Here is a 55,840-nt window from a genome sequence, read left to right as displayed (position 1 = left end):
TTTTTGAAATGGGCGAGGATGGGCTTCGTGAGGTGGGCAATCCGTCCGAACTCTTTTTGTCGGAACGTCCACTGGGTGTAGCAGGTTCAACGGTAGTTGCCAGTATGGAGGGGACGCGTCCTCTGCTCGTGGAATTGCAGGCGTTGATCTCGACGACCCATTTTCCTTCTCCCCGCCGTATGGCAACAGGGGTAGATCTCCATCGATTAAATCTGATCATTGCAGTGCTGGAGAAACGGATGGGGATGTTTTTACAGACCCAGGATGCATACTTAAATGTAGCTGGTGGAGTACGGTTGGATGAGCCCGCTGTAGACTTGGCGGTTGCTGTCAGCATTGCATCCAGTTTGAGAGATGTACCGACCAAGCCAGACGACGTCGTCTTTGGCGAGATCGGTCTGACAGGTGAAGTTCGAGCCGTATCACGGGCCGAACAACGAGTGAAGGAAGCCGCAAAGCTGGGCTTCAAACGAGTCATTTTACCAGAAAAAAGCTTAAAGGGCTGGAAACATCCTCGCGGGATACAACTGATCGGTGTGAATACCGTGGCAGATGCACTAGCGGTTGCTTTAGATTAGGGGGCATAACAAGATGAAAGATATGAGCCAACTGGATAATATGAATGAATTGTTAAGGCTGATCGCACCAGGTACACCTTTCCGCGAAGGTCTGGAAAATGTGCTGCGCGCCAAGACGGGCGCACTGCTTGTTGTAGGATACAGCCCTGAAGTAATGGAAGTGGTGGATGGGGGATTCTCGATAAACTGTGATTTCTCCTCGAACTATCTGTACGAACTCGCCAAGATGGATGGTGCCATTATTCTTAGCGAAGATTTGAAGCGTATTCTTTACGCCAATACCCAGTTAATCCCGGACTCTTCGATCTCTTCATCAGAGACGGGGATTCGTCACCGGACGGCAGAGCGCGTAGCGAAGCAAACGGGTAAATTGGTCGTATCCATATCACAGCGCCGGAATATCATTACTTTGTATCAGGGAACACTTCGTTATTCCCTCAAGGAAATCGGGGTTATTTTGACCAAAGCGAATCAAGCGATTCAAACCCTGGAGAAATACAAAGCGGTATTAACACAGTCCCTTACGAATCTGAGTGCCTCTGAATTTGAGGAGCTGGTGACGATTCCTGAAGTGGTTAATGTGATTCAGCGTACCGAAATGGTGATGCGGATTAAAACGGAAATCAAACGATACATTCATGAACTCGGGAATGAGGGACGACTCATTTCCATGCAAATGGAAGAACTCGTGGGTACAACGGAAGAAGAAGCCTGGTTATTGTATAAAGACTATGCCCGTGACGACAGTGATGACAAAATCCGTGAAATTATCGTGGGACTGAAAAGATTGTCGGACGATGAGCTGCTGGATGCACATCATATTGTCCGTCTGCTCGGCTATCCTTCATCAGCGGCTACTTCAGAGGATTCGGTTGCCCCTCGTGGATTCCGGGTATTAAATAAGATCCCCCGCCTGCCCAATGTCATTATCCATAATCTGGTGGATCAATTCGAACAATTGCCTCATGTTATTATGGCTACAATTGAAGAACTGGACGAAGTGGATGGTATTGGTGAAGTTCGTGCCCGGACCATTAAGGAAGGCCTCAAACGTTTGCAGGAGCAGATGTTTATCGACAGACAGATGTAAGGGTTTGCCTATATAAAGGCTTGAAATGGATGAGGTGAAACAACGATGCTAACCAGATTCATTCCGAATCTCTTTACCCTGGGTAATCTGTTTCTTGGAATGATGGCAATTTTGCTTGCGATTGATGGAAATTACAGTTTGGCTGCCATTATGGTCATTGTAGCGATGCTGCTGGATGGTTTGGATGGCCGAGTGGCACGTGCACTCAATGCTCAAAGTGAATTCGGCAAGGAACTGGATTCCTTGTCTGACATGGTTTCCTTTGGTGCAGCACCAGCCCTGATCATATTTATGGTTTCATTTCAAGATTCGATGCCGATCCTCGCCTGGATTGCAACAGCGGCTTTTCCGATCTGTGGAGCCATTCGTCTTGCTCGGTTTAATGTTCGTCCGGGTATTCCTGGATACTTCACAGGTCTGCCGATACCGGCAGCCGGCGGGGTACTGGCCACACTGTCCTTGTTCAATAAGGATATTGGCCCGGTTAGTATGATGATTGCTACATTGCTGTTATCGTATCTGATGGTGAGTTCGCTTAAATATCCCAATTTCAAAAAGGTTGGTTTGCCACGCAAGGCAATCTGGATTGCACCATGGGTTGTGTTATTTGCCATAGCTGTAGCCGTTATTTTCCCGGAGCAGTTATCCAAATTGATCTTTATTCCGCTGGTGTTATACGCCTTGTATGGAATGAAGCATAATGTGCGAACAGCGGCCTCGCGTAGTCGGGCGAAAAAGCGCAAGGATGAGAAATCTTCCCGTCCTTCCGATCGTTAAGTCGCCTTGGGGACAGACACTATACAAAGAAAGCACGTACTCTCCTGAACTGGAGAATGCGTGCTTTTTGTTTATTCAGATCTATTTACGGTAAAAGAAACCCTTACGGACGACATACATATCTTCTTACGACAGATTAAACATCCCTAACGTTGAACACTTCTGTGATTCGTGATTTACGACCTCTTCCATGTTAATGTCCAGCAGATTGCAGAGAGCCGACATGTAGAACAGGTTCCGCCCTAGCTCAGAGCTGATGACCTCTCTGCAGTTCTCACACAACTCACCTTCCACATGCGTTTCCAGCAGGCCCTTGGTTTGAGCGATATCGCTCTCCGGGGCATATTTCTGCTTGGTGGCGTGCAGCTCGATGCAGCCGCATTCGGTAATGGCTTTGGACACGGCACGGTTAACAGACGCTCCGGCTTGTCCCGTTTTGGACAGTACATCAATCAGGCTGCGATGACGCAACAACAGTTCAGAAACTTGATCCTGGAAAGCCTGTAAACTTAGCGTACTCATTTTGCCACTCACCTCGGGATATGAATTGAATTCATTATATGCCAATAATTTACCTACTTTCAACTGACGATTGCAACATTTCCAAAAAGTTCTTCCAGATGGGATTAGCAATCTAGGAATTGGATCATACTGGATATAAAGTTCGAGATACATTGAAGGAGGTGCAGGGACTAATGTGGAAAAAAGGCATTTTAACTTTTACAGGATTGTGCGGTGCATGGTTCGGCTACACGGCATATCATCTGGCAGGAAAATCGGTCCCATGGATGGCGGAGTGGATTCAGTCAGCAGGATTACTGGGAGCTGGTATATCGACACTGCTGGGAGCTGTAATGTTTATGGCTGTATGTAATATTGGTGGAACATTGATGGCAGACAGGCTGCATAGTGGAATTGATTCATTGGCAAAAGTACCTATGAACGAATTGGCTGCAGGTGCTGCAGGTACCGTTGCAGGATTGCTCGTGGCCTTGTTGATCTACCCTGTTGTGGGATGGATGGGGACGGCAGGAGAAGTGCTGCAAGTGGCGCTGACGGTGATTAGTGCTTATTCCGGTTATGCCCTTGCCATGGCGAAGAAAGACGATCTGGGGGCCTTCTGGATGACTGGACGATGGGGTCATCCCGAGGTGGACGAGGACAGACGGATGGAAGAACATAAAATTCTGGATACCAGTGTTATTATCGATGGGCGTATCGCTGATATATGCAAAACTGGATTTATTGAAGGCACGATCGTAATTCCGGAATTTGTTCTGGAGGAGTTACAGCACATTGCTGATTCATCGGATCTGCTCAAGCGGAACAGAGGACGGCGTGGACTGGACATTTTGAACAAAATCCAGAAGGAACTTGATGTAAAAGTTCTGATCTACGAGGGGGATTTTGAGGAAATCTCCGAGGTGGACAGCAAACTGGTTAAACTGGCTAAAGTGCTTCAGGGCAAAGTGGTCACCAATGACTTTAACCTGAACAAAGTGTGCGAACTCCAGGGTGTATCTGTGTTGAACATTAATGATCTTGCCAATGCGGTTAAGCCAGTTGTTCTGCCAGGTGAGGAGATCATGGTGCAGATCATCAAGGATGGCAAGGAGCATGGTCAAGGTGTAGCCTATCTGGATGATGGCACAATGATCGTTGTGGAAGGCGGACGCGAGTATATCGGCATGATGATGGAAGTGCTGGTGACCAGTGTGTTGCAGACTTCAGCGGGACGAATGATTTTTGCCAAGCCGAAACTGTTGGAAAAAGCCCAATAAAGCGGTATGATGGGTAGTGTATCGTTGAATGATATTGTATATCTTTGGACGATAAACTGACAGACAAGGCAGGGATTGCGGCATGGATAAAGGGTGGGGCGTTGTCATTGTGGCAGCAGGTCGCGGAACCCGGATGGGGACGACCGAGAGCAAACAGTTTCTGTTGCTGCAGGACAAGCCCGTTTTCATACATACGCTTGAGGTATTTGCTGCGCTGGACGAGATCCGCGAGATGGTGCTGGTCACAGGAACCGCAGATGTTGAACGCTGCCAGGATTGGGTAAAAGAATACCAACTGGATTCACGTGTCCGTGTTATCCCCGGAGGGAAAGAGAGACAACATTCTGTCCATAAAGGCCTTGAGGCACTTGGGACGGATTGGGTTCTCGTTCACGACGGGGTACGTCCTTTTGTGAACCATGAGCAGATCAAGGGATGCATGGCGGCCGCCATATCCGGTGGTGGAGGAGCTGTACTGGCCGTTCCCGTGAAGGATACGATCAAACAAGTGAATGCGGAAGGGGTCGTTACGGCGACGCCAGACCGCAGCAGTCTGTGGAGCATTCAAACCCCGCAGGCTTTTCGTCTTTCTTCCCTGCTCTCCGCCTACGAATCAGCTGAGCAGGACGGATTTCTGGGAACAGATGATGCCATGCTGGCTGAACGTCAGGGAATGTCGGTCAAGGTTGTAGAAGGCAATTATACCAATATCAAATTAACAACGCCGGAAGATTTGCAATATGCTGCGTTTTTGCTGGGGGGAGAGAAGAAGCGATGATACGTGTAGGACAGGGATTTGATGTACATCAGCTGGTAGAGGGACGCCCGTGTATTATTGGCGGAGTAACGATTCCTTATGAAAAAGGACTGCTGGGTCACTCGGACGCAGACGTGCTGTTGCACGCGATTAGTGATGCCATTTTGGGTGCGCTGGCACTTGGGGATATTGGCAAGCACTTCCCGGATACCGATCCGGAATTCAAAGATGCTGACAGCTTGAAGTTGCTGGAGCATGTATGGCAGCTTGTGAAGGATCGCGGGTATAAGCTAGGGAATATCGATTCAACGATTATTGCCCAGAAGCCAAAGATGGCTCTTTATATCCCACAGATGGCTGAGGTTATTGCCAAAGCACTGGAAGCGGATGTAACACAGGTGAACGTGAAAGCAACAACGACAGAGCAACTGGGATTCCCGGGACGGGGAGAGGGCATTGCCGCTCAATCCGTTGTTTGCCTTGTACGTGTGTGATATCATCAATCAATTAGTGACGGAGGGGATCATATGAGCACGGATATTCGTGTGCGTTACGCGCCGAGCCCAACGGGACATCTTCATATCGGGAATGCCCGTACGGCGTTGTTTAACTATTTATATGCCAAACATAATAACGGTAAATTCATTATTCGTATTGAAGATACGGACGTGAAACGGAATATTGCCGGTGGTGAAGAAAGCCAACTGAAATACCTGAAATGGCTCGGAATTGAGTGGGACGAAAGTATTGACGTGGGCGGAGAATACGGACCATACCGTCAAACGGAACGTCTGGACCTCTATCGTAAATATACGCAGGAATTGCTGGATAAAGGTCTGGCTTACCGTTGCTTCTGCACGGAAGAAGAATTGGAGCAAGAGCGCGAGGAACAGTCCGCACGTGGAGAAACGCCGCGTTATTCTGGCAAACACCGTGACCTGACTCCAGAGCAAATTAGTGCGTTTGAAGCGGAAGGCCGCGTAGCGAGTATTCGTTTCCGTGTGCCGGAAGAGCGCACATATACGTTTGATGATATGGTTAAAGGCACAATCTCGTTCAACAGCAAGGAATCCGGTGACTTCGTCATTGTGAAAAAAGACGGCATTCCCACATACAACTATGCCGTTGCTGTGGATGATCACTTGATGAAGATCTCCCACGTCCTGCGTGGGGAAGATCACATCTCGAACACGCCACGTCAACTGATGATCTATGAAGCGCTTGGCTGGGAGCCACCGCAATTCGGTCATATGACGCTGATCGTGAATGAAAATCACAAGAAGCTGAGTAAACGGGATGAATCCGTTATTCAGTTTATTGAGCAGTATGATCAGCTCGGCTATTTGCCTGAAGCGATGTTTAACTTCATTTCCTTACTCGGCTGGTCGCCGGAAGGGGAAGAAGAGATCTTCTCGCAAGAGCAACTGATCTCCATTTTTGATACGAAACGTCTGTCCAAGAGCCCGGCAGTATTTGATACCCACAAGCTGGCTCACTTGAACAACCACTATATCAAACATGCTGACCCAGAACGTATTGCCGAAATGGCCATTCCGCATCTGCAAAAGGCTGGACGTATTTCTTCCGAGCTGTCTGCTGAACAAAAAGAATGGGCTTATACTCTGGTACACCTGTACCAGGAGCAGATGAATTCTGCCTCTGATATTGTCGAATTGTCGGAAGTTTTCTTCCGTTCCAATCTGGAGCTTGAAAGTGAAGGAGAAGCAGTGCTTGCGGAGGAGCAGGTGCCAACCGTACTGAAGGCATTTGCGGATAAAGTACAGGCGAGCGAAGAGTTTACTCCAAGCAAAATGGCTGCATTGATCAAGGAAGTACAGAAAGAAACCGGCTTTAAGGGCAAACAGCTCTTTATGCCAATTCGTGTAGCCTTGACTGGACAGACGCATGGACGGGATCTGAACCAAACGATCGTACTTTTGGGTCGTGATACGGTGATCGAACGTTTGCTTGCACAAGTAAAATAATCATAGTCGAAGACATTCCGTTTATCTGGAATCTGAACACAGTCCTATGAAGTACTATGAAGTACTGATTACGTAGGAGGCTGTTGTCAGTCTGAGGCCTTTTCGCTATAATAACAACACAACGAATAATTGATATGATTTATCTAATAGAACAGCAAAGATCGGGAGGAGTAGACTGACCCGGACAGATTCAGAGAGGATGGTCCCGCAGCAAAGAAAGATTTCTTTGGTTGCGGTGGCTGTGAACCATCCATTGTCCATCAGCCGAAATGCGCCCGTGAGCTGCACAGCCGAATCCGGCCCCGCCTTTGTCGATCATGACAAGGGAAAACGTTAGGATAGGTTGTGACGATTGGTTTCCGTTACCAAACCGCTTGAGGGCTCATTCTATTTAAGAATGGACCGAGCAGAGTGGGACCGCGATAAACGCCTCTGCAGCTAAATGCTGCAGGGGCTTTTTTTTGTTTAGGCGAGTGTGCAGTACACTACCAAGGAACGCGCCGTCCGGTAAGCCGGAGGACGGGAACCTGAACAAGAGGGGAACGAGCATGTTCAAGAAGATCAGATCAGATATCCAGGCGGTGTTTGAAAACGATCCGGCGGCCCGAGGTTGGTTTGAGGTGGTATTCACCTACTCAGGGCTGCATGCGATATGGGCACACCGGATCGCTCATTTTTTATACAAGCGAAGATGGTTCTCGGTTGCCCGATTCATTTCGCAGGTTAGCCGTTTTATGACAGGAATCGAGATACATCCTGGAGCTACGATCGGAAATCGGTTGTTTATTGACCACGGAATGGGCGTCGTTATTGGAGAAACATGTGAGATTGGCGATGATGTCGTTATCTATCAGGGGGTTACCCTGGGCGGAACGGGGAAAGAAAAAGGGAAGAGACATCCGACCATTGGTAATAATGTGGTTATCTCATCCGGAGCCAAGGTGCTGGGTTCATTTAGCGTGGGGGATCAATGTAACATTGGTGCGAACTCCGTTGTGCTTAAGGAGGTCCCTTCCAATAGTACCGTGGTAGGTATACCGGGCAGAATTGTTAAACAGGATGGCCGACGGGTAGATCGCCTCAGTCAGCAATTGCCCGATCCGGTCGTTGACTCCTTGCGCGGTATGCAAAAAGAACTCGAACGATTGCAGGAAGAAGTACGTACACTGCAAAATGCTCGTGAAAATGAGACTGTGCGTGATACGTGATACAATAAATAAAGGCAGTATAGGATGAAAGGATAAGTGACCATGACGCTTCAGATTTATAATACGATGAGTCGTACCAAAGAGGAATTTGTTCCCCAAGAGCCAGGGAAAGTGAAAATGTATGTCTGCGGACCAACGGTATATGACTACATTCATATCGGGAATGCACGCCCGGTTATCTTTTTCGACACGGTTCGTGGATACCTGGAACAGACAGGACATGATGTGAACTATGTGGTGAACTTCACGGATGTGGATGATAAGCTGATTCGCAAAGCAGAACAACTTGGAACAGACGTTCCTCACGTGGCTGAGAAATTTATTGCTGCCTATTATGAAGACCTTGAAGGATTGGGTATTCCCAAGGCAAGCAGCAATCCGAGAGTGACGGAAAACATGCCGCTGATCATTGATTTTATCCGTGAGCTGGTTGAAAAAGGATTTGCGTATGAAAATGGCGGTGACGTCTATTATCGCACAGGCAAATTCAGCGAATATGGCAAACTTTCGAAACAAAACCTGCAGGAACTGCAATTTGGAATCCGTGTGGGTGTGGACGAGCGCAAAGAGCATCCGGAAGATTTTGTGCTCTGGAAGGCTGCCAAACCAGGTGAGATCTACTGGTCCAGTCCTTGGGGCGATGGTCGACCAGGCTGGCATATTGAATGCTCCGCCATGGCTAGGGAGTACCTTGGGGATACACTGGACATTCACGGGGGTGGACAGGATTTGCAGTTTCCGCACCATGAGTGCGAATGCGCCCAATCCGAGGTATTAACAGGTAAACCACTTGCGAACTACTGGATGCATAATGGATTCATCCGGATTGATAACGAGAAGATGTCGAAATCACTCGGTAATGGTGTTCTGGTTAAAGACTTGCGGAATCAATATAAACGCGAAGCGATTCGTTATTTCATGTTGTCTACCCACTATCGCAACCCATTGAACTTCACGGATGATACGATGGAGCAGGCACAGAACAGTGTGGACCGGATTGCGAATGCGGTAGGTAACCTGAACCATCGTCTGAATGCAGTAACTGTTGATCAGGATATCACAGCAGAGTTTGCGGCAAGACTCGACCAAATTCGTCAGCAGTATCACGAGAAGATGCAGGATGATTTCAATACTCCTGATGCAATTACTGCTATGTTTGAGTGGGCAGGGGAAGCCAACCAACTGTTGCAGCAAGAAGTAGTTAATGCGGCAGACATTCGCGCGCTCCTCGAGTTGTTCAGTGAATTGAATGCTGTACTGCGCATTTATACTGACGCAGAGCCAGAACTTCTGGATGAGGAAGTAGAACGTCTGATTGAAGAGCGTGTAGAAGCGCGCAAGTCCAAAAACTGGGCAAGAGCGGATGAAATTCGCGATGAATTGTCTGCACGTGGCATTCTGCTTGAAGATACGGCGCAGGGCATGAGATGGCGGCGCAAATGAGCGAAGGACATCCAAATACACCAAAACAACAGGAGCAGGTCACAGAGGGAGGATGGTTCCCTTATCCTCCTTCCAGACCTGCGAGGTTGATTCCACCTATTGCACTGGCCTATATTGGTGATGCGGTATATGAGGTAGCTGTTCGTCAATATCTGTTGTCGAAGGCCAACATGCGTCCCAATCATTTGCACCGTAGTGCAACCGGGTTGGTATCAGCGAAGGCACAGAGCCGCATACTTACAACGATTGAGGATGAACTGACAGAGGAAGAACGGGATATCGTCCGGCAAGGGCGGAATGCCAAGTCGGGTAGTGTGCCCAAAAATGCAGATGTGTTGGAGTACAGACATGCTACGGCTTTTGAATGTCTCATTGGTTACCTCTATAGCAGTGGTCATCATGATCGCATGATTGAACTGATCGGGCTTGGCATTGAGCACGCGGAACAACAATCGCCATCGCCGACAAAAAAATAGAAAATTCAACAAAACAATGCATTACAGAGAGGATCGAACAACGATGGAAGAAGAATGGATCGCCGGTAAACACTCCGTGACGGAGGCGCTGCGTTCAGGCCGGACCATTAATAAAATATGGATTGCCGATACAGCACAGAAACATCTGACTCAACCTATTATCTCGGAAGCTAAAAAACTAGGTATTGTCATTCAACACGTGGACAAGCGTAAACTGGATCAAACGGTACCAGGCATTCAGCATCAGGGGGTAGTTGCTCAAGCAGCACCTTACGCTTATGTGGAGGTAGAAGACATTCTTGCCGCAGCAAAAGCGAAGAATGAGCATCCTTTCCTGATTCTGCTGGATGAGATTGAAGATCCTCATAACCTGGGGTCAATTTTGCGGACAGCAGATTGCACGGGTGCGCATGGCGTCATTGTACCCAAACGTCGCTCGGCAGCGGTAACCGTGACAGTATCCAAAACATCAGCAGGCGCTGTGGAGTACGTGCCAGTGGCTCGTGTAAGTAATCTTGGTCAGACCATTGATCGCCTCAAAGAGGAAGGTGTATGGGTTGTAGGGACAGATGTCACCGCTCACGAAGGTGTCTTTGGTAATGGAGTCTTTACTGGCCCTGTGGCATTGGTAATCGGAAATGAGAACAAGGGAATGGGACGACTTATTCGTGAGAAATGCGATGTGCTGATCAAACTACCAATGCAAGGTCAGATTAATTCCCTGAATGCTTCCGTGGCAGCCGGGGTTGTCATGTACGAAGTGCTCCGCTCGCGTCAAGCGCAGGAATAGAAGGTATGGCTGATTCCCGTGATGTGCTTCTTGTAGACGGGTACAACATGATTGGTGACTGGCCGGAATTAACCAAGCTGGCGGAAAGTGGGCTGGAAGAGGCGCGCAACAGGCTTCTCTTTCGTCTTGCAGACTACCAGGCTTTCTCCGGCCGTCGAGTCATTGTTGTGTTTGACGCCTACCTCGTGCCTGGACTCGGTAAATCCTTTACTCAGAGCAAAGTGCAGATCTATTTTACAAAGGAAAAAGAGACGGCAGACGAATGCATTGAAAGACTCGTTCGGGAACTAAGCATGCGAAGACGCCAAATCTATGTGGCTACGAGCGATATGGTAGAGCAACATGTCATTTTTGGACAGGGAGCGCTACGCGTATCTGCAAGGGAGTTGCTAATTGAAGTTGAGCAGAACGAAAAAGAATTAAAAAAACGACTGGAAGAAGATCAGGCGAAGACCACGCGTAACACAATCGGGGGTAAGTTAAGTCCCGATGTATTGAAAGAGTTTGAGCGATGGCGCCGGGAATAACAGCACGTTTTTACAAAATTTAGAATATTGAAACTCTTGACATTTATGTTATTGATGTTCTTTTTTAGGCAGAGCGTGGTTGACGGTGTGAGGTACCATCATATATACTGATCCTATATTTCATAGAGTAGAGTAACGGGGTACCTTGCGTTGCAGCCGGAGGGATTGTCTGTGAGTGTCGACCTCAAAGATATCATGTTATCTAAGTATGATTACCAAAGTGACGAAGACATTGTCGAAGCTTTCCGTGAAGGCGAAAGCGAAGCGTTAGAGTTTCTAATTAACAAATATCGTAACTTTGTACGCGCCAAGGCAAGATCTTATTTTCTGATTGGGGCAGACCGGGAAGATATTATTCAAGAAGGAATGATTGGCCTCTACAAATCCATTCGAGATTTCAAAGGGGACAAGCTGGCTTCGTTCAAGGCTTTTGCCGAACTGTGTATTACAAGACAGATCATCACGGCGATTAAGACAGCAACACGTCAGAAGCATATTCCGCTTAATTCTTATGTATCTCTGGACAAGCCTATTTATGACGAAGAGTCTGATCGTACGTTACTCGATGTGATTTGTGGAACCCAGGTCAGTGATCCGGAAGAACTTATCATCAATCAGGAAGAGTTTGTGGGCCTGGAAGATAAAATGTCCGAGATTCTGAGTGATCTGGAACGTAAAGTATTGATGTTGTATCTGGACGGGAGATCTTATCAAGAGATTGCAGTAGATTTGGACAGACATGTGAAGTCCATTGATAATGCACTTCAGCGCGTCAAGCGCAAACTTGAAAAGTACCTGGAAGTTCGAGATAATTAAACACATGTTGTCGTTGACGGAAAAGGCTCGGTGTTTGAGTCTTTTTTTAGTGTCTCAAGTTTATAAAATCTTAGAATGTTTATACTAGTAATCGCTCGGTCCAAGCAGGAGAAGAGAAAAACAGAGATGAGAAACGAATGTACGTTGTACGGAAGTAATACCCAATGAATGAAAGACTAATCTTTCATTGACATGGTTATACCCTTGTGATAAAGTGTTTTAGGTAGGCCTAAATTTATGGCTTTTTTTCAGGATCAATTTAGAGACTCTGCTTGAATGTGGAAGTCTTCGGGAGGTGTACATCATGCGGGTAATTATTACTTTGGCTTGTACTAACTGCAAACAAAGAAATTACACTACGACAAAAAACAAGCGTAATCACCCCGACCGCATGGAGATGAAGAAATTTTGCAAGTTTTGTAACGAGCAGACTTCTCATCGCGAAACCAGATAGTTTTTGGAGGTGTCGGCGTGAAACGAAGTTTCAAATCTCTGATTTCCTTTTTCTCAGAAAGCTGGGCTGAACTTAAAAAAGTTCGCTGGCCTAATCGTAAAGAGCTGACCAACTACACATTGATCGTACTTGGTACTGTTGTGGTTATGACGCTGTTTTTTTGGGTCATTGACATTGGCATCTCCTTTGTGATCGAAGCGATTATTTAAGAAGGGTTCCGGTGGCTTGATATGGAAAAAAGATGGTACGTCGTTCATACCTATTCAGGGTATGAGAACAAGGTCAAAGCCAATTTGGAAAAACGCGTAGAGTCTATGGGCATGGAAGACAAGATATTCCGCGTTCTTGTTCCTATGGAAGAAGAAGTGGTAAACAAGGACGGTAAGAAAAAAACCGTTATGCGTAAAGTTTACCCTGGTTATGTCTTGGTGGAAATGGTACAGACGGATGATTCTTGGTATGTTGTTCGCAACACACCAGGGGTTACAGGATTTGTCGGTTCGACAGGTTCTGGGTCCAAACCAACTGCATTGTTGCCTGAAGAAGTGGAACAAATTCTGAAGCACATGGGAATGGTTGAACCGAAGCCGAAAATTGAGTTCGATCTTAAGGAATCCGTGCGTATTAAAGTCGGTCCTTTTGCGAATTTCGTAGGCTCCGTGGAAGAAATTTTGGTAGACAAAAGCAAGTTGAAAGTGCACGTGAACATGTTTGGACGGGAAACGCCGCTTGAGTTGGAATACACGCAAGTGGAGAAGATATAGTCTCTTCAAGTTTCTTGTGGGAGGGTTGAAAAACCCGTTAACCACTATTTTGCAAGGAGGTGTCAATCATGGCGAAAAAAGTTATTAAAATGGTAAAACTGCAGATTCCAGCAGGTAAAGCAAACCCAGCACCACCAGTAGGTCCAGCTTTGGGTCAAGCAGGTGTCAACATCATGGCATTCTGTAAAGAATTCAACGCTCGTACAGCTGATCAAGCGGGATTGATTATTCCAGTTGAAATTTCTGTATTCGAGGACCGTTCCTTTACTTTCATCACTAAAACTCCACCAGCAGCAGTTCTGTTGAAAGTGGCAGCTAAAGTTGAAAAAGGATCCGGCGAACCGAACAAGAAAAAAGTTGCTACTGTTAAACGTGATGCGGTTCGTCAAATCGCAGAAACAAAAATGCCTGACCTGAATGCAGCAGACGTTGAGTCCGCTATGCGTATGGTCGAAGGTACTGCCCGCAGCATGGGTATCACCATCGAAGACTAATTTTCATAAGAAACATGGCTTCGTAAAACCGGTCGATTCGCGACCGGTTGATGTGGGAGGTATATCCGCTAACACCACAAAGGAGGAATAAAACATGGCTAAACACGGTAAAAAATACCTGGAAGCTGCTAAGCTGATTGACAGCGAAGCAACTTACGAGCCTTCAGAAGCTGTAGAGCTTGTGAAAAAGGCAGCTACTGCAAAATTCGATGAAACAATCGAAGCAGCAGTTCGTTTGGGTGTAGACCCTCGTAAGCAAGACCAGGCTGTACGTGGTGTTGTTGTCTTGCCACACGGCACAGGTAAAACACAACGCGTATTGGTATTTGCAAAAGGTGACAAAGCGAAAGAAGCGGAAGCGGCTGGCGCGGACTATGTTGGTGATGCAGACATGATCAACAAAATCCAACAAGGCTGGTTCGAATTCGACGTCTGCGTAGCGACACCAGATATGATGAGTGAAGTAGGTAAATTGGGCCGACTGCTCGGCGGTAAAGGTCTGATGCCTAACCCTAAAGCCGGAACGGTAACTTTCGATGTAACTAAGGCTGTTCAAGAAATTAAAGCCGGTAAAATCGAATATCGTCTGGATCGTGCAGGTCAAATTCATGCACCGATTGGTAAAGCTTCTTTCTCTTCTGAGCAACTTAATGAGAACTTCAAAGCTCTCATGGAAGCTCTGAATCGTGCTAAACCAGCGGCAGCAAAAGGTGTTTATCTGAAGAATGTTAGTCTTTCTTCCACGATGGGCCCTGGCGCACGCGTGAACGCAGCAGCTTTTAGATAATATCTCTTGACAGGCTTGTCCTGTTTTTGATAAGATATAAAAGTTGTGAGTCCGAGTGACTGACCGTTGACATTTGAATATGCTTGCCGTAGACAGTAGGTGCCGTTTGGCTTAATTTCCTGCCGAGGTGTGATTATAGAACTTAGAACGATGCAAATCGATGATGAGTATATATCAAGCCTTCGTGATTCTACGGAGGCTTTTCTTAATGGGATAAATTTGATCAGGAGGTGTACAGATTGGCAAACGCAAAAGTGATTCAAGCAAAACAAGAATCCGTTGATGCAGTAACAGCAAAATTGCGCGAGAGCGTTACAACTGTTGTTGTTGACTATCGCGGATTGAACGTTGCCCAAGTAACTGAGTTGCGTAAGCAACTTCGTGAAGCAGGGATCGAATTCCAAGTGCTGAAAAACTCGTTGCTTCGCCGTGCAGCTGCAGCAGCAGAACTGACAGAACTCGATAGTGTTCTTACAGGTCCTACTGCAATTGCATTCAGCGTAGATGACGTTGTGGCTCCAGCTAAAATTCTGAACGACTTCGCGAAAAAGAACGATGCACTGGAATTGAAAGGTGCAGTCGTAGAAGGTCGCGTAATCGGAGTAGAAGAAGTTAAGGCATTGGCAGAACTGCCATCCCGCGATGGACTCCTCTCCATGCTCCTCAGCGTGCTTCAAGCGCCAGTGCGCAACTTCGCGCTTGCGGTTAAAGCAGTTGCAGAAAAAGAAGAACAAGGCGCGTAAGCAACTTGATCTGAATGCTGCTTAGGCGGCAAATGAATTAAAAAAAATAATATTATATATGGAGGTTCACTCATGAGTAAAGAGCAAATCTTGGAAGCAATCAAAGGCATGACTGTACTGGAATTGAACGATCTTGTTAAAGCAATCGAAGAAGAATTCGGCGTAACTGCTGCAGCTCCAGTAGCTGCTGCAGGTGCAGTAGCTTCTGCTGAAGCTGAGCAATCCGAGTTCGACGTAATCTTGACTAGCGCTGGTGCTTCCAAAATCAACGTTATCAAAGCAGTTCGCGAAATCACAGGTCTTGGCCTGAAAGAAGCAAAAGAATTGGTTGACAACGCTCCAAAAGCATTGAAAGAAAAAGTTGCTAAAGAAGAAGCAGAAGCGGTTAAAGCTAAGCTTGAAGAAGCAGGCGCTTCAGTTGAAGTTAAATAATTTAGCTATTACAAGCTAAATGAACAAAACAACAAACCCCTTGACTTATATCAAGGGGTTTGTTGCTGTAATTGTAAATGGAAAGTGAGTGAGGGCATGTCCAATCATTATTATTCGGACAAACCGCAAGTGGCGCATGATCGCAGAGCAACTGAAGCGGTTCTTCGCGGATTCAGTCTGCGATTCGTGACGGATGCCGGTGTGTTTTCCAAAAACGGAATCGATTATGGCAGCAGAGTATTGATTGATGCGATAGAGTTGCCATCAGGGGCTCATGTTCTCGATGTGGGCTGTGGATACGGGCCAATGGGTCTTACAGCAGCCAAACTTGTACCGGATGGGCATGTCACCATGATCGATATCAACGAGAGAGCCGTTGAACTTTCCAGGGAAAATGCAAAAGCGAACGGAATTAACAATGTTACGGTATTGCAAAGTAATCTACTGGCTGAAGTGAAAAAGCAAGATTTTGACGTTATCCTAACCAACCCGCCTATACGGGCTGGGAAAGAGACGGTTCATACTATTTTCGAACAGGCACATCGCCATCTGAAGGTAGGCGGTTCGTTGTGGATTGTCATTCAGAAGAAACAAGGAGCTCCGTCAGCGAAAGCGAAATTGGAATCTTTGTTTGGAAGAGTGGAAGAAGTGACGAAGGATAAGGGCTATCGGATTTTCAAAGCGGTGAAATCGGAAGAGGTATCTACTAAAAGCTGAATCCGAGTTTGTAAAGTAAGCAGGGGATCATTTTTTTTGCAATAGGACTATTGACTTGAAATTCAGGTCGTGGTATTATTGTAAAATGTCAGTATTAAGATGCCCTACTTGGCTTTAGCTAACTAAAAATGTCAACCTTTTTTTACGCCGAACGGGCTTATTATGCCTACGTTTGGCGTATAATATGTACATTTTGGGCAAACTGGGGATAAGAATGATTTGGAAAGACATCCGCCGATCAAAGTTGCTCTTTTTTCGAACGACATTTCGAGTAAGGGCTTTTCTTTATTTGTGGATGCATTGCTTTGCTCTGTATGTGTACCATTATAAGGTTACAAACAGAGGTTCGCAACGAAATTTTTAAAGTGAGTAGACATTGAGGGGTGAGTTTAAGTTGGCAGGACATCTTGTTCAATATGGTCGACGCACTCGGCGCAGTTATGCACGAATTAACGAGATACTCGAAGTTCCGAACCTGATTGAAATCCAACAAAAATCCTATGATTGGTTTTTGGAGGAAGGGTTGCGCGAAATGTTCCAGGATATCTCGCCGATCCAGGATTTTACAGGTAACTTGATTTTGGAATTTATCGATTACAGTCTCGGTGAACCGAAGTATACAGTAGACGACGCGAAAGAGCGTGACGTTACGTATGCAGCACCGCTTCGGGTCAAAGTCCGGCTCATTAATAAGGAAACCGGCGAAGTCAAAGAGCAGGAAGTATTCATGGGAGATTTCCCGCTGATGACCAACACTGGCACATTTATTATTAATGGTGCGGAACGGGTTATTGTCAGCCAGTTGGTTCGCTCTCCTAGCGTTTACTTCAGTACCAAAGTAGATAAAAACGCCAAAAAAACGTATACCGCTACAGTTATTCCTAACCGCGGCGCTTGGTTGGAACTGGAGATGGACGCGAAGGATGTTGTTTATGTCCGGATCGACCGTACACGTAAAATACCGGTTACGGTTCTCCTGCGTTCACTTGGTTTTGGCACAGATGCTGAGATTCTGGATCTGCTCGGTAATGACGAATATATCCGCAACACACTGGACAAAGACAACACGGATTCCACGGAGAAAGCACTCATTGAGATCTATGAGCGTCTTCGTCCGGGCGAGCCTCCAACGCTGGATAATGCGAAAAGCTTGCTCGTAGCACGTTTCTTTGATCCAAAACGTTATGACCTGGCTAATGTAGGTCGTTACAAAATGAACAAAAAGCTTCACATCAAAAACCGTTTGTTTAACCAGCGTTTGGCTGAATCACTTGTTGACGCTGAAACAGGTGAGATTATTGCTGAAGCAGGTCAAATGGTGGATCGTCGCTTGTTGGATGAAATCATGCCGTATCTTGAGAAGAGCGTTGGTTTCCGCACGTATCACGTGGGTAACGGTGTTCTGGATGCTAATGATGTTCCTATGCAAACGATCGATGTATTTTCACCAACAGAAGATGGTAAAGTAGTCAAACTGATTGCCAATGGAATCATTGACAAGTCCGTTAAAAACGTGACACCGGCGGATATCATTTCGTCCATCAGTTATTTCCTTAACCTTCTGCAGGGAATTGGTAGCACGGATGATATCGATCATCTGGGTAACCGTCGTTTGCGTTCGGTGGGTGAACTCCTGCAGAACCAGTTCCGTATCGGTTTGTCCCGTATGGAGCGTGTGGTTCGTGAGAGAATGTCCATTCAGGATGCTAACGTAATTACACCACAGGCTTTGATTAACATACGTCCTGTGATTGCATCGATTAAAGAGTTCTTTGGTAGCTCTCAGTTGTCACAGTTTATGGATCAAACGAACCCGCTGGGTGAGTTGACACATAAACGTCGTTTGTCCGCACTCGGACCCGGTGGTTTGACGCGTGAGCGCGCAGGTATGGAAGTGCGTGACGTCCATCCATCCCACTATGGTCGTATGTGTCCAATCGAGACGCCAGAGGGACCAAACATCGGTTTGATCAACTCCTTGTCTACGTTTGCTCGTGTGAATGAATATGGCTTCATTGAAGCTCCATATCGTTGGGTTGATCCGAAGACAGGTATTGTAACCGAGCAAATTGATTACCTGACAGCGGACGAAGAGGACAACTATGTTATCGCGCAAGCGAACGCAAAGTTGAACGAAGACGGTACATTTGAAGAAGAAGCGATCATTGTACGTTACAACAAACAGTCGGATAACATCCTTACGATGCCGAGTGAGCGAGTTGACTACATGGACGTATCTCCTAAACAGGTTGTATCCGTCGCGACAGCGCTGATCCCGTTCCTTGAGAACGATGACTCCAACCGTGCACTCATGGGATCAAACATGCAGCGGCAGGCGGTTCCACTCTTGATTCCTAAAGCACCACTTGTAGGGACAGGTATGGAGCACAAAGCTGCAAAAGATTCTGGTGTATGTATTATCTCCGATTATGACGGAATTATCGAACGTTCTTCTGCGAACGAAATTTGGGTCCGTCGTGTTGAAGAAGTGGATGGTCAGGAAGTCAAAGGCGATATCGTTAAATATAAATTACACAAATTTATGCGTTCGAACCAAGGAACATGCATTAACCAGCGTCCGATTGTCAAAAGAGGTGCTGCTGTCAAAGCTGGCGATATCCTCGCTGATGGTCCTTCAACGGAAATGGGTGAATTGGCTCTGGGACGTAACGTTGTTGTTGCCTTCATGACTTGGGAAGGTTACAACTACGAGGATGCGATCTTGCTCAGTGAAAAACTCGTTAAGGAAGATGTATACACATCCATCCATATCGAGGAGTATGAGTCAGAAGCACGTGATACCAAGCTTGGACCTGAAGAGATCACACGTGACATCCCTAACGTTGGGGAAGAAGCGTTGCGTAACTTGGATGAGCGCGGTATTATCCGCATCGGTGCTGAGATCAGTGCTGGCGACATTCTGGTTGGTAAAGTAACACCTAAGGGTGTAACAGAGCTTACAGCAGAAGAACGTCTCTTGCATGCGATCTTTGGTGAGAAAGCACGTGAAGTACGTGATACTTCCTTGCGTGTACCACATGGTACTGACGGTATCGTAGTAGACGTGAAAGTATTTACCCGCGAAAACGGTGATGAGCTGCCTCCAGGTGTTAACCAACTCGTTCGTGTATATATCGCTCAAAAACGGAAAATTTCCGAGGGTGATAAAATGGCTGGACGTCACGGTAACAAAGGGGTCGTGGCCCGCATCTTGCCGGAAGAAGATATGCCTTTCCTGCCAGACGGTACACCGGTTCAGATCGTTCTTAACCCACTGGGCGTACCTTCCCGGATGAATATCGGTCAAGTACTCGAGGTTCACTTGGGTATGGCGGCGATGCAACTGGGTATTCACGTAGCAACTCCTGTATTCGACGGAGCGAAGGAGTATGACGTCTTCGATACGATGGAAGAAGCAGGTATGCAACGTAATGGTAAAACTGTCCTGTATGATGGTCGTACAGGTGAAGAGTTTGAACGTGAAGTTACCGTAGGTGTCATGCACATGATCAAATTGGCACACATGGTTGATGATAAAATCCATGCCCGTTCCACGGGTCCTTACTCACTTGTTACGCAACAGCCATTGGGTGGTAAAGCCCAATTTGGTGGACAGCGTTTCGGGGAGATGGAAGTATGGGCGCTTGAGGCATACGGTGCTGCTTATACACTGCAAGAAATCTTGACTGTTAAATCCGATGACGTTGTTGGTCGGGTTAAAACGTATGAATCCATTGTCAAAGGTGAGAATGTTCCGGAACCAGGTGTTCCTGAATCATTCAAAGTATTGATCAAAGAGCTGCAAAGCTTGGGTATGGACGTTAAGATTTTGAGTGAAGATGAGCAAGAGATTGAAATGAGAGAAATGGACGATGAAGATGACGCTGCGAGCGATAAGCTCAGCCTCAACCTTGAGGGTACAGAGGTCGGAGCGGAATAAACCGCTTCGAGCGCATGATGACCGGCGTTTTTCATCAGGCTCACGTCTTGCTCCGGCTTCGGCCGGAGTGGGCGTAACCTAGATTACAGGAATTGGTTAAGGAGGGTTGCTCCTTGTTGGACGTCAACAATTTCGAATACATGAAGATCGGGCTTGCTTCCCCAGAGAAAATTCGTTCTTGGTCCCGCGGAGAAGTGAAAAAACCGGAAACGATCAACTATCGTACGTTGAAACCGGAAAAAGAAGGGCTGTTCTGCGAAAAGATTTTTGGCCCTACAAAAGACTGGGAATGTCATTGCGGTAAATACAAACGCGTCCGTTATAAAGGCGTTGTCTGTGATCGTTGTGGCGTTGAAGTAACACGTGCGAAAGTACGCCGCGAACGGATGGGCCATATTGAGCTCGCTGCTCCGGTATCGCATATCTGGTACTTCAAAGGTATTCCGAGCCGTATGGGTCTTGCTCTGGATATGTCTCCAAGATCTCTTGAAGAGATTATTTATTTTGCATCATATGTTGTAACTGATCCAGGAGAAACTCCACTGGAGAAAAAACAGCTGTTGTCCGAGAAAGAATACCGCAGCTACCGTGAAAAATACGGCTATGGTTTCCATGCTGGCATGGGCGCAGAAGCGGTTAAAAAATTGCTTCAAGACCTTGACATAGACAAAGAGCTCGAGTTCCTGAAAGAAGAGCTCCGGACTGCGCAAGGACAACGTCGTAATCGTGCAATCAAACGTCTGGAAGTTATCGAAGCATTCCGCAACTCCGGCAACAAGCCAGAGTGGATGATCATGGATGTACTTCCTGTTATCCCGCCGGAACTTCGTCCAATGGTACAGTTGGATGGTGGACGTTTTGCAACGTCTGACCTGAATGATTTGTACCGCCGTGTAATCAACCGGAACAACCGTCTGAAACGTCTGCTTGATCTGGGCGCGCCAGATATTATCGTGCAAAATGAAAAACGGATGTTGCAGGAAGCTGTTGACGCATTGATCGATAATGGTCGTCGTGGACGCCCTGTAACGGGTCCTGGTAACCGTCCATTGAAATCTCTCAGCCACATGCTGAAAGGTAAACAAGGACGTTTCCGTCAAAACTTGCTCGGTAAACGTGTTGACTATTCTGGTCGTTCCGTTATCGTTGTTGGACCTTACCTGAAAATGTATCAGTGTGGTCTGCCAAAAGATATGGCACTTGAATTGTTCAAGCCTTTTGTTATGAAAGAGCTTGTAAATAAAGGGCTTGCCCACAACATCAAGAGCGCGAAACGTAAAGTTGAGCGTGTAAGTCCTGAAGTATGGGATGTTCTTGAAGAAGTAATCAAGGAGCATCCGGTTCTGTTGAACCGTGCCCCTACGCTTCACAGACTCGGTATTCAAGCATTTGAACCGATTCTCGTTGAAGGTAAAGCAATTCGTCTTCACCCGCTCGTATGTACGGCATACAATGCCGACTTTGACGGTGACCAAATGGCCGTGCACGTTCCGTTGTCCGCTGAAGCTCAAGCGGAAGCACGTATCCTGATGCTTGCATCTGGTAACATTTTGAACCCGAAAGACGGTAAACCGGTTGTTACTCCTTCCCAGGATATGGTGCTTGGTTCTTACTACCTCACTATGGATAACAAGGAAGAAAAGGGCACAGGTATGATCTTGCGTACAGTTAACGAAGCTGTATCGGCATACCAACGTGGTACTGCTGGTCTGCATGCGCGTGTAGCTATTCCGGTTAAGGCGCTTGGTAAAACAAGCTTCACGGAAGAACAACAAGAAGGAATGTTGCTGACAACTGTCGGTAAAATTATCTTCAATGAAATTTTCCCGGCAAGCTTCCCGTATATCAATGATGCGACTCGTGCTAACCTGTACCAAGGTACTGCAGATCACTCATTTGTATATGAAAAAGGTGCTGATCTCAGAGAAGCTATTATGAATGCTCCTCTGGCTGGCGGTGTTGGTAAAGAATACCTCGGCTCCATCATTGCACGTTGTTTTGAAATTTATCACACAACGGAAACAGCCGTTATTTTGGATAAAATCAAACAACTTGGTTTCACATACTCTACACGTGCCGGTATTACGGTTGCGGTATCTGATGTTATCGTTCCGCCTGAGAAGTTTGAAATTCTTAGAAAATCTGAGGAAAAAGCACAAATCGTTACGAATCAGTACCGTCGTGGTCTGATTACGAATGAAGAGCGCTATGACCGTATCATTGATATCTGGTCAAAATCCAAAGATGACATCACTGAGATTCTGATGAAGTCCATGGATCGTTACAACTCGATCATGATGATGGTAGACTCCAAAGCACGGGGTAACAAATCGCAAATCACCCAATTGGGCGGTATGCGTGGTCTGATGGCCAACCCATCCGGTCGAATCATTGAACTCCCAATCAAATCGAACTTCCGTGAAGGTCTGACGGTACTCGAGTACTTTATCTCCACTCACGGAGCGCGTAAAGGTTTGGCGGATACAGCCCTGCGTACAGCCGATTCAGGTTACCTGACTCGTCGTCTCGTAGACGTAGCCCAAGACGTAATCGTGCGTGATGATGATTGTGGTACAGATAAAGGCTTTACGGTAAGTCGTATCCAGGATGGTAAAGAGGTTATCGAAGACCTCTACGACCGTATTGAAGGCAGATACTGCTTCGAGACTCTTCGTCATCCGGAAACGAAAGAAATCATTGTAGGTCGCAATGAATTGATTGACTCCGATAAAGCAGAAGCGATTATCAAAGCAGGTATTACTAAATTGCAAATCCGCTCCGTCCTCAGCTGCCGTGCAAGTCATGGTGTCTGCAAGAAGTGTTATGGTCGCAACCTCGCGACTGGTAAACACGTGGAGATTGGTGAAGCAGTTGGTATTATCGCAGCACAGTCCATTGGTGAGCCAGGAACACAGCTTACAATGCGTACGTTCCATACCGGTGGTGTAGCCGGAGACGATATTACGCAAGGTTTGCCACGTATCCAGGAGTTGTTCGAAGCTCGTAATCCTAAGGGTCAAGCAACGATCAGTGAAATCGATGGTGTGGTTAAAGAGATTCGCGAAGCGAAAGATCGTCGTGAAATCGAAATTCAAGGTGAAGCGGAATCCAAAGTATACGCCGTTACCTACGGTTCCCGTGTGCGCGTAAGCGAAGGCGCGGAAGTTGAAGCGGGTGACGAGTTGACAGACGGTTCCATTGATCCAAAAGAGATGTTACGGATTAAAGGCATACGTGGTGTACAAAACTACATTCTGCAGGAAGTACAACGCGTATATCGTAACCAAGGCGTAGAAATTAACGATAAGCACGTTGAAGTTATGATCCGTCAAATGCTGCGTAAAATCCGTATCGTAGATGCAGGAGATACAACGCTGTTGCCAGGATCGTTCGTGGATATGCATGAGTACGAAAGAGCTAACAAAATTGCGATTCTTAGTGATAAAGAGCCGGCGGTTGCTAAACCAATCCTGCTCGGTATTACGAAAGCATCCCTGGAAACAGACTCCTTCCTCTCGGCAGCTTCGTTCCAAGAAACTACACGTGTATTGACAGATGCAGCGATCAAAGGTAAAGTCGATCAGTTGCTCGGTCTGAAGGAAAATGTAATCATCGGTAAATTGATTCCTGCAGGTACAGGTATGCACCGTTACCGCAGCATCAAATTAGCTGAGCCAGAAGATGGCCAATCTTCAGTAGAAGAACTTGAGCCAGTTTCGGTTGATTAAATATATTTCTCCTCATTAGAGGAGAGTGAAAGTTTTGTGCGTCAGGAGACGGACGTTTGTATGATACAGGCGGACGAATCCTGATGTACGTAAACTTTTAAAAAATGTTTTAGGATTAGCATTGACATTGCTTGCGCTAGATGCTAATATATCAAAGGTGCGTGGGCAGCTGATTGTACATGGTTCTATTCGGAGGAATACACAATGTCTAATGAAAAAGCCTTGCAAGATGCTCATGTCAAAATAGGTACCAAACAGACCATGCGGATGGTGCAGACAGGTATGGCTTCTGAAGTCTATGTCGCAGAAGATAGTGATCCGCAGCTTACTTCCAAAATCATTGCTTTGTGTGAACAACACAATGTGAAATGCACGAAAGTGGATACAATGAAAAATCTCGGCAAGGCTTGCGGGATTGGAGTAGGAGCAGCTATGGCTGCTGTCGTAAAATCATAGGGTAAGGAACGTTTTTGTCCGAGAACTTTTAAGGATTCTCCAAGGCAAAAACTTTTCATTTGTCTTTTTATGAACCGCCTGGGTCTGTGGACTTAGTGCAAAGAGGTTTATAAAGAAACATGAATATTTGAGGAAGGGGGTGGCAATCACATGCCAACTATTAACCAACTGGTTCGTAAAGGACGTCAAGCAAAAGTTGAGAAGTCAAAATCTCCAGCTTTGCAAAAAGGATTCAACGCTTTGAAACGTGAATCTACTAACATCAGTGCCCCACAAAAACGTGGTGTCTGCACTCGTGTAGGTACAATGACTCCGCGTAAACCAAACTCTGCACTTCGTAAGTATGCCCGTGTTCGTTTAACGAACCGTCTCGAGGTTACTGCTTATATCCCGGGAATCGGACATAACCTTCAAGAGCACAGTGTGGTATTGATCCGCGGAGGTAAAGTTAAAGACCTTGCAGGAGTTCGTTATCACATCGTTCGTGGAGCTCTCGATACTGCTGGTGTAAACAACCGTATGCAAGCTCGTTCGAAATACGGCGCTAAACGTCCAAAAGCTAAAAAAGCCTAAACTATTATAGGCAGATAGCCTGAAAGCCTTCTGGTCTAAGTCTGGAAGGTACAGGATCTGCTGAACAAGAAAGAAAGGGGGATATCCATGCCACGCAAAGGTCCAGTTACGAAAAGAGACGTTCTGCCTGATCCGTTATACAACAGCAAGTTGGTTACTCGTTTAATCAACCGCATCATGATCGGTGGAAAACGCGGTGTTGCTCAAAGCATTCTGTATAATGCGTTCAAGTTGATTCAAGAACGTACGGGTAATGACCCTATGGAAGTATTTGAAGCAGCAATCAAGAACATCATGCCAGTCCTGGAAGTTAAAGCTCGCCGTGTCGGCGGTGCCAACTACCAAGTACCAATCGAGGTGAAACCAGAGAGACGTACTGCTCTGGGATTACGTTGGCTCGTGAACTACTCCCGCAACCGCGGTGAGAAAACAATGGAAGAGCGTTTGGCGGCTGAGATCATCGACGCTTCCAACAACACAGGCGCTTCCGTTAAAAAACGTGAAGATACGCACAAAATGGCTGAAGCGAACAAAGCGTTTGCTCACTACCGTTGGTAGGATTCAGTTCACAATAAAAAACTTCAATTTTGAAGGGAGACCCATTTCATGGCTAGAGAGTTCTCCTTAAAAAATACACGTAATATCGGGATCATGGCTCATATTGATGCGGGTAAAACCACTACAACTGAGCGGATCTTGTTCTACACAGGACGTACGCACAAAATCGGTGAAGTTCACGAAGGCGCTGCGACAATGGACTGGATGGAGCAAGAGCAGGAGCGCGGAATTACGATTACTTCCGCTGCAACTACCGCTGCTTGGAAAGGCCACCGCGTTAATATTATTGATACCCCGGGACACGTTGACTTCACTGTTGAAGTTGAACGTTCCCTTCGTGTATTGGACGGAGCAGTTGGTGTATTCAGTGCGAAAGAAGGCGTTGAGCCTCAGTCCGAAACCGTATGGAGACAGGCTGACAAGTACGGCGTACCTCGTATCGCATATGTAAACAAAATGGATATCATCGGTGCTGACTTCCTGAACGTTGTATCTGACATGCGTGATCGCCTTCAAGCGAACGCTGTTGCGATTCAACTTCCAATCGGCGCTGAAAATGATTTCAAAGGCATCATCGATATCGTTGCTCAAAAGGCTCATATGTACAAAGATGACCTGGGACAAGATATCGAAGAAGTCGAAATTCCTGCGGAATTTGCAGATCAAGTTGAAGAACTTCGCAACGAGTTGATTGAGCGCGTTGCTGAACTGGATGAAGAATTGACAATGAAATACCTGGAAGGCGAAGAGATCACAATTGATGAGATCAAAACCGTACTCCGTAAAGGTGTTGTAGATGTTAAGATATTCCCAGTTATCTGTGGATCCTCATATCGTAACAAAGGTGTTCAACTGATGTTGGATGCTGTTATCGACTACTTGCCAGCTCCAACAGATGTTGCATCGATCACGGGACATCTTGAAGATGGAACTGAAGCAATTCGTAAGTCATCCGATGAAGAGCCATTCTCCGCATTGGCATTCAAAATTATGACAGACCCTTACGTTGGTAAATTGACATTCTTCCGCGTATACTCCGGTGTTCTTCAATCCGGATCATATGTATTGAATGCCACTAAAAACAAGCGTGAGCGTATCGGTCGTATCCTTCAAATGCATGCGAACAGTCGTCAAGAAATCACTGTAGTTTACTCCGGTGATATTGCAGCTGCCGTAGGTTTGAAAGATACGGGTACAGGTGATACACTATGTGATGAGAAAAATCCGGTTATCCTGGAGTCAATGAACTTCCCTGATCCGGTTATCGAAATCGCTGTTGAACCTAAAACCAAAGCTGACCAGGATAAACTGGGTGTTGCTCTCGGTAAGTTGACTGAAGAGGATCCAACTCTTCGTGCTCATACTGACGAAGAAACAGGCCAAACGATCTTGGCAGGTATGGGTGAGCTTCACCTTGATATCATCATCGACCGTATGCGTCGTGAGTTCAAGGTTGAAACTACTGTGGGTAAACCACAAGTAGCTTACCGTGAAACATTCCGTGCTCCAGCGCGCGTTGAAGGTAAATTCGTACGTCAATCCGGTGGTCGTGGTCAATACGGTCACGTATGGGTTGAATTCGAACCTCTCGAGCCGGGTACAGGCAGCCAGTTCGAAAGTAAGGTTGTCGGTGGTTCCGTACCAAGAGAATACATTCAACCTGCACTGTCAGGGATTGAAGAGCAAATGAAAAACGGCGTTATTGCAGGCTTCCCGCTTGTAGACGTTAAGGCTACAATTGTAGACGGATCTTACCATGATGTCGATTCCAATGAGATGGCATTTAAAATTGCCGGATCTATGGCGCTTAAAGCGGCTAAAGACAAATGTAAACCAGTTCTGCTTGAGCCAATCATGAAAGTAGAAGTAACTGTTCCGGAAGAGTACATGGGTGACGTAATGGGAATGTTGAACTCCCGTCGTGGCCGCATTGAAGGTATGGATTCCCGTAGTGGAGCTCAAATCATTCGTGCTAAGGTGCCTTTGTCTGAAATGTTTGGTTACTCTACAACTCTTCGTTCCGGTACTCAAGGACGCGGCGTATTCTCCATGGAACTCTCTCACTATGAAGAAGTTCCTAAGAGCATCGCTGAAGAAATCGTTGCCAAAACAAAAGGCACCGAGTAGTTTTCTCACACTGGATGCAAGTGCATAAGAATTCAATTCGGAGCACTTCATTCAGTGAAAACATAAAATTATAATTTTAAGGAGGCCACGTTCAAATGGCAAAGGCTAAATACGAACGTAATAAACCCCACGTTAACATCGGTACTATCGGTCACGTCGATCACGGTAAAACAACTCTGACTGCTGCAATCACAACTGTATTGTCCAAAACTTACGGTGGTGCTGCAATTGCATTCGACCAAATCGACAAAGCTCCAGAAGAGCGCGAACGCGGTATCACAATCTCCACATCACACGTTGAGTACGAAACTGACACTCGTCACTACGCTCACGTTGACTGCCCAGGTCACGCCGACTATGTTAAAAACATGATCACTGGCGCGGCTCAAATGGATGGAGCTATCTTGGTAGTATCCGCAGCAGACGGCCCAATGCCACAAACTCGTGAGCACATCTTGCTCTCCCGTCAAGTAGGCGTACCTTACATTGTTGTATTTTTGAACAAATGTGACATGGTTGAAGACGAAGAGTTGTTGGAATTGGTTGAGATGGAAGTTCGCGACCTTCTTAACGAATATGAGTTCCCAGGTGACGATACTCCAATCACTCGTGGATCCGCTCGTGAAGCTCTGGCAAACCCAGATGGCGAATGGGCTCAAAAAATCATTGAGATGTTCAAAGAGATCGACACTTACATCCCACTGCCTGAGCGTCAAACTGACAAGCCTTTCTTGATGCCTGTCGAGGACGTATTCTCCATCACTGGTCGTGGTACTGTTGCTACTGGCCGTGTAGAGCGTGGTACTGTTAAAGTCGGCGAAGAGATCGAAATCGTTGGTATCACTGAAGAAACTAAAAAATCCGTTGTAACAGGCGTTGAGATGTTCCGTAAATTGTTGGATTCCGCTCAAGCGGGTGACAACATCGGTGCATTGTTGCGTGGTGTTGACCGTACTCAAATCGAGCGTGGTCAAGTACTTGCAAAACCAGGTTCTGTTAAGCCACACACAGAATTCACAGCTCAAATCTACGTTCTGACTAAAGAAGAGGGCGGACGTCACAAACCATTCTTCACTGGTTACCGTCCACAGTTCTACTTCCGTACAACTGACGTAACAGGCATCATCAACTTGCCTGAAGGTACTGAAATGGTAATGCCTGGTGATAACATCACTGTTACTGTTTCCCTGATCTCCCCAATCGCGATTGAAGAAGGAACTAAATTCTCCATTCGTGAAGGCGGACGTACAGTAGGTGCCGGTTCCGTAGCATCTATCCAAAAATAATTCGGCTTAACGCTGAATAAAGCATATGTAACAGTGTACTGGAACGAGTAACATTGTATTGTAACGAAGCTTCGGAAGAGTTCTTTATCCGACATCGGATAGAGAACTCTTTTATTATGTTTAAAGTTCGGAACCTGCGTCATACGAAATGAACATCATTTACGTGTTTAGAAGGATTGGCAAGGCAGCCTGGATATTGAGGATTAACACTGCAATAAACGAAGTCATTTCATCAGAAAAGATAAGTTTAAATGTTTTTCTTAAATATGCTTGCAATACGCCTATCTTTTCTATATAATAATGAATGTTGTTCTGTGACGTTGCGATGATGTGAGAGGTTACTGGCACACCCGGCCCCTTTGCCATGGGAGAGTGGCTAGAAAATTTTCACGGAGTATGTCCGATAAAAAATTGGGCGATAGAAGGAGGGACTAAAATGGCAAAGCAAAAAATTCGTATTCGTTTGAAAGCTTACGACCACAGAATTCTTGATCAATCCGCGGAGAAAATTGTTGAAACAGCAAAACGTTCGGGTGCTGGTGTATCCGGTCCGATTCCGCTTCCTACTGAAAAACAAATCATTACTATTCTTCGTGCGGTGCACAAGTACAAGGATTCTCGGGAACAATTCGAACAACGTACACACAAACGTTTGATCGACATCGTTAACCCGACTCCACAAACTGTGGATGCCTTGATGCGCTTGGATCTGCCGTCCGGTGTAGATATCGAAATTAAATTGTAATACAAGCTACAACAAAGACCATGTATAAAGGAAAAGAGGTGTCAACATGAAAGCAATCTTAGGAAAAAAACTCGGAATGACTCAAGTATTTACTCCTGAAGGTAACGTCGTTCCAGTAACGGTTATCGAAGCAGGCCCTTGTGTTGTTTTGCAAAAGAAAGACATTGAGAACGATGGCTACGAAGCAATTCAAATCGGTTACTCCGATAAGAAAGAGAAAAATGCTAACAAGCCAGAAGCAGGTCACGCTAAAAAAGCGAACACTGCCCCTAAGCGCTACGTTCGTGAAGTTCGCGGTATCAACATCGCAGAATATGAAGTTGGCCAAGAACTGAAAGCTGACATTTTCGCTGAAGGCGAATTCGTTGACGTAACGGGTATTTCTAAAGGTAAAGGTTTTGCCGGCGTTATCAAACGTTGGGGACAAAGCACTGGACCTATGTCACACGGTTCGCGTTACCACCGTGGCCCTGGTTCAATGGGTTCGATCCAAGCTAACCGCGTTCCTAAAGGCAAACGCCTGCCAGGACACATGGGACATGATACTATTACAATCCAACGTCTTGAAGTAGTTAAAGTAGACGCTGAGCGTAATGTGTTGCTCGTGAAAGGTTCCATTCCTGGACCGAAAAACAGTCTCATTAGAGTTAAAGAAACGGTGAAAAAATAACCACTGAAGAAAGGAGGAACACAAAATGCCAAAAGTATCAGTTTACAATGTAGATGGTAGCCAAGTAGGCGAAGTTGAATTGAACGATGCGGTTTTCGGAATTGAGCCGAACCAACACGTTCTGTACGATGCAGTTCTTATGCAACGCGCTTCCCTTCGTCAAGGTACCCACAAAGTAAAAGGACGTTCTGAAGTTCGTGGCGGTGGACGTAAGCCTTGGAAACAAAAAGGTACAGGTCGCGCTCGTCAAGGTTCAATTCGTTCACCACAATGGAAAGGCGGCGGTATCGTATTTGGTCCAACACCACGGAGCTATGCGTATAAACTGCCTAAGAAAGTTCGCCGCTTGGCGATCAAATCAGCCCTTTCATCCAAAGTGCTTGACAATGACATTATCGTTTTGGACGCTCTCACGTTGAGTACGCCTAAAACTAAAGAATTCGCAGCCATCTTGAGTAACCTCAAAGTGGGGCGTAAAGCTTTGATCGTAGCTCCTAGCTATGATGATAATGTAGCTCTTTCCGCACGGAATATTCCAGGCGTGAAATTCGTAGCTGCTGACGGTATTAATGTTCTTGACGTGCTCTCGCACGACAAATTGATCATTACGAAAGAAGCAGTTCAGAAGGTAGAGGAGGTGCTCGCGTAATGAAGGATCCTCGTGATATTGTAAAACGTCCGATTATTACGGAACGTACTGCTGACATGATGAACGACTTGAAATATGTATTTGAAGTCGATATCCGTGCAAACAAAACCGAGATCAAAAAGGCAGTAGAAGCTATTTTCAATGTAAAAGTGAAAAACGTGAACACGCTTCGTGTTCCAGCTAAGCCGAAACGGTACGGACGTTATTCCGGATATACTAGCGAATGGAAAAAAGCGTTTGTAACGTTGACAAAAGACAGCAAAACGCTTGAGTTCTTTGAAACTGTATAATTGAATTTTTGAAGTAAGGAGGGAAACCCAGTGCCAATCAAAAAGTATAAACCAACATCCCCGGCAAGACGGAACATGTCCGTTTCTACATTTGAGGAAATCACCACAAATCAGCCGGAGAAATCGTTGTTGGCCCCGTTGAGCAAACAAGCAGGCCGCAACAACCAAGGTAAAATTACAGTTCGTCACCATGGTGGTGGACACAAACGTAAATACCGTATCATTGACTTCAAACGTACTAAAGATGGAATACCGGGCCGCGTTGCTACGATTGAGTATGACCCGAACCGTACATCCAACATCGCTCTGATTCACTATGCTGATGGTGAAAAACGTTATATCATCGCTCCTAAAGGTTTGAAAGTTGGAGATCAAGTATTCTCCGGACCTGAATCAGACATCAAAATCGGTAACGCACTGCCACTCGAAAACATTCCAGTAGGTACCGTTATCCACAACATCGAGTTGAAACCAGGTAAAGGCGGACAATTGGTTCGTGCTGCTGGTACAGAAGCTCAATTGCTTGGTAAAGAAGAAAAATACGTTTCCGTTCGTCTCTCTTCCGGAGAAGTTCGTCGTATTTTGAAAGTTTGCCGCGCGACAATCGGATCTGTAGGTAACCAAGACCACGAGCTCATCAAAATCGGTAAAGCCGGTCGTAGCCGTTGGTTGGGTAAACGTCCTGAGGTTCGTGGTGTAGTAATGAACCCTAACGATCACCCACACGGTGGTGGTGAAGGTCGTGCTCCAATCGGACGTAAATCGCCAATGTCACCATGGGGTAAACCTACACTTGGTTACAAAACGCGTAAGAAAAATAAAGCTTCTGATAAATACATCATTCGCCGCCGCACGAAGTAATACACACTGTGCATAACTTCGTGAGGCATCTGCGGATGCACAATAGCTATGTTTGAAGGGAGGATCTCCACATGGGTCGCAGTTTGAAAAAAGGGCCATTCATTGATGGCTACATGCTTAAAAAGGTAGAAGAGATGGAAGCTTCAGGTAAGAAGAATGTGATCAAAACCTGGTCCCGTCGTTCTACAATTTTCCCGCAATTCATCGGACACACATTTGGCGTTTACGATGGTCGTAAACACGTGCCAGTGTATGTAACTGAGGACATGGTCGGACACAAACTGGGTGAGTTCGCTCCAACCCGTACGTACAAAGGCCATACTGCTGATGATAAGAAAACAAGAAGATAAATGAATATCTTTAATGTTTGAAAGGAGGTTACACAATGGAAGCAAAAGCACATGCTAAGTTTATCCGGATTGCTCCTCGTAAAGCTCAACTCGTTGTTGACTTGATTCGTGGCAAGCAAGTAGGTGAGGCGGTTGCCATTCTCCGTCACACTCCGAAATCTGCTTCTCCAATCGTTGAGAAGTTGCTTAACTCCGCTATTGCGAATGCGGAACATAACTATTCTTTGGATGTTAACAACTTGGTTATCTCGCAAGCTTACGTGAACCAAGGACCGACAATGAAACGTTTCCGCCCTCGTGCAATGGGACGTGCAAGTCGTATTAACAAACGTACTAGCCACATTACTTTGGTGGTATCTGAGAAGTAGAAGGAGGGGAAATGTGTGGGCCAAAAGGTAAATCCAGTCGGACTCCGTGTCGGAATTATCCGTGACTGGGAATCTAAGTGGTATGCAGGCAAAGACTTCGGTGATCTTTTGATGGAAGACGTGAGAATTCGTGAATTCCTGAAAAATAAATTGAAAGACTCCGCTTTATCTCGTGTAGAAATTGAGAGAGCGGCTAACCGCGTAAACGTAACGATTCACACTGCTAAACCAGGTATGGTTATTGGTAAGGGTGGTTCGGAAGTTGAAAATCTTCGTAACCAAATTACGAAAATTGCTGGCGGTAAAAAAGTACACATCAACATTTCTGAAATTAAGAACCAAGACTTGGACGCTATTCTTGTAGCTGAAAGCATTGCACAACAATTGGAACGTCGTGTTTCTTTCCGTCGTGCTCTGAAACAAGCAATTCAAAGAACTATGCGCTCTGGTGCTAAAGGTATCAAAACTCAAGTAGGCGGACGTCTTGGCGGTGCTGAGATCGCACGTTCTGAAGGCTACAGCGAAGGAACTGTTCCACTGCACACACTGCGTGCTGACATTGACTATGGTACAGCAGAGGCTCATACTACTTACGGACTTATCGGCGTAAAAGTATGGATCTATCGTGGAGAGGTTCTTCCTACGGCTAAGAAACAAGCTGCTAAGGAAGGAGGCAACTAATCATGTTGGTACCAAAACGCGTAAAACACCGTAAGCAACAACGTGGGCATATGAAAGGCCAAGCTAAAGGCGGAACGACTCTGAACTTTGGCGAATACGGTCTGCAAGCTACGGAACCGGCTTGGATTACGAACCGTCAGATCGAAGCGGCTCGTATTGCGATGACTCGTTACATCAAACGTGGTGGTAAAGTTTGGATCAAAATTTTCCCAGACAAACCAATCACTCAAAAGCCTCTCGAGGTTCGGATGGGTAGCGGTAAAGGTAACGTAGAAAAATGGGTTGCAGTAGTGAAACCAGGTAAGATCATGTTTGAACTTGCTGGTGTACCGGAGGAAATTGCACGCGAAGCAATGCGTCTTGCCGCTCACAAACTGCCAATCAAAACGAAGTTCGTGAAACGTGAAGAATTGGGTGGTGAAGCAAATGAAAGCTAGTGAATTTCGCAACCTAACCTCTGCTGAAATCGAGCAAAAGATTGCCGGATTTAAAGAAGAACTCTTTAACCTCCGCTTTCAATTAGCTACCGGTCAGCTGGATAACCCGACTCGCATCCGTGATGTGCGGAAAGAAATAGCTCGTGCTAAAACCATTATCCGTGAGAGAGAATTGGGAATCGGTTAATTAGGGATAGGATGGACAATCCGTCCGTAATCAGGAAGGAGGCCAACAATGAGCGAAGAACGTAACGCACGTAAAGTGCAAACTGGTAAAGTGGTCAGCGATAAAATGGACAAAACGATTGTTGTTGCTGTAGAAACTTACAAAAAACACAACTTGTACCATAAACGCATTAAGGTTACTAAAAAATTCAAAGCGCATGACGAAGAAAACACTGCGAAAATCGGTGACACGGTGAAAATCATGGAGACTCGTCCGCTTTCGAAAGATAAACGCTGGAGACTTACTGAAATCGTAGAAAAAGCGGTTATCATCTAATGCATCAGCAGCATTGCTGAAAGGAGGAATACTAAATGATTCAACCATTTACACGTTTGACTGTGGCCGACAACTCCGGTGCGAAGGAACTGATGTGTATCCGCGTACTCGGCGGTACGGGACGTCGTACAGCTCAAATCGGTGATCTGATCGTTTGTTCTGTTAAACAAGCAACACCAGGCGGCGTTGTCAAAAAAGGTGATGTAGTTAGAGCGGTTGTCGTTCGTACGAAACGTTCTGTACGTCGTAAAGACGGTTCCTACATCGGTTTTGATGAAAATGCAGCGGTTGTTGTAAAAGACGACAGAAGCCCACGTGGAACACGTATTTTCGGACCAGTTGCTCGCGAACTTCGCGATAAAGACTTCATGAAAATCGTTTCCTTGGCTCCAGAAGTTATCTAAAGCTTAAATCTCGTGATGTTAGAAACAGGAGGTGTACGAAATGCCAAGAGTGAAAAAAGTTCTGGAATCCCATAACAACAAACTTCACGTTAAAAAGGAAGATACGGTTATGGTGATCAGCGGTAAAGACAAAGGTAAAAAAGGCCGTGTCATCGCTGCTTATCCTCGTGAGAACCGCGTCCTTGTGGAAGGTGTTAACATGGTGAAAAAACACCAGAAGCCTAACCAGCAAAATCCGCAAGGCGGCATTATCGAGAAGGAAGCTCCGATTCACGTTTCCAACGTAATGCACATCGATCCGAAGAGCGGAAAAGTAACCCGTGTAGGTTACAAAGTTTTGGATAACGGTAAGAAAGTGCGCGTTGCTAAACGTTCCGGAGAAATTATCGACTAATTGAACCGAATGAGAAAGGAGGGCTATGATTCATGGCATCAAGAATGAAAGAACGTTACCTGCAAGAAATCGCTCCTGCTTTGATGCAGAAGTTTAACTATACAACGGTAATGCAAGTGCCGAAAATCGAGAAAATCGTTATCAACATGGGTGTGGGCGACGCTGTCCAAAACTCTAAAGTGTTGGATTCTGCTGTAAACGATTTGCAACTGATCGCGGGTCAAAAACCTGTAATCACTCGTGCTAAAAAATCTATCGCAGGTTTCAAACTGCGTGAGAATATGCCTATCGGTGCGAAAGTTACATTACGCGGTGAGCGTATGTACTTCTTCCTAGATAAGCTGCTCAACGTAACGCTTCCTCGTGTCCGCGACTTCCGCGGTGTATCGAGTAATGCTTTTGATGGACGTGGTAACTATACACTGGGTCTGAAAGAGCAATTGATCTTCCCGGAGATCGAATACGATAAAGTTGATAAAGTCCGCGGTATGGATATTGTCATTGTAACAACGGCGAAAACAGACGAAGAGTCCCGTGAATTGCTTACGCAAATGGGAATGCCTTTCGTTAAGTAATGTTGGCATAACGTTTCCGGGTGTCTGGAAAGACTCCCTTTTCTCCGAAATTATTTAGGAGGTGTCAGGCTAAGTGGCAAAAACTTCGATGAAAGTTAAACAACAACGTACACCTAAGTTTAAAGTACGTGCATATACACGCTGTGAGCGTTGCGGACGTCCACATTCGGTCCTGCAAAAGTTCAAAATTTGCAGAATTTGTTTCCGTGAATTAGCTTATAAAGGCCAGATCCCTGGCGTGAAAAAAGCAAGCTGGTAAAAAGTCCTGAACGGGAAGGAGGTTAACTCACAATGACTATGTCTGATCCAATTGCAGATATGCTTACTCGTATTCGTAACGCGAACACTGTTCGTCACGAAACGGTAGAAATGCCTGCTTCGACAATGAAAAAACAAATCGCCGATATCCTGAAGCGTGAAGGTTTCATCCGTGACGCTGAAGTTATCGATGATAACAAACAAGGGATTATCCGTGTTTTCCTGAAATACGGTCAAAATAACGAGCGCGTTATCACTGGTCTGAAAAGAATCAGTAAACCTGGTCTTCGTGTTTACACGAAAAGCAACGAAGTACCTCGTGTACTTGGTGGCCTGGGAATCGCGATCATCTCGACATCTAAAGGTATTATGACGGACAAAGAAGCTCGTCAATCGAAATCCGGCGGAGAAGTCGTTTGCTACGTTTGGTAATATAACGTCACAAGATAGGAGGTGCAACATATGTCTCGTATTGGTCGCAAACCAATCACAGTACCAAGTGGTGTAGACATCACCCTGGACAACACCGTTATTACGGTAAAAGGACCTAAAGGAACTTTGACTCGTGAGCTTCATAAAGACATGAAGGTTACAGTTGAAAATAACGAAATCACAGTTGTGCGTCCTTCCGATAACAAAACTCACCGTTCTTTGCATGGCACAACGCGTAGCGTTGTAAACAATATGGTGAGCGGGGTTACTGAAGGATTCGCGAAATCTCTGGAATTGGTTGGGGTCGGATATCGTGCAAGCAAATCCGGAGATAAAATCGTTCTGAACGTTGGTTACTCTCACCCGGTTGAAATTACACCGGAAGCGGGAATCGAATTCGAAGTACCTTCGAATACAAAAATCATCGTTCGCGGAATTGACAAAGAGCGTGTAGGTGCTTACGCTGCTAAAATCCGTTCCGTACGTGAACCTGAGCCGTACAAAGGTAAAGGTATTAAATATGAAGGCGAGCGTATCATCCGTAAGGAAGGTAAAGCCGGTAAGAAGAAATAAGATTTCTCTTACCGCCTTTGCGCGGCTTTCGGCTTGCTTGCTTCGTGTGTTTCTAATATACCCCGTGGCTTCTGCTTTGAAGCCAGCGAGGTAACCTGAAAGGAGTGAATCTTTGAGATGATTACGAAACCAGATAAAAATAAGGCTCGTCTGAAAAGACACCTTCGTGTTCGTAAGAAAATCCAAGGAACGGCAGCACGTCCTCGTTTGAACGTATTCCGTTCTGGTAAACATATGTATGCTCAAATCATCGATGATGTTGCTGGTGTAACAATCGCTTCCGCGTCTACCGTAGACAAAGAATTGAGCACTGACATCAAAAATGGTGCATCTGTTGAATCAGCTCGTAAAGTTGGCGAACTCGTTGCTAAACGTGCGAAAGACAAAGGTGTTTCCAACATCGTATTTGACCGTAGCGGTTATCTGTACCATGGTCGTATCGCAGCATTGGCTGAAGCGGCTCGTGAAGCAGGACTTGAGTTTTAAGATATTTTTCAAAAGGAGGTTAACGACTTGCGTGTAGATCCGAATACTTTGGAACTGACTGAAAGAGTTGTAAATATTAATCGCGTAGCTAAAGTAGTAAAAGGCGGACGCCGTTTCAGCTTTAGCGCACTGGTTGTAGTCGGCGACGGCAACGGCTGGGTTGGAGCTGGTATCGGTAAAGCGGGCGAAGTACCTGATGCAATTCGCAAAGGTATTGAAGACGCTAAGAAAAACCTTGTACACGTTCCACTCGTAGGAACATCGATTCCTCACTTGGTAACAGGTAAGTTCGGCGCAGGACGCGTGCTGTTAAAACCAGCATCTGAAGGTACTGGTGTTATCGCTGGTGGTCCTGTACGTGCTGTTCTCGAACTTGCTGGTGTAGGTGACATTTTGACAAAATCTCTGGGTTCTTCGAATTCCATGAACATGGTCAATGCGACTTTGGAAGGTTTGTCCCGTTTGAAGCGTGCTGAAGACGTGGCTAAACTGCGCGGAAAATCCGTCGAAGAGCTTCTGGGTTAAGGAGGGAATTCTCATGGCTAAATTAGAAATTACCCTCGTCCGCAGCTTGATCGGACGTCCGGAGACGCAAAGAACAACTGTGAAAACATTGGGTTTGCGCAAAATCAATAGCAAAGTGGTTCAAAACGATAATCCTGCCATCCGTGGTATGATTAACAAAGTAAGCCACTTGGTTGCTGTTAAAGAAGTAGAAGCTTAATATCGGGTTAATCCCACAAATCTTTAAGGAGGTGCAACGAACGATGAAGTTACATGAGCTTTCACCATCTCCTGGATCCCGCAAAGAACGTAAACGTCTTGGTCGCGGTCCAAGTAGTGGTACAGGTAAAACATCAGGTCGCGGTCACAAAGGACAAAATTCTCGTTCTGGCGGTGGAGTACGTCCAGGCTTCGAAGGTGGACAAAATCCATTGTATCGTCGCTTGCCAAAACGTGGTTTTGTAAACCCAACTCGCAAAGAATATGCAGTTGTGAATACTGAAGACCTGAACAGTTTTGCTGCGGGTACTGAAGTAACTCCAGAATTCTTGATGACGAACGGCGTAGTTAAAAACGCTAAATCCGGAATCAAAATCCTGGGTAACGGTGATGTCACTGTGAAGCTGACTGTTAAAGCTAACAAGTTTTCTCAATCTGCTATTGAGAAAATTGAAGCTGCCGGCGGTACAACCGAGGTGATTTAATGTTCAAGACCCTAAAGAATATCTGGCGGGTTGAAGATCTGCGCAAAAGGGTATTATTTACCCTTTTTGTACTGATCATTTACCGCATCGGCTCCTTTGTTCCCGTACCGGGAGTTAACAAAGACGTGTTCGAAGCGACAAATTCTGCGGGTAAAGAAGTTTTTGGACTTCTCAATACGTTCTCGGGTGGAGCGCTCTTCCAGTTCTCGATATTTGCGCTCGGGATCGTGCCTTACATCACTGCGTCTATCATAGTACAGTTGCTTTCCATGGACGTTATTCCTAAATTAGCGGAGTGGGCAAAGCAAGGTGAACAAGGTAAGAAGAAATCTGCACAATTGACCCGTTATTTAACGATTGGCCTGGCATTGATTCAAGCGTTTGGTACGTCGATCGGATTCAACCGCTTGTACAATACAGACATGATTCCTAACGCTACATTTGCAGATTATATCTTGATCGCGATTGTACTTACGGCCGGTACTTCATTCCTGATGTGGCTTGGTGAGCAGATCACCGAGAAGGGCATAGGAAACGGGATTTCGATCTTGATCTTTGCGGGTATCCTGTCTACGGTGCCTAACATTATCAAACAAACGGTCGAATCCGACTTCATTCAACCTGACCAACTGTTTATGAATATTCTTAAAGGTGTTATCATCGCAATTGTTATTGTGTTGATCATCATAGGGGTCATTTACATTCAGCAGGCGATTCGGAAAATTCCGGTACAGTACGCTAAACGTGTCGTAGGTAACAAAATGTACGGTGGACAGAATACACATATCCCGCTGAAAATTAATGCAGCAGGTGTTATCCCTGTCATCTTCGCATCATCGCTGTTGATGTTCCCGACGATTATCGCCAACTTCTGGGCAGATCGCCTTTGGGCACAGTGGATCGGACAGAACCTGACTACACACAAACCTCTGGGTATGTTGTTGTATGTCGTGATGATCTTCGGTTTCACATTCTTCTATACTTTCGTACAGATGAATCCACAGCAGATGGCTGATAATATGAAAAAGAACGGCGGTTACATCCCAGGCATTCGCCCGGGTAAAGCAACCGAGAAATATCTGACCCGTGTCATGACTCGTTTGACGATGGCCGGTGCCATGTTCTTGGCAGTCATTTCCGTTCTGCCTGTAATCTTGGGGGCACTGTCTGGTTTGCCTCAATCTGCGCAAATTGGAGGAACATCCCTCCTGATCGTTATCGGTGTTGCGCTGGATACGATGAAGCAAATCGAAAGCCAATTGATCAAACGCCACTACAAAGGTTTTATCAATAAATAGGCAATAGGTACCGGTGGAGTGAAGATTTACTTGCCGGCACCTATTGTGCTGTTTGTTGATGTAGGGTAGTCTTGGAGGGAGTGACATAACGTGAACATCCTATTCATGGGCCCTCCGGGGGCAGGAAAAGGAACGCAAGCAGACGTCATCGTGAAAGAGTTCGGTATTCCCCATATTTCAACAGGCGATGCATTTCGTCTCGCGATCAAACAGGGAACTCCCATTGGCATTAAAGCCAAGGAATATATGGATCAAGGATTGCTTGTACCAGATGATGTAACCATTGGCATCGTTGAAGAACGTTTGCAGCAGCCTGATTGCAGAGAAGGTTTCCTCTTGGACGGATTTCCAAGAACCCTTTCCCAAGCAGAAGCGCTCGATGGCATTCTGGATCGATTGAACTCAGGTCTCGATCATGTAATCAACCTGAAAGTGGATCGCAACAAATTACTCGCTCGTTTGACGGGTCGTCGAATTTGTAAAAACTGTGGTTCCACTTATCATGTGGTATTCAATCCGCCTAAGCAGGAAGGTATTTGTGATAAATGTGCTGGTGAGTTGTATCAACGCTCTGATGATAATGAAGAGAGTGTAGGTACACGACTGGACGAGTATATCAACAAAACAGCACCACTCCTCACGTTCTATGAGACTAAAGGTCTTCTTCGACAAATGAACGGAGAACAGGATATCGATCAAGTTTCTCAAGAAATCGTGTCCTTACTGAGAGGTTAATTGATGATCATTGGTAAGTCCGAAACGGAACTGGGCTTGATGAGGGAAGCAGGGAGAATTGTTGCGGAAACGCATCGTCTCTTGGCAGAGCATATCGCTCCCGGTATTACGACTGGAGAACTTGACCATATGGCCGATCAATATATCCGCAGTCAAGGAGCTGTGCCGTCTTTCAAAGGTTATAACGGTTTCCCTGCCAGTGTGTGCGCTTCAGTCAATGAAGAGTTGGTACATGGATTTCCCGGCAAACGCAAGTTGAACGAGGGCGATATCGTTACGTTTGACATTGGCGCGCAGTACCAGGGGTATCATGGAGATTCCGCCTGGACTTATCCGGTCGGCCGTATTTCCGAAGAAGCCCGTCGTCTTCTGGACGTTACCGAGGCTTCGTTATACGCAGGTCTGGCGCTGGTAAAACCGGACGTTCGCTTGTTTACAATATCTCATGCGATTCAGAAATATATTGAAGATGAAGGGTTCTCCGTAGTTCGTGAATATGTCGGTCACGGCATAGGCGCAGATCTGCACGAAGAACCACAGATTCCGAACTATGGTCTTCCTGATCGGGGACCACGGCTTAAAGCGGGCATGGTGCTGGCCATAGAGCCGATGGTTAACGTAGGTAGACGGTATGTGAAAACGTTGGAAGATAACTGGACTGTCGTCACGGTTGATGGTAAGTTATGTGCCCACTTTGAACACACCGTAGCAGTTACACCAGATGGTATGGAAATTTTCACAAAACTGAATGCGTAGGTGATGAGGCATGAACAGTCAGTCTAATCCGCAGCTCGGTCAACTTGTGAAGATCCGTAAAGGCCGCAATGCGGACCAAGCCGCAGTAATTGTTGCTATAGCGGACAGTAAGTTCGTATATATTGCGGATGGAGACAAACGTAAGTTTGATCAACCAAAGAAGAAGAATCTTCTTCATCTTGAACTCCAGCCCATGATTAGTAGCGAGGTTGTGAACAGTTTAAACGAGAGTGGTCGGGTGACAAATGGAAAGCTCCGTTACGCGGTTCATTCATTTCTGGAATCCACCAACATTCAAGCTGAAGAGAAAGGAGACTGACTAATGGCTAAGGAAGATGTCATTGAAGTGGAAGGTACGGTTCTCGAACCGCTACCGAATGCAACATTCAAGGTTGAGCTTGAGAACGGTCATCAAATTCTCGCTCACGTTTCCGGAAAACTGCGGATGCACTTTATCCGTATCCTGACTGGAGACAAAGTAGTTGTTCAGTTGTCGCCTTATGATTTAACAAAAGGTCGCATAACTTACCGTAAATAGTAGTAGACAGTTGCAATGAACTGTGAAGCTTATGTAGCGGGTTTTGCCCGGCAAAACTTGCGAAAGCTTCGAAGCCGGTTTTACAATAGTAGAACAAGGTCAATGCTTACGAAGAGGGTTTTGCTTAGCAAAACTTTGAGGAGGTAATTCACATGAAGGTAAGACCTTCGGTCAAGCCGATTTGCGAAAAGTGCAAAGTCATTCGCCGCAAAGGGAATGTTATGGTTATCTGTGAAAATCCGAAACACAAACAAAAACAAGGTTAAAGAAGGGGGTGTAGCGTAAAATGGCACGTATATCTGGTGTGGATTTGCCACGTGATAAGCGCGTTGAGATCGCCTTGACTTATATTTTCGGAATCGGTAAAACGACTTCCCAGAAAATTCTGAGCACAACAGGCATCAATCCGGACACTCGTGTTCGTGATTTGACGGAAGATGAAGTCGGCAAATTGCGTGAAAGTATCGATAAAGAGGTCAAAGTAGAAGGTGACCTGCGTCGAGAAATCTCTTTGAATATTAAACGTTTGACGGAGATCGGTTGTTACCGTGGAGTTCGTCATCGTCGTGGTCTGCCTGTTCGTGGACAACGTACGAAAACGAATGCTCGTACTCGTAAAGGTCCTCGTCGTACAGTAGCGAACAAGAAGAAATAATAAGGGGGGATAAGAGAAAATGGCTAAACCGAAAAAAGTCGTACGTACTAAACGTCGTGACCGTAAGAATATTGAATCTGGCGTGGCGCATATCCGTTCCACTTTCAATAACACTATCGTTACTATTACGGATCCTCACGGAAATGCAATTTCGTGGGCAAGCTCCGGCGGCCTCGGATTCAGAGGTTCCCGTAAATCGACTCCGTTTGCTGCACAAATGGCTGCTGAGACTGCTGCCAAAGCTGCAATGGAACATGGGATGAAAGCCGTTGAGGTTATGGTTAAAGGACCAGGCGCAGGCCGTGAAGCAGCGATCCGCTCTTTGCAAGCTGCTGGTCTTGAAGTTAACCTGATCAAAGACGTAACTCCAGTCCCGCATAACGGATGCCGTCCTCCAAAACGTCGTCGTGTCTAATGAGATTTGCCCCTGCGTGTGGTATATTTCCGGCACAATCTGCTAATAATGGTTGTTTAGGCATACTACTACATGTTTTCGCAAGAGAAGGTAAATGTTTCATAGAGGACCGACGTTTTGAAGGAGGGGTATTGCAGTGATTGAAATCGAAAAGCCGAAAATTGAGACGGTAGACGTCAACGATGATGGCACCTATGGGAAATTCGTAGTAGAACCGCTTGAGCGCGGATACGGTACGACGCTTGGAAACTCGCTTCGCCGAATCTTGCTCTCGTCACTGCCGGGTGCGGCAGTGTCTTCGGTTCAAATCGATGGCGTTCTGCATGAATTTGCTACAGTTCCTGGCGTAATGGAAGATGTTACGGAGGTTATTCTTAACCTGAAAGCTTTGTCGCTTAAGATTCATTCGGACGAGGAGAAAGTGCTCGAGATTGATGCTGAAGGCGAAGGAGCAATTACGGCTGGAGATATCCGTGCTGACTCCGATGTGGAGATCCTTAACCCGGATTTGCACATTGCTACGCTCGGACCAGGTTCGAGACTTCACATGCGTATTTTTGCCAATCGCGGTCGCGGCTACGTCCAGGCAGATCGGAATAAACGCGATGACCAGCCGATCGGCGTCATCCCAGTCGATTCCATCTTCACCCCGATCAGTCGCGTTAACTACGCTGTGGAAAATACGCGTGTCGGTCAAGTGACCAACTATGACAAGCTCACGTTGGAAGTTTGGACTGATGGAAGTATTCGTCCTGAAGAGGCTGTAAGCCTTGGCGCTAAAATTTTGACTGAGCATTTGATGCTCTTCGTGGGTCTTACAGACGAAGCGAAAGATGCAGAGATCATGGTCGAAAAAGAAGAAGACAAAAAAGAAAAAGTACTCGAAATGACGATCGAAGAGCTGGATCTCTCTGTTCGTTCCTACAACTGCCTCAAACGTGCCGGTATTAATACCGTGCAAGAGCTGACTACGAAAACGGAAGAAGACATGATGAAAGTCCGTAACCTCGGACGCAAGTCTTTGGAAGAAGTTCAAGAGAAGCTTGAGGAACTTGGTTTGGGACTACGTACAGAAGAATAGACAGCCGAGTGCTTGAAGTGAAGGAGGGAAAATAATGGCATACCAAAAGTTGGGCCGTAATTCCAGCGCACGTAAAGCTTTGTTCCGTGACCTGGTAACCGACCTGTTCTTATACGAACGCATTCAGACAACTGAAGCGAAAGCAAAAGAGGTTCGCTCTATTGCTGAAAAACTGATCACTAAAGCGAAAAAGGGAGATCTTCATGCCCGTCGCCAAGTGGCAGCTTATGTTCGTCGCGAAACTATCGATGGTGAGCAAGATGCAATCCAAAAACTGTTTAGCGAATTGTCCGGTCGTTACGCTGAGCGTCCAGGTGGATACACTCGTATCTTGAAACTTGGACCTCGTCGTGGTGACGCAGCGCCAATGGTTTACTTGGAACTGGTAGACCGCGCGTAAAACAGATGAGATGAGGAAAGGGGACAGAATCAACGATTCTGGATTAACCCTTTTTTTCTCTTCATTTCGGAATTCGTGCTGTAATAGAAGCTCCGTAAGGGGCTTCTTTTGCTGTTCGGGATAGGGATATGTATAGTATGGAACAAAGGTGTGGTAATAATGCGGAACTTATGTATGACGTTAACTTATGATGGCACTGCCTATTTCGGCTTCCAAGTACAGCCGGGTGGGAATACCATTCAGGATCATCTTGAAGATGCGATTCGTGCTTTAACCGGTGAGAAGGTTAAAATTACAGGTTCAGGCCGAACAGATGCAGGTGTTCACGCCCGCAGACAAATCTTCAATTTTCCTACGGAGTCCCAGATCCCGATTGAACGTTGGTGTATTGCACTCAACTCCAGATTACCCTCCGATATTGTCGTTATTGATGCGATTGAAGTTTCGGCTGATTTTCATTCTCGCTATGCAGCGAAAAAGAAAACGTATCGTTATACAATCAATGCGAATCAATTTCCGGATGTATTTAACAGAAGACTGCAATATCATCATCATGCGAAGCTGGACATTATGGCAATGCAGGAGGGCTTACGTCACTTCATAGGCACGTATGATTTCACCTCCTTTGCTTCACGCAAGTCTCAGAAAGAGAATCATGTGCGTTCGGTATACGAAGCATGGATGGAAGTGGACCGATCAATGTGCAGAGACCATCCGCGCGATCAGGGTGTCATTCACATCTATGTGAGTGGTAACGGCTTTTTGCAGCATATGGTTCGTATCATTGTAGGGACACTGCTGGTGATCGGAGAGGGCAAACGGAAAGCCTCTGATGTACCGAATATGATTGCTGCATGTAATCGATCTGCTGCAGGACCTACTGCAGTTAGCTGTGGTTTAATGCTCTGGGATCTTGAATACAAAAAAGATTAAATTTCGTGAGTGAAAAGTTTAATTAACACTTGCGATTTAATCGATTATCCTGTAATATAAAAGTTGTGTTTTCTTAATGGCTTTCCCACAGCCCCAATTAAGATGTTCACATCGAAATACAATAATCCATCAACACCTAAAGTTATAACCTAACGAACGAAGATAAATGAAAATAATGATTTTGAACATTTTAAGGAGGAACTTTTCATGCGTACTACGTACATGGCGAAGCCTAACGAAGTTGAGCGCCAATGGCACATCATTGATGCTGAAGGCAAAACCCTCGGACGTTTGGCGAGCGAAGCAGCTGCTTTGATTCGCGGCAAACATAAGCCACAATTCACTACACACGTGGACACTGGCGATTTCGTTGTTATCATCAATGCTGAGAAAATCGTATTGACTGGTAAGAAAATGCAAGGTAAAAAATACTACCGTCACTCGATGCATCCAGGTGGTTTGAAAGTAACTACAGCTGAAGAAATGATCAAGAACAAACCTGAGCGTGTGTTGGAATTGGCTGTTCGCGGTATGCTTCCTAAAACTCGCATGGGCGAGAAAATGAAGCTGAGACTTAAAGCGTACAAAGGCACTGAGCATCCACATGCAGCACAAAAACCAGAAGTTTACGAACTTCGCGGTTAATTAAAAGGAGGACAGTTTCATGGCACAAGTACAATACTATGGGACAGGTCGTCGTAAACATTCGGTAGCACGTGTTCGCCTTGTACCGGGTGAAGGACGCATTGTCATCAATAAACGTGATATTAATGAATACTTCGGTTTGGAAACACTCAAACTGATCGTAAAACAACCACTGAACTTGACAGAAACGCTCAATAACTATGACGTTCTTGTTATTGCTCATGGTGGCGGAATCTCCGGTCAAGCCGGCGCAATCCGTCATGGTATCTCCCGCGCTCTGCTCAAAGCAGATCCGGAATACCGCGCATCCCTGAAAAAAGCAGGATTCCTGACTCGTGACCCACGTATGAAAGAGCGTAAAAAATACGGTCTTAAAGCGGCTCGTCGCGCACCTCAGTTCTCCAAACGTTAATATTAAAAGCCTTTGGCCTCGGTCAAAGGCTTTTTTATATATTCATGACTATTACGCCATATATTATATTAGTTTGTGCGATAGCTCTGATGTCTCTCCCCATGCTTGTGGATATTTCCTTCATTGCCTTTTCAATGTTCTCTTAATGTCCCTCAATACAGTCCTATAATATCTACGTTAATACATCTACATTTTACTGAACCTCTCTAATCGTTTAGATCATTGAATATGCTCATACCCATTACTCACCACTCACCACACATTTTATAACAGCTCCTATAAAATCATCGATTAGAACTCACGCGTGATTTCTTGAATGCACTCAGCTTACTGTTTTAGCACTTAATCCTTTATTGCAAACCTTATCAGTATTTCTTATGGAAATGATAAAAGTCCCTTACATATCCACAGCTAAAATTCGCAACGCTGCTCCCCTTAAAACTTTTGCTTTTCTTCCTTCATTTTCAATCGCCCAGTGATTTTTTGATGTTGTTCTTGGCAACAAGAACTGTCCAAACCCAGCAGCAGCAAAGGTTTTCTAGGCTAAGAGATGTATTTTTACCTGCCTAATGACCTGGGACAACATCATTGTTTTTATCTCTTTAACAGAGAAATGAATAAATTGAACCAAAATATTGTGTGAGAGCAACAATCAAGAATGGGCAAAAACTGATTTATTTTACCATATGGCAGGCATTGACATCCCCAATGAAAGATTTATACTAAACATAATTCATATTAGATTAGTCGGCTTTAGATGTATTGAAATGCAGAATGGGGGAAATTCACAGATGAACTTGTTGGAGAAAGAAGAATTGGCACGGACGAAGGCAGAGGAACTGGAACATGCTAGTCCGGAGGATATTATTCGGTATGCTATTGAAACATTCCCAAATATCACTTTTGCATGTAGCTTTGGTGCAGAAGATGTTGTACTTGTAGATATGTTGCAGAAGATTAGCCCATCCACAGATATTTTTTATCTGGATACAGATTTTCACTTTAAAGAAACATACGAAACACGTGATAAGATGCAGGAGAATTACAACCTTGAATTTGTACGCGTGTCACCTAAGATTACTCCGGAAGAGCAGGCAGCTCAACACGGCGAAGAGATGTGGAAGTCTGACCCCAACGGATGTTGCAATATCCGCAAAGTCGAACCGCTGACACGGATTCTTTCACAGTACGATGCATGGATTACAGGTATCCGTAGAGATCAAGCACCAACTCGTGTAAACTCAAAGAAGGTTGAATATGATTCCAAATTTGGCCTGATGAAGTTTAATCCGATTGCGCACTGGACGACTGAGGACGTATGGCAATATATTCGTGACAATGACGTTGTATATAACCCTCTTCATGATCAGAACTACCCAAGTATTGGTTGTGAGCATTGTACACGTCAGGTTATGCCTGGCGAGGACCCACGTGCCGGACGCTGGTCTGGTAATGATAAAACGGAATGTGGCCTTCATAAATAATAGATATACAAGGAGCTGACAAGATGACATCGATTCTGCCTCATGGAGGTACGCTGGTTCAGCGTATCGTACAAGGAGAAGAACGGGAGCAATTGTTGCAAGACAGTAAAAACTTATCCTCATTGCTTATTAATACCTGGACGATATCAGATTTGGATTTGATTGGTGTGGGTGCGTTCTCACCACTTCAAGGTTTCTTGAATGAGGAAGATTACCTTTCGGTGGTCTCTCGCATGCGTCTTGCCGATGGAACAGTCTGGAGTATACCGATTACACTTGCTGTTCACGATAAACAAGCCGCATCCCTCCAGATTGGTGAACGTGTGAAACTTGTTGGTGATCAAGATGGAGTCACTTATGGATTGCTCGAAGTCCAAAGTATATACCAGGTGGATCAGGGTGAAGAAGCCCGGCGTGTATTCAAAACAGATGATCCCGAGCACCCGGGTGTTAAAAAACTGTTAGAGCGTCCTGCAACATACGTAGGAGGTCCAATCCAAGTGTTGAACCGTCCAAAACCTTCGAAATTCGAAGAATTCTATTATGATCCTGCAGATACCCGGAAAATTTTTCAGGAGAAGGGTTGGAAGACCGTAGTTGGTTTTCAGACACGTAATCCGGTCCATCGGGCTCATGAATACATTCAGAAGAGCGCTATGGAGATTGTAGATGCACTCTTCCTGAATCCGCTTGTTGGAGAGACGAAGTCGGACGATGTTCCCGCAGATGTTCGGATGAAGAGTTATCTGGTATTACTGGAGAACTATTACCCGGCTGATCGTGCGTTCCTTGGTGTGTTCCCCGCAGCCATGCGGTATGCCGGTCCACGTGAAGCTATTTTCCATGCGATGGTTCGCAAAAATTACGGGTGTACCCACTTTATTGTTGGTCGTGACCATGCGGGTGTTGGTGATTATTATGGAACATATGAAGCACAGGAGATCTTTACTAACTTTACAGCAGAGGAACTGGGGATCACTCCGTTGTTCTTCGAACATAGTTTCTTCTGTACCAAATGTGGAAACATGGCATCCAGCAAAACTTGTCCACATGATAAAGAACATCATATGGCGCTTTCCGGCACCAAAGTACGCGGGTTACTCCGTGACGGCCAGTGCCCTCCTCCTGAATTTACACGTCCTGAGGTAGCTGAGGTGCTGATTGAAGGAATGGCGGAGCAAGTCCGGTCTTAGCGGAATATTTGTCCATCTTGTCCCATATAGATGATTAGAGTCATTTATAGGGACGAGGTGGTTTTTTATGCGTAAAAATATGGGGAAACACTTTGTAGTCTGGATTAGGTTAAAAACAATCAAAAGGGTCATGCTGAGTCTCTGTCTACTGGCCATGTTAGTGGCGGTAATGTCCTATGAGCTGCCTTCCGCTAAGACGTCAGGTTATTGGAGTTTACCGATGGCAGGTAAAGTCATTGCCATTGATGCAGGACACGGAGGTCCAGATGGAGGAGCGGTAAGTAAACAGGGGGTTATTGAAAAAGATATCAATCTGTCTATCGCCCTGTATGTGAGAGATTATTTGCAACAGGCAGGGGCCTTAGTGGTTATGACACGAGAAATAGACACTGATTTGGCGGAATCGGATACCAAGGGGTACTCCAAACGCAAGACGGAAGATCTGAAACAAAGAGTAAGGCGTATAGAGGATAAGCAAGCAGATCTCTTTATTAGCATTCACATGAACAGTGTCCCATCCAACCGATGGAGTGGAGCGCAGGTTTTCTATACAACTAACCATCCGGATAACGAAGGTTTGGCTAATCTGCTTCAACAAGAGATGGTTCGTAATCTGGAGAATACAGATCGAATCGCCAAAACGGTGAATACGGTTTATCTGTTACAGGCTCTGAAGATCCCTTCAGCGCTGGTAGAAGTGGGTTTCCTTTCTCATCCGGAAGAGGCACGTATGCTTGCCGACGAAGCTTATCAACACAAGGTAGCTGCATCGATCTATAATGGAATTCTCAGATATTCCTCAGGAGAACGGCCTAAAAGTTAGTCAGAATAAGAAAAGTAATGATATAATTGGATCAGCATACCTAATTACATGCCAATAGATAAAGCTGAGGTGCTGTCTGATGTTATCAAAAGAACAGATACTTGAACTATTACAGCCATTACAAGAACCACAATTGGGAGTAAGTCTGACCGAACTGGAATGGTTTCGAGATATTATGGTGAAAGAAAATCATGTGGCTCTGACTATAGTGACACTGGAAAATCGACCTGAGGATACAACAGCTTTGAGTGATGCAGCGCGTAATCTGTTGTCCCAGCACGGACTGAAGGATATACATATTCGTGTGCGTGCAGCTTCTGAGCATGATCGTGAGAGCCTGAATATGGGACAACCCGATGATGAGCCAGATCTGGACGAAGTGCTCGTAAAAGGTCACGCAGCGGGTCTGGATGGACATGAGTTGTTAAGTCCTGAATCAGGTGTTCGTTTTATTGCTGTGGCCAGTGGTAAAGGTGGCGTTGGTAAATCAACGGTAACCGTAAATCTCGCTGTAGCCTTGGCACGTCAAGGCAAGAAAGTGGGCTTAATTGATGCGGATATCTATGGCTTCAGTGTACCCGACATGATGGGGATTGAAGAATATCCGGTCGTTGAAGATGGTGTTATTCAACCAGTTGAACGTTTTGGCGTCAAAATCATGTCGATGGGCTTCTTTATTCGGGAGAACAACCCGGTCATCTGGCGTGGACCTATGCTAGGTCGGATGCTGCGTCAATTCTTTACGGATGTCCAGTGGGGCGAATTGGATTATATATTACTGGATTTGCCACCAGGTACGGGAGATGTTGCTTTGGATGTGCATCAGATGTTGCCACAGAGCAAGGAAATCATCGTTACCACACCGCATGCAACAGCAGCTTTTGTCGCAGCACGTGCGGGTGCGATGGCCATACAGACCGACCATGAGTTACTTGGTGTGGTTGAGAATATGGCTTATTATGAGTGTGGCAGTTGCGGAGAGAAGGATTATGTCTTTGGTCGTGGAGGCGGGGGAAGACTTGCGGAAAGTCTGCATACAAGCTTGCTTGCCCAGATTCCATTAGGCACGCCGGATAATCATCCTTCCGAGCCTGATTTCTCACCTTCGGTATACAAAGCAGATTCCCGTATAGGGGCTATCTATGACGAAGTTGCCCGGTCCATTGAATCCAAATTCTAATGGTATGAGTGTTATAAATACAAATAAAGCCTGCGTCCACTTGGATGCAGGCTTTTCAGTATCTGTGGTGTGTATTAACACCTGCTGTTTATGATCCTCCGCCGCCCGAATCTCCACCGCTTCCACCATCTCCGCCATCACTGCCACCTTGACCCTGACCGTCTTGCTGTCCACCTTGCTCTTGCCCTTTTTGTCCGCCACTTTCTACTTTGGGTTGCAATTCGTCCTGCACTACCTTCTTGAGCAAAGTGAGTACTTCCATGCGGAACAACGGATTTTGCATCACTTCCTGCATGACAGTCATCGTCTGTTTACGATAATCCGGAGTCTTCGTCAAATCCATGAACATCTTGGATACCTCAGGTGACTTCATGATGTCTTCAACAGACTTTTGATATGTGGGATCTTTAATCAATTGCATATGAAGTTGTTTACTTTGTGCGTTGATCGCTTTGGCAAATTCACCCGCAAACTGCGGATCGGTCATGATCTTTTCGAATTCCTTCTTATATTCGGGAGCTGTGATGGTATCTTTTACTGCAATACGTATTTGTTCCGAAGATTGCACAGGCATTAACATTTTCATACCAATGGATCCCGAAGCACCACCCGAACCGCCGCCTTCTTCAGAACCGCTGCTTCCGCTGGATGAGCTTTGACCTGTAAGAGCTTCCTCCACCGCTTTCTTGCCTTCGTCACTTTTTAAAATATCTACAACCATTGTTTTCATCTCTTTATAACTGCCCTGAGGAGGCGAAGAACTCTGATCTGAACCGCAGCCGGCAAGCATGACGGATAGCCCCAGTACGACACAGCATAGCTGCCACAAAGGCCGTTTCATGTGTACAATCCCTCCTTGATTAGATACTGGATGTAGTATGTGATGGGAAAGGGGGAAATATGTTGAGCAATGATGGTTTTTTGCTGAGAAGGTTGGTAAAATAAACACTCGGGGGTGGAAAACATTTGAATTTACGTAGATGGTTTTTCCTGTTTTGGACAGCCTTGCTTATTGGGGCCGCGGGAGCATTAGGTACAGGATTGATTATGATGCTGGTAAACGGGGAGAAAACAAATGGATTGAATGATTTTCTTCTGTATCTTTTGATCCTATTTGGATCAGGGGTTATGATCAGCGTGTATTCACAAATGGGTTTCTTTGCATATCTGATATTGAATTATATGGGTAAAGGTGTATTTCCAAAGCGCGGTTGGCAGATCGTGCAGATTGTACTAACGGTGTTAGCCTTGCTTGATGTGATGTTTTTACGCCTGTTTGTTGGGGGAGACCGGGAGCGCATATCGGATATTGTGTTAGGTATCATGATTTTGGCAGCTGCAATTGTTACCGCTTACGTTAAAGTAAAGCTGACTCATATCTCCGCGCTTGTACCTACACTCTTTTTCATGATTGCCGTCACCATAGTGGAGACGATCGGCGTATTACGTATTGATGTGAATGCTGCAACCATATTTATTGTGGTTCCCTTGCTCCTATGTAATGCATACCAAATGCTGATATTGCACAGGCTGGTGGATGTATCTACGAACCAGAGTGTAAGTGGAAAGGCAGAACAGTTGAAAGAAAGCCGTGCATAGAATTCGTTTTGTATAAAAACATACCAAAAAGAGCTAACCTGGTTAGCTCTTTTCAACTTTTACACTTGTATTCGAGCTGTAGCTCAAGCAATCTACCAATTATTGACCGCTGGCTTGATCACGAACTTCCTTACCTTCCACACTGGAATGGTTAAGCAACTCAGACACGGTTACGAATTCATAGCCCTGATTTTTTAATTTGTCGATAATGACAGGGAGTGCTTCATGCGTTTGTTTAGAAGAATCGCTTGCATGCAGCAGTACGATGTCCCCTGGATGTGCCTTGCTTACTACGCGATCAACAATGGTCTGTACACCTGGGTTTTTCCAATCCAAGGAGTCGGTATCCCACTGCACAACCTGATAATTCAGACTATTGGCTACCTGAAGCACTCGTTTGTCAAAGTCCCCGTTGGGCAGACGTAGTAATTTCGGTTCTTTTCCCGTTAAATCGGTTAAAATGCTATGAGCTGTCGAAATTTCTTTGCGTATTTCTTCTTCGGTCAGGCTGCTGTAGTTCTCATGTTTGTGACCATGGCTGCCAATTTCATATCCTGCCTCTTTGATGGCAGTAACAATTTCGGGATGTGTCTTGCTCCAGGGGGAGGAAAGGAAAAAGGTTGCCTTCTGCACTTTATTTTCCTGAAGAACTTTCAGAATCGGCTCTGTCCGTTTATCCCCCCAGCTAATGTCAAAGGTAAGTGCGATTACCTTCTTCTCGGTTGGAACGCTGTAGACGGCTGATGGTGCTTCCTCCGAGAATACGGAGACATTGCCTCTCTCCAGATAAATAATACCGATCGCAAAGATGGCAGCAACGAGGACAATCAGGTACCGTTTAATCTTTTTGCCGCTAAATACATAGAACGAGTTCATTTCAATAAGCGCCCCTCTCCCATAAGAAATGCTTGTTTACTCTCCAATGTATGCTCGTACTCCCCAGTTATTCGTAACGGAACCTTGTTTGTCCATCATTTTAGATTCTACAGGAGGTTATTATGTTAAAATTCAGTACATTTCTTAAAGATCTTGGTTCCATCCGCAGTGCATTAATCTGGTCCGTAGTTTTGTTTGCTGTTGGTATAGGGGCAGGGTGGGTGAGTACAGGGCCACTGGAAGAACTGTTGTTGAACCAAATCGGAGGATTACGTGAAGTCAGTGAACGGCTGGAGCAGGGGGGCAATGTGCAATGGAACTTCTTCCTGTTCATCTTTTTCAATAATGCCATCAAAAGTGTACTTGTTATCTATGCCGGTATATTCTTCGGAATTCTGCCTGTCATCTTCCTGCTGATCAATGGGATGGTCCTTGGATTTGTGGTGCACACCACGATGAATTATGGAGCAAGCTTCTATGACATTGTGGTTAAAGGTTTACTTCCGCATGGCATTATTGAGATTCCGGTCATTATCATTGCTTGCGCCTTCGGACTGAAGTTTGGTGGTCTGGTTATCAAAAGCCTTGCACAACTTGGAAGTGACAAGCGAAATACGATGGGTACCCGGTGGAGAGCATTCATGAATAGGACGTTAACGGCATCCTTTTGGGTTGTCATCTTGCTTCTTGTTGCCGCAATCATCGAAAGCACACTTACGTATACTCTGGTGAGAGGATAAAATTTTGTGATGGTTGGCATTCATAAATTTTCAGAAAGTTGACCATAACAATAAAACGGGTTTCAGCAGCACCCACAAAAGCGAGAATGCACGGGGTGTTGCATGAAACTTGTGTAAGTGTGATAAAGAGGCTATGCACAAAAAGGAGAACTCTAATGCTGGGTATGTTGTTTAACGAGAAGGAATGCAAGGAACTGGACTATGTGCTGCGTAAAGAATTAGATGAGATGCTTTTCGATCTAAGTGATAATCGTCTTGACCAAGAGATCAAATATGCTATCGCGAGCCGATATAAGACTGTGTTCCGCATGTATGCACGCTTTGCCCCGCCAAAAGAGTTGTCCAAGTATGCAAGAGGTGGGAAGTTGAAAAAGTCGAAGCCATAATGCTGAAGCTGGTCATATATTCGTTGTATAGTAGTGGAAGTGAGGTGCGGCTCTTCATAGCGGGTGCTGTACCTCTGAACCATGAGAATGTGAAATTGTTAAGAGGTTCATACTTTTTGTCGAAAAAAGGTTGACCTTTCTAATTTCATATGGTAAATTAATTTTCGTTCCTTTTTTAGGAGCGGTTCACCGAAACAAGCATGAAAATAAAGCGATTGAAAATAATCGAAAAAATAATGCTTGCAAAGAGAACTTCAACATGATATATTATAAAAGTCGCCGCTGAAACGACGACAACATGAAAAACAGCACTAAATTAAATGTTTGATCTTTGAAAACTGAACAACGAGTGAGTTACGATCTTGCTTGCAAGATCGACGCTGAGAAATTGGTACATGTCTTCGGACTGTATGATTTCGAAGCAAAACAAATGAGATTTTTAATCTCGTCAGATTCAAAATGAGCATATCGCTCTTTTCAATACTTTATTGGAGAGTTTGATCCTGGCTCAGGACGAACGC

72 protein-coding genes and 1 other annotated feature (1 of these 73 cut by a window edge) are annotated in these 55,840 nt (G+C 45.6%); of the genes, 69 read left to right on the top strand and 3 right to left on the bottom strand.

Going from position 1 to position 55,840, the window contains the following annotated elements; genetic code table 11:
• The 3 genes in view from radA to pssA are tightly spaced (at most 45 nt apart) and all read left to right on the top strand, a layout consistent with a single transcriptional unit that may run on beyond the window.
• Positions 1–578, top strand: partial view of a DNA repair protein RadA gene (gene radA / locus J2Z28_RS28475; protein ID WP_211085401.1) — the final stretch only. Its footprint begins 790 nt before the window's first position; 578 of the gene's 1,368 nt are visible here — the last part of the coding sequence; its start codon lies off the left edge, out of view; it ends in the stop codon at positions 576–578.
• A 13-nt stretch (positions 579–591) separates the two neighbouring features.
• Positions 592–1,668 carry a DNA integrity scanning diadenylate cyclase DisA gene (gene disA / locus J2Z28_RS28470; RefSeq protein ID WP_211085400.1) on the top strand — a complete coding sequence of 359 codons (1,077 nt, stop codon included), beginning with the start codon at positions 592–594 and terminating at the stop codon, positions 1,666–1,668.
• A gap of 45 nt (positions 1,669–1,713) precedes the next feature.
• Positions 1,714–2,445, top strand: coding sequence for a CDP-diacylglycerol--serine O-phosphatidyltransferase (gene pssA, locus J2Z28_RS28465; RefSeq protein ID WP_017692048.1), 732 nt, complete (start codon positions 1,714–1,716; stop codon positions 2,443–2,445).
• Between the two features lie 126 nt (positions 2,446–2,571).
• On the opposite strand, the gene J2Z28_RS28460 is transcribed toward pssA, so the two are convergent.
• On the bottom strand, positions 2,572–2,967 hold the full coding sequence (locus J2Z28_RS28460; protein ID WP_017692049.1) for a nucleoside triphosphate pyrophosphohydrolase family protein: 396 nt from the start codon (positions 2,965–2,967) through the stop codon (positions 2,572–2,574).
• Between the two features lie 173 nt (positions 2,968–3,140).
• Between J2Z28_RS28460 and J2Z28_RS28455 the strand changes: the two genes are divergently transcribed.
• From J2Z28_RS28455 to J2Z28_RS28145, 63 genes are all read left to right on the top strand, one after another.
• Positions 3,141–4,226 carry a PIN/TRAM domain-containing protein gene (locus J2Z28_RS28455; RefSeq protein WP_211085399.1) on the top strand — a complete coding sequence of 362 codons (1,086 nt, stop codon included), beginning with the start codon at positions 3,141–3,143 and terminating at the stop codon, positions 4,224–4,226.
• An 82-nt stretch (positions 4,227–4,308) separates the two neighbouring features.
• Positions 4,309–5,004, top strand: coding sequence for a 2-C-methyl-D-erythritol 4-phosphate cytidylyltransferase (ispD, locus tag J2Z28_RS28450; protein ID WP_211085398.1), 696 nt, complete (start codon positions 4,309–4,311; stop codon positions 5,002–5,004).
• A complete protein-coding gene (gene ispF / locus J2Z28_RS28445) occupies positions 5,001–5,477 on the top strand; it encodes a 2-C-methyl-D-erythritol 2,4-cyclodiphosphate synthase (RefSeq protein WP_211085397.1) in 477 nt (158 codons plus the stop codon). The genes ispD and ispF overlap by 4 nt, the downstream gene beginning before the upstream one ends.
• 33 nt (positions 5,478–5,510) lie before the next feature.
• The gene (gltX, locus tag J2Z28_RS28440) at positions 5,511–6,968 is read left to right on the top strand and encodes a glutamate--tRNA ligase (protein ID WP_036607153.1); all 1,458 of its coding nucleotides are present in this window, start codon (positions 5,511–5,513) and stop codon (positions 6,966–6,968) included.
• A gap of 548 nt (positions 6,969–7,516) precedes the next feature.
• Positions 7,517–8,176, top strand: coding sequence for a serine O-acetyltransferase (cysE, locus tag J2Z28_RS28435; RefSeq protein ID WP_036607155.1), 660 nt, complete (start codon positions 7,517–7,519; stop codon positions 8,174–8,176).
• Positions 8,177–8,218: 42 nt separating this feature from the next.
• Positions 8,219–9,619: a cysteine--tRNA ligase gene (cysS, locus tag J2Z28_RS28430; protein ID WP_091020524.1), complete on the top strand. Its 1,401-nt coding sequence runs from the start codon at positions 8,219–8,221 to the stop codon at positions 9,617–9,619.
• Positions 9,616–10,095 carry a Mini-ribonuclease 3 gene (locus J2Z28_RS28425; protein WP_017692056.1) on the top strand — a complete coding sequence of 160 codons (480 nt, stop codon included), beginning with the start codon at positions 9,616–9,618 and terminating at the stop codon, positions 10,093–10,095. The genes cysS and J2Z28_RS28425 overlap by 4 nt, the downstream gene beginning before the upstream one ends.
• Before the next feature lie 43 nt (positions 10,096–10,138).
• The gene (rlmB, locus tag J2Z28_RS28420; RefSeq protein ID WP_017692057.1) at positions 10,139–10,885 is read left to right on the top strand and encodes a 23S rRNA (guanosine(2251)-2'-O)-methyltransferase RlmB; all 747 of its coding nucleotides are present in this window, start codon (positions 10,139–10,141) and stop codon (positions 10,883–10,885) included.
• A 5-nt stretch (positions 10,886–10,890) separates the two neighbouring features.
• Positions 10,891–11,412, top strand: a complete 522-nt coding sequence (locus tag J2Z28_RS28415) for an NYN domain-containing protein (RefSeq protein WP_017692058.1) — start codon at positions 10,891–10,893, stop codon at positions 11,410–11,412.
• Positions 11,413–11,583: 171 nt separating this feature from the next.
• A complete protein-coding gene (gene sigH / locus J2Z28_RS28410; protein WP_017692059.1) occupies positions 11,584–12,228 on the top strand; it encodes an RNA polymerase sporulation sigma factor SigH in 645 nt (214 codons plus the stop codon).
• 304 nt (positions 12,229–12,532) lie between these two features.
• The gene (rpmG, locus tag J2Z28_RS28405; RefSeq protein WP_072735843.1) at positions 12,533–12,682 is read left to right on the top strand and encodes a 50S ribosomal protein L33; all 150 of its coding nucleotides are present in this window, start codon (positions 12,533–12,535) and stop codon (positions 12,680–12,682) included.
• A gap of 17 nt (positions 12,683–12,699) precedes the next feature.
• Positions 12,700–12,891, top strand: a complete 192-nt coding sequence (secE, locus tag J2Z28_RS28400; RefSeq protein ID WP_017692060.1) for a preprotein translocase subunit SecE — start codon at positions 12,700–12,702, stop codon at positions 12,889–12,891.
• Positions 12,892–12,912: 21 nt separating this feature from the next.
• Positions 12,913–13,446 carry a transcription termination/antitermination protein NusG gene (gene nusG, locus J2Z28_RS28395; RefSeq protein ID WP_017692061.1) on the top strand — a complete coding sequence of 178 codons (534 nt, stop codon included), beginning with the start codon at positions 12,913–12,915 and terminating at the stop codon, positions 13,444–13,446.
• Positions 13,447–13,514: 68 nt separating this feature from the next.
• On the top strand, positions 13,515–13,940 hold the full coding sequence (gene rplK / locus J2Z28_RS28390) for a 50S ribosomal protein L11 (RefSeq protein WP_017692062.1): 426 nt from the start codon (positions 13,515–13,517) through the stop codon (positions 13,938–13,940).
• A gap of 94 nt (positions 13,941–14,034) precedes the next feature.
• Entirely contained in the window at positions 14,035–14,727 is a 693-nt protein-coding gene (gene rplA, locus J2Z28_RS28385; protein ID WP_017692063.1) for a 50S ribosomal protein L1, read from the top strand.
• 68 nt (positions 14,728–14,795) lie between these two features.
• Positions 14,796–14,942 (top strand) — a sequence feature (ribosomal protein L10 leader region).
• Between the two features lie 24 nt (positions 14,943–14,966).
• Complete coding sequence (gene rplJ, locus J2Z28_RS28380) at positions 14,967–15,470, top strand: 50S ribosomal protein L10 (protein ID WP_017692064.1); 504 nt, start codon at positions 14,967–14,969, stop codon at positions 15,468–15,470.
• Positions 15,471–15,542: 72 nt separating this feature from the next.
• Entirely contained in the window at positions 15,543–15,902 is a 360-nt protein-coding gene (gene rplL, locus J2Z28_RS28375) for a 50S ribosomal protein L7/L12 (protein WP_017692065.1), read from the top strand.
• A 96-nt stretch (positions 15,903–15,998) separates the two neighbouring features.
• On the top strand, positions 15,999–16,619 hold the full coding sequence (locus J2Z28_RS28370) for a class I SAM-dependent methyltransferase (RefSeq protein WP_036607169.1): 621 nt from the start codon (positions 15,999–16,001) through the stop codon (positions 16,617–16,619).
• A gap of 394 nt (positions 16,620–17,013) precedes the next feature.
• Positions 17,014–20,559 (top strand): DNA-directed RNA polymerase subunit beta, encoded by a 3,546-nt coding sequence (gene rpoB / locus J2Z28_RS28365; protein WP_017692067.1) that lies wholly within the window; start codon positions 17,014–17,016, stop codon positions 20,557–20,559.
• Positions 20,560–20,672: 113 nt separating this feature from the next.
• Positions 20,673–24,287 carry a DNA-directed RNA polymerase subunit beta' gene (gene rpoC / locus J2Z28_RS28360; RefSeq protein WP_211085396.1) on the top strand — a complete coding sequence of 1,205 codons (3,615 nt, stop codon included), beginning with the start codon at positions 20,673–20,675 and terminating at the stop codon, positions 24,285–24,287.
• A 204-nt stretch (positions 24,288–24,491) separates the two neighbouring features.
• Entirely contained in the window at positions 24,492–24,743 is a 252-nt protein-coding gene (locus J2Z28_RS28355; RefSeq protein ID WP_036607175.1) for a ribosomal L7Ae/L30e/S12e/Gadd45 family protein, read from the top strand.
• A gap of 150 nt (positions 24,744–24,893) precedes the next feature.
• Positions 24,894–25,316 carry a 30S ribosomal protein S12 gene (gene rpsL / locus J2Z28_RS28350; RefSeq protein ID WP_017692070.1) on the top strand — a complete coding sequence of 141 codons (423 nt, stop codon included), beginning with the start codon at positions 24,894–24,896 and terminating at the stop codon, positions 25,314–25,316.
• An 87-nt stretch (positions 25,317–25,403) separates the two neighbouring features.
• On the top strand, positions 25,404–25,874 hold the full coding sequence (gene rpsG, locus J2Z28_RS28345; protein ID WP_017692071.1) for a 30S ribosomal protein S7: 471 nt from the start codon (positions 25,404–25,406) through the stop codon (positions 25,872–25,874).
• Positions 25,875–25,922: 48 nt separating this feature from the next.
• The gene (gene fusA, locus J2Z28_RS28340; RefSeq protein ID WP_211085395.1) at positions 25,923–28,001 is read left to right on the top strand and encodes an elongation factor G; all 2,079 of its coding nucleotides are present in this window, start codon (positions 25,923–25,925) and stop codon (positions 27,999–28,001) included.
• Positions 28,002–28,096: 95 nt separating this feature from the next.
• On the top strand, positions 28,097–29,287 hold the full coding sequence (tuf, locus tag J2Z28_RS28335) for an elongation factor Tu (RefSeq protein WP_211085394.1): 1,191 nt from the start codon (positions 28,097–28,099) through the stop codon (positions 29,285–29,287).
• A gap of 436 nt (positions 29,288–29,723) precedes the next feature.
• A complete protein-coding gene (rpsJ, locus tag J2Z28_RS28330; RefSeq protein WP_017692074.1) occupies positions 29,724–30,032 on the top strand; it encodes a 30S ribosomal protein S10 in 309 nt (102 codons plus the stop codon).
• 46 nt (positions 30,033–30,078) lie between these two features.
• A complete protein-coding gene (gene rplC, locus J2Z28_RS28325; protein ID WP_017692075.1) occupies positions 30,079–30,702 on the top strand; it encodes a 50S ribosomal protein L3 in 624 nt (207 codons plus the stop codon).
• Between the two features lie 25 nt (positions 30,703–30,727).
• A complete protein-coding gene (gene rplD / locus J2Z28_RS28320) occupies positions 30,728–31,351 on the top strand; it encodes a 50S ribosomal protein L4 (RefSeq protein ID WP_017692076.1) in 624 nt (207 codons plus the stop codon).
• The gene (gene rplW / locus J2Z28_RS28315; RefSeq protein WP_017692077.1) at positions 31,351–31,641 is read left to right on the top strand and encodes a 50S ribosomal protein L23; all 291 of its coding nucleotides are present in this window, start codon (positions 31,351–31,353) and stop codon (positions 31,639–31,641) included. The genes rplD and rplW overlap by 1 nt, the downstream gene beginning before the upstream one ends.
• 30 nt (positions 31,642–31,671) lie before the next feature.
• Entirely contained in the window at positions 31,672–32,502 is an 831-nt protein-coding gene (gene rplB, locus J2Z28_RS28310) for a 50S ribosomal protein L2 (protein ID WP_017692078.1), read from the top strand.
• A 71-nt stretch (positions 32,503–32,573) separates the two neighbouring features.
• Positions 32,574–32,852: a 30S ribosomal protein S19 gene (gene rpsS / locus J2Z28_RS28305; RefSeq protein WP_017692079.1), complete on the top strand. Its 279-nt coding sequence runs from the start codon at positions 32,574–32,576 to the stop codon at positions 32,850–32,852.
• A 35-nt stretch (positions 32,853–32,887) separates the two neighbouring features.
• Positions 32,888–33,220, top strand: a complete 333-nt coding sequence (rplV, locus tag J2Z28_RS28300) for a 50S ribosomal protein L22 (protein ID WP_017692080.1) — start codon at positions 32,888–32,890, stop codon at positions 33,218–33,220.
• 15 nt (positions 33,221–33,235) lie between these two features.
• Positions 33,236–33,901, top strand: a complete 666-nt coding sequence (rpsC, locus tag J2Z28_RS28295; protein ID WP_017692081.1) for a 30S ribosomal protein S3 — start codon at positions 33,236–33,238, stop codon at positions 33,899–33,901.
• 2 nt (positions 33,902–33,903) lie between these two features.
• Complete coding sequence (gene rplP / locus J2Z28_RS28290; RefSeq protein ID WP_017692082.1) at positions 33,904–34,338, top strand: 50S ribosomal protein L16; 435 nt, start codon at positions 33,904–33,906, stop codon at positions 34,336–34,338.
• Positions 34,328–34,525, top strand: a complete 198-nt coding sequence (gene rpmC, locus J2Z28_RS28285; protein ID WP_017692083.1) for a 50S ribosomal protein L29 — start codon at positions 34,328–34,330, stop codon at positions 34,523–34,525. The genes rplP and rpmC overlap by 11 nt, the downstream gene beginning before the upstream one ends.
• Before the next feature lie 48 nt (positions 34,526–34,573).
• The gene (gene rpsQ, locus J2Z28_RS28280; protein WP_017692084.1) at positions 34,574–34,840 is read left to right on the top strand and encodes a 30S ribosomal protein S17; all 267 of its coding nucleotides are present in this window, start codon (positions 34,574–34,576) and stop codon (positions 34,838–34,840) included.
• Positions 34,841–34,875: 35 nt separating this feature from the next.
• The gene (gene rplN, locus J2Z28_RS28275; protein ID WP_017692085.1) at positions 34,876–35,244 is read left to right on the top strand and encodes a 50S ribosomal protein L14; all 369 of its coding nucleotides are present in this window, start codon (positions 34,876–34,878) and stop codon (positions 35,242–35,244) included.
• 40 nt (positions 35,245–35,284) lie between these two features.
• Entirely contained in the window at positions 35,285–35,638 is a 354-nt protein-coding gene (rplX, locus tag J2Z28_RS28270; protein WP_017692086.1) for a 50S ribosomal protein L24, read from the top strand.
• Positions 35,639–35,670: 32 nt separating this feature from the next.
• Entirely contained in the window at positions 35,671–36,213 is a 543-nt protein-coding gene (gene rplE, locus J2Z28_RS28265; RefSeq protein ID WP_017692087.1) for a 50S ribosomal protein L5, read from the top strand.
• Positions 36,214–36,286: 73 nt separating this feature from the next.
• Positions 36,287–36,472 (top strand): type Z 30S ribosomal protein S14, encoded by a 186-nt coding sequence (locus J2Z28_RS28260; protein WP_013312154.1) that lies wholly within the window; start codon positions 36,287–36,289, stop codon positions 36,470–36,472.
• A gap of 32 nt (positions 36,473–36,504) precedes the next feature.
• On the top strand, positions 36,505–36,903 hold the full coding sequence (rpsH, locus tag J2Z28_RS28255) for a 30S ribosomal protein S8 (RefSeq protein WP_017692088.1): 399 nt from the start codon (positions 36,505–36,507) through the stop codon (positions 36,901–36,903).
• A 30-nt stretch (positions 36,904–36,933) separates the two neighbouring features.
• Positions 36,934–37,476 (top strand): 50S ribosomal protein L6, encoded by a 543-nt coding sequence (gene rplF, locus J2Z28_RS28250; RefSeq protein WP_017692089.1) that lies wholly within the window; start codon positions 36,934–36,936, stop codon positions 37,474–37,476.
• Between the two features lie 117 nt (positions 37,477–37,593).
• On the top strand, positions 37,594–37,962 hold the full coding sequence (gene rplR, locus J2Z28_RS28245; RefSeq protein WP_017692090.1) for a 50S ribosomal protein L18: 369 nt from the start codon (positions 37,594–37,596) through the stop codon (positions 37,960–37,962).
• Positions 37,963–37,989: 27 nt separating this feature from the next.
• Positions 37,990–38,487, top strand: coding sequence for a 30S ribosomal protein S5 (gene rpsE / locus J2Z28_RS28240; protein WP_017692091.1), 498 nt, complete (start codon positions 37,990–37,992; stop codon positions 38,485–38,487).
• Between the two features lie 13 nt (positions 38,488–38,500).
• Positions 38,501–38,686 (top strand): 50S ribosomal protein L30, encoded by a 186-nt coding sequence (rpmD, locus tag J2Z28_RS28235; protein ID WP_017692092.1) that lies wholly within the window; start codon positions 38,501–38,503, stop codon positions 38,684–38,686.
• A 43-nt stretch (positions 38,687–38,729) separates the two neighbouring features.
• On the top strand, positions 38,730–39,170 hold the full coding sequence (gene rplO / locus J2Z28_RS28230) for a 50S ribosomal protein L15 (RefSeq protein ID WP_017692093.1): 441 nt from the start codon (positions 38,730–38,732) through the stop codon (positions 39,168–39,170).
• Positions 39,170–40,468 (top strand): preprotein translocase subunit SecY, encoded by a 1,299-nt coding sequence (gene secY / locus J2Z28_RS28225; protein WP_211085393.1) that lies wholly within the window; start codon positions 39,170–39,172, stop codon positions 40,466–40,468. The genes rplO and secY overlap by 1 nt, the downstream gene beginning before the upstream one ends.
• 90 nt (positions 40,469–40,558) lie before the next feature.
• Complete coding sequence (locus J2Z28_RS28220) at positions 40,559–41,203, top strand: adenylate kinase (RefSeq protein ID WP_211085392.1); 645 nt, start codon at positions 40,559–40,561, stop codon at positions 41,201–41,203.
• Between the two features lie 3 nt (positions 41,204–41,206).
• Positions 41,207–41,959, top strand: a complete 753-nt coding sequence (gene map, locus J2Z28_RS28215) for a type I methionyl aminopeptidase (RefSeq protein ID WP_036607191.1) — start codon at positions 41,207–41,209, stop codon at positions 41,957–41,959.
• A 10-nt stretch (positions 41,960–41,969) separates the two neighbouring features.
• Positions 41,970–42,278 (top strand): KOW domain-containing RNA-binding protein, encoded by a 309-nt coding sequence (locus J2Z28_RS28210; protein WP_091039171.1) that lies wholly within the window; start codon positions 41,970–41,972, stop codon positions 42,276–42,278.
• Between the two features lie 3 nt (positions 42,279–42,281).
• Complete coding sequence (gene infA / locus J2Z28_RS28205) at positions 42,282–42,497, top strand: translation initiation factor IF-1 (RefSeq protein WP_017692098.1); 216 nt, start codon at positions 42,282–42,284, stop codon at positions 42,495–42,497.
• A 152-nt stretch (positions 42,498–42,649) separates the two neighbouring features.
• Positions 42,650–42,763 carry a 50S ribosomal protein L36 gene (gene rpmJ, locus J2Z28_RS28200; protein ID WP_003333770.1) on the top strand — a complete coding sequence of 38 codons (114 nt, stop codon included), beginning with the start codon at positions 42,650–42,652 and terminating at the stop codon, positions 42,761–42,763.
• A 20-nt stretch (positions 42,764–42,783) separates the two neighbouring features.
• The gene (rpsM, locus tag J2Z28_RS28195) at positions 42,784–43,152 is read left to right on the top strand and encodes a 30S ribosomal protein S13 (RefSeq protein WP_017692099.1); all 369 of its coding nucleotides are present in this window, start codon (positions 42,784–42,786) and stop codon (positions 43,150–43,152) included.
• Positions 43,153–43,171: 19 nt separating this feature from the next.
• Complete coding sequence (gene rpsK / locus J2Z28_RS28190; RefSeq protein WP_017692100.1) at positions 43,172–43,567, top strand: 30S ribosomal protein S11; 396 nt, start codon at positions 43,172–43,174, stop codon at positions 43,565–43,567.
• Positions 43,568–43,703: 136 nt separating this feature from the next.
• Positions 43,704–44,648, top strand: coding sequence for a DNA-directed RNA polymerase subunit alpha (locus J2Z28_RS28185; protein WP_017692101.1), 945 nt, complete (start codon positions 43,704–43,706; stop codon positions 44,646–44,648).
• 34 nt (positions 44,649–44,682) lie between these two features.
• Complete coding sequence (gene rplQ, locus J2Z28_RS28180) at positions 44,683–45,048, top strand: 50S ribosomal protein L17 (protein WP_017692102.1); 366 nt, start codon at positions 44,683–44,685, stop codon at positions 45,046–45,048.
• 159 nt (positions 45,049–45,207) lie between these two features.
• Entirely contained in the window at positions 45,208–45,981 is a 774-nt protein-coding gene (gene truA, locus J2Z28_RS28175; RefSeq protein ID WP_211085391.1) for a tRNA pseudouridine(38-40) synthase TruA, read from the top strand.
• Between the two features lie 207 nt (positions 45,982–46,188).
• A complete protein-coding gene (gene rplM, locus J2Z28_RS28170) occupies positions 46,189–46,626 on the top strand; it encodes a 50S ribosomal protein L13 (RefSeq protein WP_017692104.1) in 438 nt (145 codons plus the stop codon).
• A gap of 19 nt (positions 46,627–46,645) precedes the next feature.
• Positions 46,646–47,038 (top strand): 30S ribosomal protein S9, encoded by a 393-nt coding sequence (gene rpsI / locus J2Z28_RS28165; protein WP_017692105.1) that lies wholly within the window; start codon positions 46,646–46,648, stop codon positions 47,036–47,038.
• Positions 47,039–47,829: 791 nt separating this feature from the next.
• A complete protein-coding gene (locus J2Z28_RS28160; protein WP_211085390.1) occupies positions 47,830–48,522 on the top strand; it encodes a phosphoadenylyl-sulfate reductase in 693 nt (230 codons plus the stop codon).
• A gap of 23 nt (positions 48,523–48,545) precedes the next feature.
• Positions 48,546–49,715, top strand: a complete 1,170-nt coding sequence (sat, locus tag J2Z28_RS28155; RefSeq protein WP_211085389.1) for a sulfate adenylyltransferase — start codon at positions 48,546–48,548, stop codon at positions 49,713–49,715.
• Positions 49,716–49,782: 67 nt separating this feature from the next.
• Complete coding sequence (gene cwlD / locus J2Z28_RS28150; protein ID WP_211085388.1) at positions 49,783–50,538, top strand: N-acetylmuramoyl-L-alanine amidase CwlD; 756 nt, start codon at positions 49,783–49,785, stop codon at positions 50,536–50,538.
• Positions 50,539–50,617: 79 nt separating this feature from the next.
• A complete protein-coding gene (locus J2Z28_RS28145) occupies positions 50,618–51,718 on the top strand; it encodes an Mrp/NBP35 family ATP-binding protein (protein ID WP_211085387.1) in 1,101 nt (366 codons plus the stop codon).
• Between the two features lie 88 nt (positions 51,719–51,806).
• Here J2Z28_RS28145 and gerD read toward each other — a convergent pair whose 3' ends face one another.
• A complete protein-coding gene (gerD, locus tag J2Z28_RS28140; protein ID WP_017692110.1) occupies positions 51,807–52,559 on the bottom strand; it encodes a spore germination lipoprotein GerD in 753 nt (250 codons plus the stop codon).
• Positions 52,560–52,684: 125 nt separating this feature from the next.
• Here gerD and J2Z28_RS28135 point away from each other — a divergent pair, with 125 nt between their 5' ends.
• The gene (locus J2Z28_RS28135; protein ID WP_211085386.1) at positions 52,685–53,317 is read left to right on the top strand and encodes a KinB-signaling pathway activation protein; all 633 of its coding nucleotides are present in this window, start codon (positions 52,685–52,687) and stop codon (positions 53,315–53,317) included.
• Positions 53,318–53,416: 99 nt separating this feature from the next.
• On the opposite strand, the gene pdaB is transcribed toward J2Z28_RS28135, so the two are convergent.
• Positions 53,417–54,193: a polysaccharide deacetylase family sporulation protein PdaB gene (gene pdaB, locus J2Z28_RS28130; RefSeq protein WP_017692112.1), complete on the bottom strand. Its 777-nt coding sequence runs from the start codon at positions 54,191–54,193 to the stop codon at positions 53,417–53,419.
• Positions 54,194–54,315: 122 nt separating this feature from the next.
• On the opposite strand from pdaB, the gene J2Z28_RS28125 reads away from it, so the two are divergent.
• Both J2Z28_RS28125 and J2Z28_RS28120 read left to right on the top strand, forming a co-directional pair.
• Positions 54,316–54,933 carry a stage II sporulation protein M gene (locus J2Z28_RS28125; protein WP_036607221.1) on the top strand — a complete coding sequence of 206 codons (618 nt, stop codon included), beginning with the start codon at positions 54,316–54,318 and terminating at the stop codon, positions 54,931–54,933.
• Between the two features lie 155 nt (positions 54,934–55,088).
• Complete coding sequence (locus J2Z28_RS28120) at positions 55,089–55,319, top strand: hypothetical protein (RefSeq protein ID WP_017692114.1); 231 nt, start codon at positions 55,089–55,091, stop codon at positions 55,317–55,319.
• Positions 55,320–55,840: the final 521 nt, after the last annotated feature.

It is taken from the genome of Paenibacillus xylanexedens (assembly GCF_017874615.1).
In the GTDB taxonomy this organism is placed as follows: Bacteria; Bacillota; Bacilli; order Paenibacillales; family Paenibacillaceae; genus Paenibacillus; species Paenibacillus xylanexedens.
The sequence above is the reverse complement of the archived record's forward strand: the minus strand, read 5'-3'. Positions and strand labels throughout refer to the sequence as shown.

Bases quoted from the DNA above. Each gene is read 5' to 3' on its own strand.
- secY (WP_211085393.1), top strand. From the start codon at position 39,170: ATGTTCAAGACCCTAAAGAATATCTGGCGGGTTGAAGATCTGCGCAAA.
- rplR (WP_017692090.1), top strand. From the start codon at position 37,594: ATGATTACGAAACCAGATAAAAATAAGGCTCGTCTGAAAAGACACCTT.
- rplO (WP_017692093.1), top strand. From the start codon at position 38,730: ATGAAGTTACATGAGCTTTCACCATCTCCTGGATCCCGCAAAGAACGT.
- J2Z28_RS28210 (WP_091039171.1), top strand. From the start codon at position 41,970: ATGAACAGTCAGTCTAATCCGCAGCTCGGTCAACTTGTGAAGATCCGT.
- rpsL (WP_017692070.1), top strand. From the start codon at position 24,894: ATGCCAACTATTAACCAACTGGTTCGTAAAGGACGTCAAGCAAAAGTT.
- cysE (WP_036607155.1), top strand. From the start codon at position 7,517: ATGTTCAAGAAGATCAGATCAGATATCCAGGCGGTGTTTGAAAACGAT.
- J2Z28_RS28125 (WP_036607221.1), top strand. From the start codon at position 54,316: ATGTTAAAATTCAGTACATTTCTTAAAGATCTTGGTTCCATCCGCAGT.
- J2Z28_RS28160 (WP_211085390.1), top strand. From the start codon at position 47,830: ATGAACTTGTTGGAGAAAGAAGAATTGGCACGGACGAAGGCAGAGGAA.
- rplD (WP_017692076.1), top strand. From the start codon at position 30,728: ATGCCAAAAGTATCAGTTTACAATGTAGATGGTAGCCAAGTAGGCGAA.
- disA (WP_211085400.1), top strand. From the start codon at position 592: ATGAAAGATATGAGCCAACTGGATAATATGAATGAATTGTTAAGGCTG.
- rpsJ (WP_017692074.1), top strand. From the start codon at position 29,724: ATGGCAAAGCAAAAAATTCGTATTCGTTTGAAAGCTTACGACCACAGA.
- cwlD (WP_211085388.1), top strand. From the start codon at position 49,783: ATGCGTAAAAATATGGGGAAACACTTTGTAGTCTGGATTAGGTTAAAA.
- J2Z28_RS28370 (WP_036607169.1), top strand. From the start codon at position 15,999: ATGTCCAATCATTATTATTCGGACAAACCGCAAGTGGCGCATGATCGC.
- rpmJ (WP_003333770.1), top strand. From the start codon at position 42,650: ATGAAGGTAAGACCTTCGGTCAAGCCGATTTGCGAAAAGTGCAAAGTC.
- rpmD (WP_017692092.1), top strand. From the start codon at position 38,501: ATGGCTAAATTAGAAATTACCCTCGTCCGCAGCTTGATCGGACGTCCG.
- cysS (WP_091020524.1), top strand. From the start codon at position 8,219: ATGACGCTTCAGATTTATAATACGATGAGTCGTACCAAAGAGGAATTT.
- J2Z28_RS28455 (WP_211085399.1), top strand. From the start codon at position 3,141: ATGTGGAAAAAAGGCATTTTAACTTTTACAGGATTGTGCGGTGCATGG.
- rplE (WP_017692087.1), top strand. From the start codon at position 35,671: ATGGCATCAAGAATGAAAGAACGTTACCTGCAAGAAATCGCTCCTGCT.
- J2Z28_RS28425 (WP_017692056.1), top strand. From the start codon at position 9,616: ATGAGCGAAGGACATCCAAATACACCAAAACAACAGGAGCAGGTCACA.
- J2Z28_RS28120 (WP_017692114.1), top strand. From the start codon at position 55,089: ATGCTGGGTATGTTGTTTAACGAGAAGGAATGCAAGGAACTGGACTAT.
- nusG (WP_017692061.1), top strand. From the start codon at position 12,913: ATGGAAAAAAGATGGTACGTCGTTCATACCTATTCAGGGTATGAGAAC.
- rplQ (WP_017692102.1), top strand. From the start codon at position 44,683: ATGGCATACCAAAAGTTGGGCCGTAATTCCAGCGCACGTAAAGCTTTG.
- rplA (WP_017692063.1), top strand. From the start codon at position 14,035: ATGGCTAAACACGGTAAAAAATACCTGGAAGCTGCTAAGCTGATTGAC.
- rplW (WP_017692077.1), top strand. From the start codon at position 31,351: ATGAAGGATCCTCGTGATATTGTAAAACGTCCGATTATTACGGAACGT.
- rpsK (WP_017692100.1), top strand. From the start codon at position 43,172: ATGGCTAAACCGAAAAAAGTCGTACGTACTAAACGTCGTGACCGTAAG.
- gerD (WP_017692110.1), bottom strand. From the start codon at position 52,559: ATGAAACGGCCTTTGTGGCAGCTATGCTGTGTCGTACTGGGGCTATCC.
- rplC (WP_017692075.1), top strand. From the start codon at position 30,079: ATGAAAGCAATCTTAGGAAAAAAACTCGGAATGACTCAAGTATTTACT.
- gltX (WP_036607153.1), top strand. From the start codon at position 5,511: ATGAGCACGGATATTCGTGTGCGTTACGCGCCGAGCCCAACGGGACAT.
- rpmC (WP_017692083.1), top strand. From the start codon at position 34,328: ATGAAAGCTAGTGAATTTCGCAACCTAACCTCTGCTGAAATCGAGCAA.
- tuf (WP_211085394.1), top strand. From the start codon at position 28,097: ATGGCAAAGGCTAAATACGAACGTAATAAACCCCACGTTAACATCGGT.
- rplX (WP_017692086.1), top strand. From the start codon at position 35,285: ATGCCAAGAGTGAAAAAAGTTCTGGAATCCCATAACAACAAACTTCAC.
- pssA (WP_017692048.1), top strand. From the start codon at position 1,714: ATGCTAACCAGATTCATTCCGAATCTCTTTACCCTGGGTAATCTGTTT.
- rpsQ (WP_017692084.1), top strand. From the start codon at position 34,574: ATGAGCGAAGAACGTAACGCACGTAAAGTGCAAACTGGTAAAGTGGTC.
- rpmG (WP_072735843.1), top strand. From the start codon at position 12,533: ATGCGGGTAATTATTACTTTGGCTTGTACTAACTGCAAACAAAGAAAT.
- map (WP_036607191.1), top strand. From the start codon at position 41,207: ATGATCATTGGTAAGTCCGAAACGGAACTGGGCTTGATGAGGGAAGCA.
- truA (WP_211085391.1), top strand. From the start codon at position 45,208: ATGCGGAACTTATGTATGACGTTAACTTATGATGGCACTGCCTATTTC.
- rpsS (WP_017692079.1), top strand. From the start codon at position 32,574: ATGGGTCGCAGTTTGAAAAAAGGGCCATTCATTGATGGCTACATGCTT.
- fusA (WP_211085395.1), top strand. From the start codon at position 25,923: ATGGCTAGAGAGTTCTCCTTAAAAAATACACGTAATATCGGGATCATG.
- rpsG (WP_017692071.1), top strand. From the start codon at position 25,404: ATGCCACGCAAAGGTCCAGTTACGAAAAGAGACGTTCTGCCTGATCCG.
- rlmB (WP_017692057.1), top strand. From the start codon at position 10,139: ATGGAAGAAGAATGGATCGCCGGTAAACACTCCGTGACGGAGGCGCTG.
- rplL (WP_017692065.1), top strand. From the start codon at position 15,543: ATGAGTAAAGAGCAAATCTTGGAAGCAATCAAAGGCATGACTGTACTG.
- pdaB (WP_017692112.1), bottom strand. From the start codon at position 54,193: ATGAACTCGTTCTATGTATTTAGCGGCAAAAAGATTAAACGGTACCTG.
- J2Z28_RS28145 (WP_211085387.1), top strand. From the start codon at position 50,618: ATGTTATCAAAAGAACAGATACTTGAACTATTACAGCCATTACAAGAA.
- J2Z28_RS28355 (WP_036607175.1), top strand. From the start codon at position 24,492: ATGTCTAATGAAAAAGCCTTGCAAGATGCTCATGTCAAAATAGGTACC.
- rpsH (WP_017692088.1), top strand. From the start codon at position 36,505: ATGACTATGTCTGATCCAATTGCAGATATGCTTACTCGTATTCGTAAC.
- ispF (WP_211085397.1), top strand. From the start codon at position 5,001: ATGATACGTGTAGGACAGGGATTTGATGTACATCAGCTGGTAGAGGGA.
- rpsI (WP_017692105.1), top strand. From the start codon at position 46,646: ATGGCACAAGTACAATACTATGGGACAGGTCGTCGTAAACATTCGGTA.
- rplM (WP_017692104.1), top strand. From the start codon at position 46,189: ATGCGTACTACGTACATGGCGAAGCCTAACGAAGTTGAGCGCCAATGG.
- J2Z28_RS28415 (WP_017692058.1), top strand. From the start codon at position 10,891: ATGGCTGATTCCCGTGATGTGCTTCTTGTAGACGGGTACAACATGATT.
- rplK (WP_017692062.1), top strand. From the start codon at position 13,515: ATGGCGAAAAAAGTTATTAAAATGGTAAAACTGCAGATTCCAGCAGGT.
- rpsM (WP_017692099.1), top strand. From the start codon at position 42,784: ATGGCACGTATATCTGGTGTGGATTTGCCACGTGATAAGCGCGTTGAG.
- ispD (WP_211085398.1), top strand. From the start codon at position 4,309: ATGGATAAAGGGTGGGGCGTTGTCATTGTGGCAGCAGGTCGCGGAACC.
- infA (WP_017692098.1), top strand. From the start codon at position 42,282: ATGGCTAAGGAAGATGTCATTGAAGTGGAAGGTACGGTTCTCGAACCG.
- rplP (WP_017692082.1), top strand. From the start codon at position 33,904: ATGTTGGTACCAAAACGCGTAAAACACCGTAAGCAACAACGTGGGCAT.
- rplF (WP_017692089.1), top strand. From the start codon at position 36,934: ATGTCTCGTATTGGTCGCAAACCAATCACAGTACCAAGTGGTGTAGAC.
- rplN (WP_017692085.1), top strand. From the start codon at position 34,876: ATGATTCAACCATTTACACGTTTGACTGTGGCCGACAACTCCGGTGCG.
- rplV (WP_017692080.1), top strand. From the start codon at position 32,888: ATGGAAGCAAAAGCACATGCTAAGTTTATCCGGATTGCTCCTCGTAAA.
- J2Z28_RS28460 (WP_017692049.1), bottom strand. From the start codon at position 2,967: ATGAGTACGCTAAGTTTACAGGCTTTCCAGGATCAAGTTTCTGAACTG.
- sat (WP_211085389.1), top strand. From the start codon at position 48,546: ATGACATCGATTCTGCCTCATGGAGGTACGCTGGTTCAGCGTATCGTA.